This is a genomic window from Roseococcus sp. (assembly GCF_965227005.1).
GTDB lineage: Bacteria > Pseudomonadota > Alphaproteobacteria > Acetobacterales > Acetobacteraceae > Roseococcus.
This window is the reverse complement of the sequence record NZ_CBDDFJ010000042.1, coordinates 1-54534: the sequence shown is the minus strand read 5'-3', so window position 1 is coordinate 54534 and position 54534 is coordinate 1. Positions and strand designations below refer to the sequence as shown.

At 69.8% G+C, this 54534-nt stretch carries 55 protein-coding genes, 1 tRNA gene, 4 pseudogenes, 1 CRISPR repeat array and 1 riboswitch (1 of these 62 only partly in view); of the genes and pseudogenes, 29 read left to right on the top strand and 31 right to left on the bottom strand.

Annotation, left to right across the window (positions count from 1 at the left end):
* The 4 genes in view from cas5e to cas2e are tightly spaced (each overlapping or abutting the next) and all read left to right on the top strand, a layout consistent with a single transcriptional unit that may run on beyond the window.
* A protein-coding gene (cas5e, locus tag ACO057_RS23255; RefSeq protein WP_421996006.1) for a type I-E CRISPR-associated protein Cas5/CasD crosses the window boundary here: on the top strand, positions 1-292 show its final stretch. 449 nt of this gene lie to the left of the window's left edge; only the last 292 of its 741 coding nucleotides appear in the window; the start codon falls outside the window, past its left edge; the stop codon is at positions 290-292.
* Entirely contained in the window at positions 289-972 is a 684-nt protein-coding gene (cas6e, locus tag ACO057_RS23250; protein WP_421996004.1) for a type I-E CRISPR-associated protein Cas6/Cse3/CasE, read from the top strand. The genes cas5e and cas6e overlap by 4 nt, the downstream gene beginning before the upstream one ends.
* The gene (gene cas1e, locus ACO057_RS23245) at positions 969-1931 is read left to right on the top strand and encodes a type I-E CRISPR-associated endonuclease Cas1e (protein WP_421996002.1); all 963 of its coding nucleotides are present in this window, start codon (positions 969-971) and stop codon (positions 1929-1931) included. Before cas6e ends, cas1e begins: the two co-directional genes overlap by 4 nt.
* Complete coding sequence (cas2e, locus tag ACO057_RS23240; protein ID WP_421996000.1) at positions 1912-2256, top strand: type I-E CRISPR-associated endoribonuclease Cas2e; 345 nt, start codon at positions 1912-1914, stop codon at positions 2254-2256. The genes cas1e and cas2e overlap by 20 nt, the downstream gene beginning before the upstream one ends.
* 69 nt (positions 2257-2325) lie before the next feature.
* Positions 2326-2965: direct repeats of the CRISPR family, unit length 29 nt; unit sequence GTGTTCCCCGCAGGCGCGGGGATGAACCG.
* Between the two features lie 60 nt (positions 2966-3025).
* On the opposite strand, the gene ACO057_RS23235 is transcribed toward cas2e, so the two are convergent.
* The 6 genes from ACO057_RS23235 to infA form a co-directional block, all read right to left on the bottom strand.
* Positions 3026-4246, bottom strand: a complete 1221-nt coding sequence (locus ACO057_RS23235) for a tyrosine-type recombinase/integrase (protein ID WP_421995998.1) — start codon at positions 4244-4246, stop codon at positions 3026-3028.
* A 177-nt stretch (positions 4247-4423) separates the two neighbouring features.
* A tRNA-Phe gene (locus tag ACO057_RS23230) sits at positions 4424-4499 on the bottom strand.
* 95 nt (positions 4500-4594) lie between these two features.
* Positions 4595-4771 (bottom strand): DNA gyrase inhibitor YacG, encoded by a 177-nt coding sequence (locus ACO057_RS23225; protein ID WP_421995996.1) that lies wholly within the window; start codon positions 4769-4771, stop codon positions 4595-4597.
* The gene (locus tag ACO057_RS23220; RefSeq protein ID WP_421995994.1) at positions 4764-5813 is read right to left on the bottom strand and encodes a ribonuclease E/G; all 1050 of its coding nucleotides are present in this window, start codon (positions 5811-5813) and stop codon (positions 4764-4766) included. The genes ACO057_RS23225 and ACO057_RS23220 overlap by 8 nt, the downstream gene beginning before the upstream one ends.
* Positions 5810-6394, bottom strand: coding sequence for a Maf family protein (locus tag ACO057_RS23215; protein ID WP_421995992.1), 585 nt, complete (start codon positions 6392-6394; stop codon positions 5810-5812). Before ACO057_RS23215 ends, ACO057_RS23220 begins: the two co-directional genes overlap by 4 nt.
* Before the next feature lie 20 nt (positions 6395-6414).
* Positions 6415-6633 carry a translation initiation factor IF-1 gene (infA, locus tag ACO057_RS23210; RefSeq protein ID WP_007003972.1) on the bottom strand — a complete coding sequence of 73 codons (219 nt, stop codon included), beginning with the start codon at positions 6631-6633 and terminating at the stop codon, positions 6415-6417.
* 195 nt (positions 6634-6828) lie between these two features.
* Here infA and ACO057_RS23205 point away from each other — a divergent pair, with 195 nt between their 5' ends.
* The 3 genes from ACO057_RS23205 (at position 6829) to ACO057_RS23195 (ending at position 10058) form a co-directional block, all read left to right on the top strand.
* The gene (locus tag ACO057_RS23205) at positions 6829-7296 is read left to right on the top strand and encodes a (2Fe-2S)-binding protein (protein ID WP_421995989.1); all 468 of its coding nucleotides are present in this window, start codon (positions 6829-6831) and stop codon (positions 7294-7296) included.
* A gap of 14 nt (positions 7297-7310) precedes the next feature.
* Positions 7311-9512: a molybdopterin cofactor-binding domain-containing protein gene (locus ACO057_RS23200; RefSeq protein WP_421995987.1), complete on the top strand. Its 2202-nt coding sequence runs from the start codon at positions 7311-7313 to the stop codon at positions 9510-9512.
* A 66-nt stretch (positions 9513-9578) separates the two neighbouring features.
* Entirely contained in the window at positions 9579-10058 is a 480-nt protein-coding gene (locus tag ACO057_RS23195; RefSeq protein ID WP_421995985.1) for a hypothetical protein, read from the top strand.
* A 50-nt stretch (positions 10059-10108) separates the two neighbouring features.
* Here the strand turns inward: ACO057_RS23195 and ACO057_RS23190 are convergent, their stop codons facing one another.
* The gene (locus tag ACO057_RS23190) at positions 10109-10477 is read right to left on the bottom strand and encodes an SWIB/MDM2 domain-containing protein (protein ID WP_421995983.1); all 369 of its coding nucleotides are present in this window, start codon (positions 10475-10477) and stop codon (positions 10109-10111) included.
* A 201-nt stretch (positions 10478-10678) separates the two neighbouring features.
* Between ACO057_RS23190 and cls the strand changes: the two genes are divergently transcribed.
* Positions 10679-12088 (top strand): cardiolipin synthase, encoded by a 1410-nt coding sequence (gene cls, locus ACO057_RS23185; protein ID WP_421995981.1) that lies wholly within the window; start codon positions 10679-10681, stop codon positions 12086-12088.
* A gap of 8 nt (positions 12089-12096) precedes the next feature.
* Here the strand turns inward: cls and ACO057_RS23180 are convergent, their stop codons facing one another.
* Both ACO057_RS23180 and ACO057_RS23175 read right to left on the bottom strand, forming a co-directional pair.
* Positions 12097-12258: a hypothetical protein gene (locus ACO057_RS23180; protein WP_421995979.1), complete on the bottom strand. Its 162-nt coding sequence runs from the start codon at positions 12256-12258 to the stop codon at positions 12097-12099.
* Between the two features lie 189 nt (positions 12259-12447).
* Positions 12448-12663 (bottom strand): annotated as a pseudogene (locus ACO057_RS23175) (transposase); the annotation flags it as partial.
* 150 nt (positions 12664-12813) lie between these two features.
* Between ACO057_RS23175 and ACO057_RS23170 the strand changes: the two are divergent.
* The gene (locus ACO057_RS23170) at positions 12814-13653 is read left to right on the top strand and encodes a serine hydrolase (RefSeq protein ID WP_421995977.1); all 840 of its coding nucleotides are present in this window, start codon (positions 12814-12816) and stop codon (positions 13651-13653) included.
* Between the two features lie 34 nt (positions 13654-13687).
* On the opposite strand, the gene ACO057_RS23165 is transcribed toward ACO057_RS23170, so the two are convergent.
* Positions 13688-14131 carry a GFA family protein gene (locus ACO057_RS23165; protein ID WP_421995975.1) on the bottom strand — a complete coding sequence of 148 codons (444 nt, stop codon included), beginning with the start codon at positions 14129-14131 and terminating at the stop codon, positions 13688-13690.
* Between the two features lie 71 nt (positions 14132-14202).
* Positions 14203-15384, bottom strand: a complete 1182-nt coding sequence (locus ACO057_RS23160) for an MFS transporter (protein ID WP_421995973.1) — start codon at positions 15382-15384, stop codon at positions 14203-14205.
* Between the two features lie 246 nt (positions 15385-15630).
* Here ACO057_RS23160 and ACO057_RS23155 point away from each other — a divergent pair, with 246 nt between their 5' ends.
* Positions 15631-16737 carry an enolase C-terminal domain-like protein gene (locus ACO057_RS23155; protein WP_421995971.1) on the top strand — a complete coding sequence of 369 codons (1107 nt, stop codon included), beginning with the start codon at positions 15631-15633 and terminating at the stop codon, positions 16735-16737.
* 63 nt (positions 16738-16800) lie between these two features.
* On the opposite strand, the gene ACO057_RS23150 is transcribed toward ACO057_RS23155, so the two are convergent.
* From ACO057_RS23150 to ACO057_RS23125, 6 genes are all read right to left on the bottom strand, one after another.
* Entirely contained in the window at positions 16801-18003 is a 1203-nt protein-coding gene (locus ACO057_RS23150) for a sensor histidine kinase (RefSeq protein WP_421995969.1), read from the bottom strand.
* Positions 18004-18171: 168 nt separating this feature from the next.
* Positions 18172-19479, bottom strand: a complete 1308-nt coding sequence (hisD, locus tag ACO057_RS23145; RefSeq protein WP_421995967.1) for a histidinol dehydrogenase — start codon at positions 19477-19479, stop codon at positions 18172-18174.
* 2 nt (positions 19480-19481) lie between these two features.
* Complete coding sequence (gene hisG / locus ACO057_RS23140) at positions 19482-20168, bottom strand: ATP phosphoribosyltransferase (protein ID WP_421995965.1); 687 nt, start codon at positions 20166-20168, stop codon at positions 19482-19484.
* On the bottom strand, positions 20168-21430 hold the full coding sequence (gene murA / locus ACO057_RS23135) for a UDP-N-acetylglucosamine 1-carboxyvinyltransferase (protein WP_421995963.1): 1263 nt from the start codon (positions 21428-21430) through the stop codon (positions 20168-20170). The genes hisG and murA overlap by 1 nt, the downstream gene beginning before the upstream one ends.
* Entirely contained in the window at positions 21430-21984 is a 555-nt protein-coding gene (dcd, locus tag ACO057_RS23130) for a dCTP deaminase (protein ID WP_421995961.1), read from the bottom strand. The genes murA and dcd overlap by 1 nt, the downstream gene beginning before the upstream one ends.
* Entirely contained in the window at positions 21984-22172 is a 189-nt protein-coding gene (locus ACO057_RS23125) for a hypothetical protein (protein ID WP_421995959.1), read from the bottom strand. The genes dcd and ACO057_RS23125 overlap by 1 nt, the downstream gene beginning before the upstream one ends.
* 280 nt (positions 22173-22452) lie before the next feature.
* Here ACO057_RS23125 and ACO057_RS23120 point away from each other — a divergent pair.
* The 4 genes and pseudogenes from ACO057_RS23120 to ACO057_RS23105 all read left to right on the top strand — a co-directional run.
* Positions 22453-22968: pseudogene (locus ACO057_RS23120) on the top strand (TonB-dependent receptor plug domain-containing protein); the annotation flags it as partial.
* 521 nt (positions 22969-23489) lie between these two features.
* Positions 23490-24179: a TonB-dependent receptor domain-containing protein gene (locus tag ACO057_RS23115; protein WP_421995957.1), complete on the top strand. Its 690-nt coding sequence runs from the start codon at positions 23490-23492 to the stop codon at positions 24177-24179.
* Positions 24064-24330: pseudogene (locus ACO057_RS23110) on the top strand (TonB-dependent receptor domain-containing protein); the annotation flags it as partial. The gene ACO057_RS23115 and the pseudogene ACO057_RS23110, both read left to right, overlap by 116 nt.
* Before the next feature lie 70 nt (positions 24331-24400).
* Positions 24401-24667, top strand: a complete 267-nt coding sequence (locus tag ACO057_RS23105) for a hypothetical protein (protein WP_421996104.1) — start codon at positions 24401-24403, stop codon at positions 24665-24667.
* A 21-nt stretch (positions 24668-24688) separates the two neighbouring features.
* Here the strand turns inward: ACO057_RS23105 and ACO057_RS23100 are convergent, their stop codons facing one another.
* The 6 genes from ACO057_RS23100 to pxpB all read right to left on the bottom strand — a co-directional run bounded on the left by ACO057_RS23100 (position 24689) and on the right by pxpB (position 30144).
* Positions 24689-25570 (bottom strand): MurR/RpiR family transcriptional regulator, encoded by an 882-nt coding sequence (locus tag ACO057_RS23100; RefSeq protein ID WP_421995955.1) that lies wholly within the window; start codon positions 25568-25570, stop codon positions 24689-24691.
* Positions 25571-25639: 69 nt separating this feature from the next.
* Positions 25640-26557 (bottom strand): phosphatase PAP2 family protein, encoded by a 918-nt coding sequence (locus ACO057_RS23095; RefSeq protein WP_421995953.1) that lies wholly within the window; start codon positions 26555-26557, stop codon positions 25640-25642.
* Complete coding sequence (locus ACO057_RS23090) at positions 26554-27291, bottom strand: COG4280 domain-containing protein (protein ID WP_421995951.1); 738 nt, start codon at positions 27289-27291, stop codon at positions 26554-26556. The genes ACO057_RS23095 and ACO057_RS23090 overlap by 4 nt, the downstream gene beginning before the upstream one ends.
* An 80-nt stretch (positions 27292-27371) precedes the next feature.
* On the bottom strand, positions 27372-28415 hold the full coding sequence (locus ACO057_RS23085) for an LLM class flavin-dependent oxidoreductase (protein ID WP_421995949.1): 1044 nt from the start codon (positions 28413-28415) through the stop codon (positions 27372-27374).
* An 89-nt stretch (positions 28416-28504) separates the two neighbouring features.
* Positions 28505-29431, bottom strand: a complete 927-nt coding sequence (locus ACO057_RS23080) for a biotin-dependent carboxyltransferase family protein (protein WP_421995947.1) — start codon at positions 29429-29431, stop codon at positions 28505-28507.
* Positions 29428-30144 carry a 5-oxoprolinase subunit PxpB gene (gene pxpB / locus ACO057_RS23075; protein ID WP_421995945.1) on the bottom strand — a complete coding sequence of 239 codons (717 nt, stop codon included), beginning with the start codon at positions 30142-30144 and terminating at the stop codon, positions 29428-29430. Before pxpB ends, ACO057_RS23080 begins: the two co-directional genes overlap by 4 nt.
* A 59-nt stretch (positions 30145-30203) precedes the next feature.
* Here pxpB and ACO057_RS23070 point away from each other — a divergent pair, with 59 nt between their 5' ends.
* From ACO057_RS23070 to ACO057_RS23040, 7 genes are all read left to right on the top strand, one after another.
* Entirely contained in the window at positions 30204-30980 is a 777-nt protein-coding gene (locus ACO057_RS23070) for a LamB/YcsF family protein (protein WP_421995943.1), read from the top strand.
* A 92-nt stretch (positions 30981-31072) separates the two neighbouring features.
* On the top strand, positions 31073-31501 hold the full coding sequence (locus ACO057_RS23065; protein ID WP_421995941.1) for a hypothetical protein: 429 nt from the start codon (positions 31073-31075) through the stop codon (positions 31499-31501).
* 78 nt (positions 31502-31579) lie between these two features.
* A complete protein-coding gene (locus ACO057_RS23060; RefSeq protein WP_421995939.1) occupies positions 31580-31918 on the top strand; it encodes a hypothetical protein in 339 nt (112 codons plus the stop codon).
* A gap of 54 nt (positions 31919-31972) precedes the next feature.
* The gene (locus ACO057_RS23055) at positions 31973-33616 is read left to right on the top strand and encodes an efflux RND transporter periplasmic adaptor subunit (protein ID WP_421995937.1); all 1644 of its coding nucleotides are present in this window, start codon (positions 31973-31975) and stop codon (positions 33614-33616) included.
* Positions 33616-36747: an efflux RND transporter permease subunit gene (locus ACO057_RS23050; RefSeq protein ID WP_421995935.1), complete on the top strand. Its 3132-nt coding sequence runs from the start codon at positions 33616-33618 to the stop codon at positions 36745-36747. Before ACO057_RS23055 ends, ACO057_RS23050 begins: the two co-directional genes overlap by 1 nt.
* Before the next feature lie 11 nt (positions 36748-36758).
* Entirely contained in the window at positions 36759-37127 is a 369-nt protein-coding gene (locus ACO057_RS23045) for a hypothetical protein (protein WP_421995933.1), read from the top strand.
* A gap of 124 nt (positions 37128-37251) precedes the next feature.
* A complete protein-coding gene (locus tag ACO057_RS23040; RefSeq protein WP_421995931.1) occupies positions 37252-38442 on the top strand; it encodes a diguanylate cyclase in 1191 nt (396 codons plus the stop codon).
* A gap of 3 nt (positions 38443-38445) precedes the next feature.
* Here the strand turns inward: ACO057_RS23040 and pcaB are convergent, their stop codons facing one another.
* From pcaB to pcaH, 3 genes are read right to left on the bottom strand one after another with little or no spacing between them, the layout of a single operon-like run.
* Positions 38446-39792: a 3-carboxy-cis,cis-muconate cycloisomerase gene (gene pcaB, locus ACO057_RS23035; RefSeq protein WP_421995929.1), complete on the bottom strand. Its 1347-nt coding sequence runs from the start codon at positions 39790-39792 to the stop codon at positions 38446-38448.
* A 4-nt stretch (positions 39793-39796) separates the two neighbouring features.
* Positions 39797-40330, bottom strand: a complete 534-nt coding sequence (pcaG, locus tag ACO057_RS23030) for a protocatechuate 3,4-dioxygenase subunit alpha (RefSeq protein WP_421995927.1) — start codon at positions 40328-40330, stop codon at positions 39797-39799.
* Positions 40327-41028, bottom strand: coding sequence for a protocatechuate 3,4-dioxygenase subunit beta (gene pcaH, locus ACO057_RS23025; protein WP_421995925.1), 702 nt, complete (start codon positions 41026-41028; stop codon positions 40327-40329). The genes pcaG and pcaH overlap by 4 nt, the downstream gene beginning before the upstream one ends.
* 105 nt (positions 41029-41133) lie before the next feature.
* Positions 41134-41288, top strand: a riboswitch (FMN riboswitch).
* 133 nt (positions 41289-41421) lie between these two features.
* On the opposite strand from pcaH, the gene ACO057_RS23020 reads away from it, so the two are divergent.
* The 4 genes from ACO057_RS23020 (at position 41422) to ACO057_RS23005 (ending at position 44920) form a co-directional block, all read left to right on the top strand.
* A complete protein-coding gene (locus ACO057_RS23020) occupies positions 41422-41895 on the top strand; it encodes a 6,7-dimethyl-8-ribityllumazine synthase (RefSeq protein WP_421995923.1) in 474 nt (157 codons plus the stop codon).
* A gap of 120 nt (positions 41896-42015) precedes the next feature.
* Positions 42016-42900, top strand: coding sequence for a DMT family transporter (locus tag ACO057_RS23015; RefSeq protein ID WP_421995921.1), 885 nt, complete (start codon positions 42016-42018; stop codon positions 42898-42900).
* A gap of 55 nt (positions 42901-42955) precedes the next feature.
* Positions 42956-44152 (top strand): LLM class flavin-dependent oxidoreductase, encoded by a 1197-nt coding sequence (locus tag ACO057_RS23010; protein WP_421995919.1) that lies wholly within the window; start codon positions 42956-42958, stop codon positions 44150-44152.
* 324 nt (positions 44153-44476) lie between these two features.
* A complete protein-coding gene (locus tag ACO057_RS23005; protein WP_421995917.1) occupies positions 44477-44920 on the top strand; it encodes a hypothetical protein in 444 nt (147 codons plus the stop codon).
* Positions 44921-44930: 10 nt separating this feature from the next.
* Here the strand turns inward: ACO057_RS23005 and ACO057_RS23000 are convergent, their stop codons facing one another.
* The 3 genes and pseudogenes from ACO057_RS23000 to glpK all read right to left on the bottom strand — a co-directional run bounded on the left by ACO057_RS23000 (position 44931) and on the right by glpK (position 48181).
* Positions 44931-45257 (bottom strand): AtuA-related protein, encoded by a 327-nt coding sequence (locus ACO057_RS23000; protein WP_421995915.1) that lies wholly within the window; start codon positions 45255-45257, stop codon positions 44931-44933.
* Positions 45254-46639: an acyclic terpene utilization AtuA family protein gene (locus ACO057_RS22995; RefSeq protein WP_421995913.1), complete on the bottom strand. Its 1386-nt coding sequence runs from the start codon at positions 46637-46639 to the stop codon at positions 45254-45256. Before ACO057_RS22995 ends, ACO057_RS23000 begins: the two co-directional genes overlap by 4 nt.
* Before the next feature lie 43 nt (positions 46640-46682).
* Positions 46683-48181 (bottom strand): annotated as a pseudogene (glpK, locus tag ACO057_RS22990) (glycerol kinase GlpK).
* A 100-nt stretch (positions 48182-48281) separates the two neighbouring features.
* Between glpK and ACO057_RS22985 the strand changes: the two are divergent.
* Together ACO057_RS22985 and ACO057_RS22980 are read left to right on the top strand one after the other, a co-directional pair.
* Positions 48282-48749, top strand: coding sequence for a hypothetical protein (locus tag ACO057_RS22985; protein ID WP_421995911.1), 468 nt, complete (start codon positions 48282-48284; stop codon positions 48747-48749).
* Positions 48750-48843: 94 nt separating this feature from the next.
* The gene (locus tag ACO057_RS22980) at positions 48844-50016 is read left to right on the top strand and encodes a M20 aminoacylase family protein (protein ID WP_421995909.1); all 1173 of its coding nucleotides are present in this window, start codon (positions 48844-48846) and stop codon (positions 50014-50016) included.
* A gap of 36 nt (positions 50017-50052) precedes the next feature.
* Here the strand turns inward: ACO057_RS22980 and ACO057_RS22975 are convergent, their stop codons facing one another.
* A complete protein-coding gene (locus ACO057_RS22975; RefSeq protein ID WP_421995907.1) occupies positions 50053-50829 on the bottom strand; it encodes an aspartate/glutamate racemase family protein in 777 nt (258 codons plus the stop codon).
* Between the two features lie 68 nt (positions 50830-50897).
* Between ACO057_RS22975 and ACO057_RS22970 the strand changes: the two genes are divergently transcribed.
* On the top strand, positions 50898-52529 hold the full coding sequence (locus ACO057_RS22970; RefSeq protein ID WP_421995905.1) for a methyl-accepting chemotaxis protein: 1632 nt from the start codon (positions 50898-50900) through the stop codon (positions 52527-52529).
* Entirely contained in the window at positions 52526-53674 is a 1149-nt protein-coding gene (locus ACO057_RS22965) for a PP2C family protein-serine/threonine phosphatase (protein ID WP_421995903.1), read from the top strand. Before ACO057_RS22970 ends, ACO057_RS22965 begins: the two co-directional genes overlap by 4 nt.
* Positions 53675-53677: 3 nt before the next feature.
* Here the strand turns inward: ACO057_RS22965 and ACO057_RS22960 are convergent.
* A partial coding sequence (locus tag ACO057_RS22960) for a chemotaxis protein CheA (RefSeq protein ID WP_421995901.1) occupies positions 53678-54534 on the bottom strand: 857 nt, incomplete at its 5' end.

Below are 54534 nucleotides of genomic sequence, written 5' to 3'. Positions count from 1 at the left end.
CCGCAAATCCTGCCCGCTCGGCCTGCCTCTGGCGCCCGAGATCGCGGAGGCGGTGGACCCCGTGGCGGTCCTGCTCGCCCGGCACGCGGCCGGGCCGGAGCAGCGGTTCGGCCTGCGTCCGCTCCTGGCCGATGCGCCCGAACATTTGCTGGTGACGCTCGACGAGGCGTGTGCCCGAAGGGTCACCACGCCCCACACGCGGCTGCGGACGGAGTTCCGGCGCGACCAGCCGCGCTCGCGCCGGCGCTGGCAATTCGATCTGCGGGAGGAGGCGGTTCTCGCCGTGGCATGAGCGCGCTCTTCCTCTCCCGCATCCGGCTGAAGCGCGAGGCCGCGGTCGCCTCGCTCGCCCAGCTCCTGGTCCCCGCCGACCCCGGCGAGCAGCGGCTGGCGGCGCATCGCCTGGTCTGGGCGCTCTTCTCCGACGGCCCGGACCGCCAGCGCGACTTCCTCTGGCGGCAGGACCGGCCGGGCGAGTTCCTCGCCCTCTCCGATCGCCCGCCCAACCCGCTGCACGACATCTTCCAGATCGACAGCAAGCCCTTCGAGCCGGCTCTTTCCGTGGGCGATCGCCTGGGCTTCCGCCTCCACGCCAATCCGGTCATTTCCGAGCCCCGGCCCGGGGAGAAGCGTGGCAAGCGGCAGGACGTGGTCATGCATGCCCTCTATGCCACGCCGCGGGGCGAGCGGGCGGAAGCGCGGTTGGAGACGGCCATCGCCGCGGGGCGCGCCTGGCTGGCGCGGCAGGGCGTGGCGAACGGCTTCGCGCCGATGGGCGAAGTCGGCGTGGATGGCTACGAGACGTGCGTGATCCCGCGCCGCGACCTCGCCCCCATCCGCCACGGCGTGATGGATCTGGAGGGCGTGCTGACCGTCACAGATCCGGAGCGGTTCCTTTCGGCGCTGGCGCGGGGCTTCGGCAGCGCCAAGGCCTTTGGCTGCGGACTGATGCTCATCCGCCGCGCCGGATGAGTGATCGCCCCATGCCGGGGCTGCCGCCGCCCCGGCCCATACCCCTGCGCGACCGGGTTTCCATCCTGTTCGTCGAGAAGGGGCGGCTCGATGTTCTGGATGGCGCCTTCGTCCTGGTGGATGAGACCGGCATTCGCACGCATATCCCGATTGGTGGCCTGGCCTGCCTGATGCTGGAGCCCGGCACTCGGACGAGCCATGCGGCGGTTGCCCTCGCAGCCCGTGCGGGCACCTTGCTGATCTGGGTCGGCGAGGCGGGCGTGCGGCTCTATGCGGCCGGCCAGCCCGGCGGGGCGCGGGCGGACCGGCTGCTGCTCCAGGCCCGCCTTGCCCTGGAGGATGACAGCCGGCTGCGAGTGGTCCGCAAGATGTACGAGATGCGATTCCAGGAGGAGGCGCCGGCCCGCCGCTCGGTGGACCAGCTGCGTGGGATCGAGGGCGCACGGGTGCGGGAAACCTACCGGCTGCTGGCGCAGCGCCACGGCGCAGAATGGAGTGGCCGCGTCTACGATCCGGGCGAGTGGTCGACGGCCGATGTCGTGAACCGCTGCCTCTCGGCCGCGACTTCGGCGCTCTATGGGATCACCGAGGCGGCGGTGCTGGCGGCGGGCTATGCGCCCGCGATCGGTTTCCTGCACAGCGGCAAGCCGCAGAGCTTCGTCTACGACATCGCCGATATCGTGAAGTTCGATACGGTGGTGCCCGAGGCCTTCCGCGTCGCGGCAGCTGTCCAGAAGGGAAGGTCGCTGGACGGCAAGCCGCTCGGCGATCCCGTGGCCGAGGTGCGGCGGCGGTGCCGCGACGTGTTCCGGCGCGACAACATCCTGATGCGGCTGATTCCTATGATCGAGGAGGTCCTGGCGGCAGGTGGCCTCCCGCTGCCACCCGCTTCGGCCGAGGCCATGCCGGTCGCCTTCGACGATCGAGAAGGGATGGGCGATGCTGGTCATCGTGGTTGAGAACGCCCCGCCGCGGCTGCGCGGGCGGCTCGCGGTGTGGCTGCTGGAAGTGCGGGCCGGCGTCTATATCGGCGATTATGGTCGTCGGGTGCGGGAGATGATCTGGGGCGAGGTATGCGCCTATATCTCTGAGGGAAATGCCGTCCTCGCCTGGTCCGCGCCGAACGAGGCTGGATTTCACTTCGATACCTGCGGGAAGAACCGGCGCATACCGGTCGATTTCGATGGGCTTCGGCTCGTGCGTTTCATGCCGGAGGCGGCGTTGCCGTCGGAACTGGGGCCCGCTTCAGAGCCGGATCGACGGCGGGGTACGGGGCGGCGTTAAATCCGCCTTTGGGTTGGTGGAATTTTTGACATCAGAATCAGTCCATCTTTTCAGTATGCTCTGGGAAGAGTGTTCCCCGCAGGCGCGGGGATGAACCGACGACGCTCGGGACGCGGAGCTTATCTAGCTCGTGTTCCCCGCAGGCGCGGGGATGAACCGTTTGAATTTTGCGTCGTCAGCGGCGCGCCTGGGTGTTCCCCGCAGGCGCGGGGATGAACCGGGGAATGAGGAACGCGCGGCGAAGCAGCTTCCGTGTTCTCCGCAGGCGCGGGGATGAACCGTCAACGCCCGCACGTCGGCCGTTGATCGTCGCGTGTTCCCCGCAGGCGCGGGGATGAACCGCGGGCAGGGCGGTCGAAGGAGAATGGCGCCCTGTGTTCCCCGCAGGCGCGGGGATGAACCTGTCGAGGAGTACGCCCGCGAGATCCGCGAGCTCGTGTTCCCCGCAGGCGCGGGGATGAACCGTCGAGGATCCACCCCAATACCGATCAGGCGGAGTGTTCCCCGCAGGCGCGGGGATGAACCGGCCAGCAGGTGCGGGTCCAGCATGGCGCCGCCGTGTTCCCCGCAGGCGCGGGGATGAACCGGCGCTCGAGATGGGCTACGGCACCGATGCCGCGTGTTCCCCGCAGGCGCGGGGATGAACCGGCGATCCATTCGCCCGCGCGCCCCTACAACAAGTGTTCCCCGCAGGCGCAGGGATGAACCGGTGCCCGGACCAACCTAGTCACCAATTCCGTGGTGTTCCCCGACCTTCCAAATACTGAACCTAACATCTAGCCGACTTCTTCAAAGACGGCGCAATACGGAGACGATCAAGGTAGTCTGCCCACCATTGCATCATCCTAACTCGCTCGTCCCAGTGCTCAGCGCGCTGGTAAGCGCGACGGACATCGTTGCTCTCCACATGGGCAAGCTGACGTTCGATAGCATCTACTGACCAGAGACCGCTTTCGTTGAGCAACGAACTGGCTGTGGCGCGGAAGCCATGTGCAGTTGCTTCGTCCTTGGCATATCCAAGTCGACGCAAGGCCGCATTGAGCGTGTTGTCGCTCATCGGTCGCAGAACCGTCCGGACTCCCGGCAGGACCAACCTGCCGACCCCGATCGCGGCAATGGGCTGGAGGGCTCGGAGAAGCGCGATGGCCTGTTGTGGGAGAGGCACTTGGTGCGGGCGGCGCGTCTTCGTCCGCTCGGCGGGGATTTCCCATACGGCCCTGTCCAGATCGAACTCAGACCAACGCGCCATCCGCAACTCACCTGGGCGAGGGAATAGTAGGGCCATGAGCTGCAGGGCTGCCCTTGTCACCGGCTGCCCATCAAACGTGTCTATGGCACGGAGAAGCGGCCCTAGCCCGTCGGCCTTCGTAATGGCGGCTCGATGCTGGACACGGGGCGCCGTCAATGCTCCTCGAAGCGCGAAGGTCGGGTCGTTGTCTGCTCGAGCGGTCGCTACGGCGAAGCGGAACACCGTGCCGATGGTGCTGCGCAACCGCCGAGCGCTCTCGTAGCGCCCGCGCTTTTCAACGCGTTGCAGGACCTCCAGGACTTCAGGTGCTGTGATTTGAGAAATCGGACGCGCGCCGATGAACGGCCTGGCAAAATCAAGTAGCCAGCGTGTCTTGGCCAACGTCGCTCTGGCGCGGCCGTCACGTTCCATCTTGGCCAAGAGTTCATCGGCGACCATTGAGAAGGTATTGGTCGCTTCGCGTAGCGCAGTCCGTTGCGCCATCTTCTTGGCCTCTCCTGGGTCTTTACCTAGAGCCAAGAGGCGTTTCGCGTCGTCCCGGGCTGCCCGTGCTTCCGCGAGCCCGATCTCCGGATACGCTCCCAGTGCAAGTTCCTTTTGCTTGCCCAGGTGACGGTAGGCCAAGCGCCAAAGCTTCCCGCCCGCTGGTGTGACACGGAGGTGGAGGCCGCCGCCGTCCGAAAGCTTCATTGGCCTGCTCGACGGCTTCACGGTCCGAATTTTGACGTCCGACAGGGGCATGTGGAAGCTTCGTTGTTGGGATCGGAAGTGACCATGTTGCCGATGTACCAACGGCCATACCAACAATTTTTCTGGATGCCCGAACGCGTCGGTGGACACTCATGGCAGCTGAAGCGGCTTAATAGGCTGAATTTTTAGGGGAAATCCGACGCCGCTGGACGCTGTCGGATAATAAAATGGTGCCCAGGGGCGGAATCGAACCACCGACACTGCGATTTTCAGTCGCATGCTCTACCAACTGAGCTACCTGGGCGCCGTTGGGTGGGCGGGTGATAACGCGGTGTCGAAGGGGTGTCCAGCCACCCCCGCGACCTTTGTCGCAAGACGGCAAATCTAGGCGTCCAGCGGCTAGTGTTCTTCTCCCTGATCCTCGGGATCGACGGCAGGAACGGCATAGCTTTCCGTGAGCCATCGCCCGAGATCCACCTGCCGGCAGCGGTCCGAGCAGAAGGGATGGGCGCTGGCCTTGCCGGGCTCGCGCAGGGCCGCGGGCTTGCGGCAGATCGGGCATTTCGCCTCACGCATCGGTCACATCCTCCGAATCGGCAGAGCGCAGATCGATCGCCCGGCCCGCGCCGGCGGCGAACTCCGCCAGGGCTTCGGGCATGGCTTCCAGGGCCGCGAGCACGGCCGGCGGAGCGCACAGAGCAAGCCGTCGCGACGGCGCCACCGCCGCCTCGCGGAAAGCCTTGCGCAACAGCACCAGACCACGGCTGAGCGCGCGGTCCTCCAGCAGCTCGTGCAGGGGCGGATGGATTCGCGCGCGCCGCATCTCGAAGAGGCCGAGCGGGCCGATCCCCAGAAGCTGCGTCAGCTTGTCCGCCGCGAGCGCGGCCTTGAGCTCGGGCTCCAGCGCCGTCCGCTGCTTCACGGAGAGCCCCGCCAGATCCACCAGGATCGGCCCCGCCAGATCGCGCAGCCGCAGCTGGCGCGCGAATTCGGCGATGGCGATCCGATTCACTTCGCGCGGGTCGGCGCCGCCCGAATCGACGTCGATCGCGGTCAGAGCGGGCAAGGGCGAGAAGATCAGCCGCCCGCCGCCCGGCAATTCCCAATCGGGGCGGTGCAGGCGCTCGACCTCGTCCTCGACGGCCTCGTCGAAGGCCTGGCCCTGCCGGACCCGCGAGGAGCCCGCCAGCGCCCGCCGCAGCCGCGCGACCTCGGCTGCATCGTCGGCGATGACCTCGGCCTGGGGATGCGCCAGCGCCCAGCGCAGGGCGGCGTCGGGCCCCGGCTCGATCGCGCTGTCCTGCGGGATGCGCGCCGTCACGCGCTTGCCCTTGCCGCCCTGGGCGGCGCGGGTGACGCGCAGGGTCAGATAGGTGCCCTCAGGCGGGAGGCGGCGGCCTTCGGTGTCGCCCTCGGGCAGGAAGCCGGTCTCGCCCTGGGGCAGGGCCACGAAGGCGCCGGCCAAGGCGGGCATCGCCGAGACGATGCGCCCGCTCACGATGTCGCCGACGCCGTCGGGACGGAAGGGCCGCTCCAGCCGGTAGCCATCGAGCTCGCCGTCGCGCAGCAGTGCCACGCGGCGCTCCCCGGGCGAGCGGGCCAACCTGATCTCGATCATGGCTTCAGCCAGCCGCAGCCCCGCAGCAACTGCGCCGTCTCGAAGAGCGGCAGGCCGACCACGTTGGAGTGGCTGCCGGACAGGAAGCGCACGAACATCTCGGCCGAGCCCTGCAGCGCATAGCCGCCGGCCTTGCCGCGCCATTCGCCGCTGGCGACATAGGCCGCGATCTGCTGGTCCGTCAGGCGCTGGAAGGCGAGCACCGTCGTCACGAGGCGCTTGCTCACATGCCCATCCGGCCGCCGCAGCACGACGCCCGTGTGCACCTGGTGCCGCCGGCCCGAGAGGAAGTTGAGGAAGCGCGCCGCCTCGGCCTCATCCGCGGGCTTGCCCAGGATGCGGCGCCCGACGCCGACGACGGTATCCGCCGCCAGGACCAGGGCATCGGGCTGGACGGCAGCCACGGCCTTGGCGGCCGACAGGCGCTCGGCCAGCTGGCGCGGCAGCTCGTCGCGGCGGGGCGTCTCGTCGATGTCGGTGGGGGCCACGCGGTCGGGGATGACGCCGATGCGGGCCAGCAATTCGATCCGGCGCGGACTCGCCGAGGCCAGGACCAGGGGCAGGCGCTCCCCGGTGCTCACAGTCACTTAAAGCGACCCAATTACTTGAAGCGGAACGTGATGCGGCCCTTGGTCAGGTCGTAGGGCGTCATCTCGACGTTCACGCGGTCGCCGGCGAGCACGCGAATGCGGTTCTTGCGCATCTTACCCGAGGTGTGGGCCAGAACCATGTGCTCGTTGTCGAGCTTCACGCGGAACATGGCGTTGGGCAGAAGTTCAACGACCTGGCCGCTGAACTCGATCATATCCTCTTTCGACATTCGTATCCTTGGGGGTGCTCAGACGGAGGGCGTGCGGGATTGTGCCGCGGCCGGGCCCCGGCACGGGCGCGGTTGAAATGCGCCCTCAACCCGTCAAGGTCAAGTTTGACGGCCGTTTTTGTTGCTTACCATGACAGGCCGGCGCTTGAATGCGCCGAGTTATGAGCGCCGGCAATGGGCGCCTTGGAGGAAACGATGAGCCAGAACCTGGCCATGACCGTGAACGGTCGCAACGTCACCGTCACCGTCGACGACCCTGAGATGCCGCTGCTCTACGCGCTGCGCAACGAGCTCGGCCTGACCGGCCCGCATTTCGGCTGCGGGCTGGGCCAGTGCGGCGCCTGCACGGTCCATCTCGACGGCGAGGCCACGCGCAGCTGCGTGATGCCGGTCGCCTCCGCCGCCGGAAAGACGATCGTCACCCTGGAGGGACTGGGCACGCCCGAGCGCCCGCACAAGCTCCAGCAGGCCTTCATCGCCGAGCAGGCCGTCCAGTGCGGTTACTGCGCCAATGGGATGATCATGCAGTCGGCCGCCTTCCTGGCGAAGACGCCGCGCCCGACCGAGGCGCAGGTGAAGGAGGAGCTCGCCAACAACATCTGTCGCTGCGGGACCCATCCGCGCGTCGTGGCCGCCGTGATGCGCGCCGCGGCGCAGGGCTGAGGGGGGGCACGCAGATGAACGCCATCAACATGGACCGCCGCTCCTGGCTCAAGGCCAGCGGCGCGCTCGTCATCGGCTTCGCAGCCGGTGGCCTCCCCAACCCCGCCGCCGCCTGGACGGAAAAGCCCGTGGCGGGCGACCAGGTCGCCGCCTTCCTGGCCATCGACCAGGAGGGCAACGTCACCGTCTATATCGGCAAGGTCGATCTCGGGACGGGCGTTCGCACCGGCTTCATGCAGATCGCCGCCGAGGAGCTGGACGTACCGCTCTCGCGCATCCGCGTGGTCGAGGGCGACACGGCCCTGACGCCGGACCAGGGCGCGACCTACGGCTCGCTCTCCATCCAGGTGGGCGGCGTGGCCCTGCGCGCGGCCGCCGCGACGGCGCGGCGCGAGCTGCTGAAGCGCGCGGCCGATCGCCTCGGCGTGCCCGTCGCGGGCGTGGGCGTGGAGGACGGCGTGGTCGTCGCCCCCACCGGGCGCGTCTCCTATGCGGAGCTGGTTCGCGCGGGCGGGCTGGAGCTGAAGGTGGACACGGCCGCGCCCATCAAGCCGCCCAATGCGCGGCGCATCGTCGGGCAGGCGATCCCCCGCGTGGACATCCCCCAGAAGGTTTTCGGCCATCCGGACTACGTCCATGACTTCAAGATCGAGGGGATGCTGCATGGCCGCCCCGTCCGCCCGCCGCGGATGGGCGCCGTCGCCGAGGCGGTGGACGAAGCCAGCGTCGCCCATATCCCCGGCATCGTGCGCCTGGTGCACCAGGGCGCCTTCGTGGGCGTGGTGGCGGAGAACGAGTGGTCCGCCATCAAGGCCGCGCGCGAGCTCAAGGTGCGATGGTCCGCCTGGGCCGGCCTGCCCGACCAGGCCAAGATCTGGGAGCACGTCCGCGCCACCCCCGTCGCCCAGGCCCAGGTGACGCAGGAGCGCGGCGACCCCGCCGCGGCCATCACCGGCGCGGCGAGGCGCCTGTCGGCGAGCTACGACTTCGCCATCCACACCCATGGCTCCATGGGCCCGTCCTGCGCGGTGGCCGAGTTCAAGGACGGCAAGCTCACGAGCTGGTCGGCCAGCCAGGCCACGCACAACCTGCGCAAGCAGCTCGCCATGATGCTGGCCATGCCGGTCGAGCAGGTGCGCTGCATCTATCTGGAGGGCGCGGGCTGCTACGGGCGCAACGGCCATGAGGATGCCGCCGCCGATGCGGCGCTGCTCGCCAAGGCGGTGGGCCGGCCCGTCCGCGTGCAATGGATGCGCGCCGACGAGCATGGCTGGGACCCCAAGGGACCGCCGCATCTGGTGGACCTGCGCGCCGGGCTGGACGCCGCCGGCAACATCACCGGCTGGGAAAGCGAGGCCTTCATCCCCAAGGGCGCCGGCGGCAATGTGGACCTCACCGCCGCCGAGCTTTCCGGCCTGCCGCGTGAATCGCTCCAGAGCCCGGGCAACATCGTCCACAACCTGGCGCTGCCCTATGCCGTGCCGGCAGTGAAGACGACCTGCCATCGCCTGGAGACCACGCCCTTCCGCCCGAGCTGGATCCGCACGCCCGGGCGTATGCAGAACACCTTCGCCAATGAATCCTTCCTCGACGAATGCGCGGCCGAGGCGAAGGTCGATCCCATCGAATACCGCCTGCGGATGCTGCCGCCGGAGGAGACGCGCGGCCGCGAGGTGCTGGAGCGTGTGGCGCGCCTCGCCAATTGGCAGCCGCGCCCCAGCCCGCAGCGCGACCTCTCGGGCGAATGGGTCACCGGGCGGGGCGTGACCTATTGCAAGTACGAGCTGGTGCGCACCTTCATCGCCGGCGTGGCCGAGGTCTCGGTGAATCGCGGCACCGGCGAGATCCGCGTCACGCGCTTCTTCTGCACGCATGACTGCGGCCAGATGATCAATCCCGGTGGCGTGCGGACGCAGGTGGAAGGGAACATCATCCACACCCTCAGCCGCACGCTGTACGAGGAGATCACCTATGACCGCGGGGCCGTCACCAGCCTGGACTGGGGCAGCTATCGCGTCATCGCCTTCCCCGAGGTGCCGCAGATCACGGTGGAGCTCATCGACCGTCCTGCCGAGGCGCCCTGGGGCGCGGGCGAGCCCTCGGCCGCGATCGTGCCCTCGGCCGTCTCCAACGCGGTCTTCGACGCGACGGGGGTGCGGATGCGCTCGGTGCCCTTCCTGCCCGCGAAGTTCAAGGCGGCCGCCCAAAGCACCTGACCGGGGCAACCGCCGGCAAGGCTGGGACATTCTTCATCCGATACATAACCCGGATGGAGAATTCCCATGGCACGAAAGATGCTTCTGGCGCTGGGCGCGGCCTGCGCCCTCTCAGGCGCCGCGCTGGCGCAGCAGCCGACGACGTTTCAATGGAGCACCGGCTACGGCCAGGGCGTGCTCCAGGCGATGATCCGCGCGCCCGATCAGTCCTATGTCGCCTTCAACTGCTCGAACGCCGAGTTCCAGCAGGGGCCGAGCATCTCGGTCGAGGCGCATGGCCGCTCGCTCGACGGGCCCAAGACGCTGCAGCTGGTCGTGGACGGGCGCAATTACAGCATGAGCCTGCTGAACGGCGTGGTGACCCGGGAGGTGCGCGGCCCCAGCGTGGTCGAGGCGGCGCAGGCCATCGTGGCCAGCAATGCGCCCACCTTCACGGCCGAGATCCCGGAAATCAGCTGGCGGCAGGAATTCCCGCTCGCCAATGCGCGAACCGTCCTTCTCGAGCCGCAGGGCGGCACGATCGTGGAGCGCTGCGCGTCCCGCTAGGCGGTCCGTCAGGGTCAAGGAGGCCTCGGCCCCCTTGACCCTCGCGCGGGCTACTTCAGGTGGGCGGAGAGGTACTTGTTCATTTCGAACATGGTCACCTTGTCCTTGCCGAAGACCTTCTTGAGCTTGTCGTCGGCGAGGATCTCGCGCTTGTTCTCGGGGTTCTGCAGGTTGTGCGCCTTGATGTAGACCCACATCTTGGAGACGACCTCGCCACGGGCGATCTTGCCCGTGCCGACGACGGCGCCGAGCTCGGCGGAGGGCGTCAGCGGCTGCTGCAGGGCATTGGGCTTGCCGGACGGGGCGGCGGCGGCCTTCGCGGGCGCCTTGGCCGCAGCCTTCGCGGCGGGGGCGGCCTTAGCGGCGGGGGCAGCCTTGGCCTTGGGGGCGGGCTTCTTCTCTGGCGTCTTAGTGGGCATCGACTCGCTCCGGTTGGTTGAGATGGCGCCGGGCCGGATAGGCACCGGGTTCCGAGACCGTCAACGCCCCCGAAACGCCACCGTTGAATAATTCGCCGCGAAACAGGAAATCCTCGATTCGCGGCCTAAATCCTGGCCCTCCTTTGGCTCGCCCGGCAAACGAATTCGCCGCGAGGCGCATTTCCATCCAGGATCGGGCGCATGATTCTCGCCCTCGTCGTCATCGCCAGCCAGATCGCGACCATCATCCGGGTGCTCCTGCGCCCGCATCGCGACCCCGCTTCGCGCATTTCCTGGATCGCGGTGGTGCTCGCCGTGCCCATCGTCGGCGTGCTCGGCTATGTCCTGCTGGGCGAGACCAGCATCGGGCGCCGGCGGATCGCCCGCGCCCGCCAGGCGCAAAAGGCGCTGCCGCCGCCCAACGGCCACCCCGAGCCCGAGATCCCCCCGCGCCACCGGCCGCTCTTCCAGGTGGGCCGGTCGATCAGCGGATACCCCCCGATCGGCGGCAACACGGCCCGGATGCCGGCCGATTCCAACGCCGCCATCGCCGCGATCGTCGCCGATATCGACGCGGCCACGGCCCATGTGCATGTGCTGTTCTACATCTGGCTGCCCGACCACAACGGCCAGCGCGTGGTCGAGGCGCTGTGCCGCGCCGCCGCGCGGGGCGTCACCTGCCGGGCGATGGTGGACGACATCGGCTCGCGCACCCTGGTCCGCAGCGTGCATTGGGCGGCGATGGGCGCGGCCGGCGTGAAGCTCTCCCGCGCGCTGCGGGTGGGATTTCCGCTGCTGCGGCCGCTGAACGGGCGCATCGACCTGCGCGACCACCGCAAGATCGTCGTCATCGACAACCGCGTCACCTGGTGCGGCAGCCAGAACTGCGCCGATCCGGAATTCCGGGTGAAGGCGCGCTTCGCGCCCTGGGTGGACACGATGATGCGCCTGGAGGGGCCGGTCGCGCTGCAGAACCAGCACCTCTTCGCCGTCGACTGGATGACCTGGCACCGGGAGGATATCGGCGCGGTCCTGCTGGAGGCGCCGGAGTTCCCCGCGGGCGGCTTCGCGGCCCAGGTGATCGCGAGCGGACCGACCATCCGCAACTCGGCCATGCCCGAGGTCTTCCAGACGCTGATCTACGGCGCGCGGCGGGAGCTGGTGATCACCACGCCCTATTACGTGCCCAATGGCGCGCTGCAAGCCGCCCTCTGCGCGGCGGGGCATCGCGGCGTGGCGGTGACGCTGGTCCTGCCCGCGCGCAACGACAACTGGGCCGTGGCGGCGGCGAGCCGCAGCTACTACGCCGAGTTGCTGGCCGCCGGCGTGCGCCTGCTGGAATACCCCGACGGGCTGCTGCACGCGAAGACGCTGACCCTGGACGGGGAGGTGACGCTGATCGGCTCGGCCAATATGGACCGGCGCAGCTTCGACCTGAATTATGAGAATAACATCCTTCTGGAGGACGAGGCGACCACCGCGCAGGTGCGCGCCCGCCAGGAGGAGTACATCGCCGCGAGCCGGGAGGTGACGCGCGCGGAAGTGGCCGCCTGGCCGTGGTGGCGGCGGCTGTGGAACAACCTGGTCGCGGTGCTGAGCCCGGTGCTGTAGCGCGAAGGTCATGGCCAGCAGTACCGGAGGGCGCGGGGGATGTAGCGCCGGCCGGCGGCGACGGTGAGCAGCTTCCGGATGGTGCGCAGATAGTCGATGGCGGCCCTTCGCAGCGCCCGCGTCGGCGGCATGCGCTGCGGAAGTGGCAGGGCGAAGACGATTTCGGACAAATCCGGATCGGGGCACATCCAGGGCGGGGCGGGTAGCGCGCGCTTCAGGTTCAGGCGGCGGGCGAGGAGGATGATGCGCAGGCCGCGCAGCCGGATGGCGCGGCGGGCGGCGCGGCAGATGGGGCCGAGGAGATTCTTGATCGCATGCCCCTCGGGCGCGGCGGCCAGGGCCAGGAGCAGGTGTTCCCAGAGCCCCTGATGGGTCAGGCGGCGGAAGTAGCGCGAGATGGTGTCGGGTTTTCCGTAATTCTCGGGGAGGTCGCGCCAGGGGCCGTCGGTGGCGGCGACGCGGAAGATGGCGTCGAAGCGGGCGCGGTGGTCGCAGGGGCGGCCGGAGCGAGTGGCGCGGCGGACGTGGGGGAGGAGCGCGTCCCATTCGGCATCGGAGAGGAGGGTGTGGGGGATGCGGAGGGGGGAGGGTATGGCCGATAATAGGAAAAAATACCGTAAAAATCAATAAAATTGCGCCCACCACCTCCCCGGTCTCTGGACCGCCCTGCGAATGCGGGCATGCTGACGCCTCAGCCCGTGACCAAATAGGCAGGAAACCAAGCCATGGACCGTTTCGAGAGCATCGCTCACGCGCAGCCTTTCACCCTGACCTATCGGATCGAGGCGCTGGACGGCAGCGGCCGCGCCTGGGGCAAGGGCGCGGAGGTGGTGCAGCCCTCCGCCAGCACCCGCAAGGTAGGGATCATGATGAACGCGCTGGGCGCGGCGCGTGCGGGACGCATCGACCTCTCGAAGAAGCTGACCATCACCGCCGGGCTTCAGGAGGGGATCAACAGCGGCACCTATCAGCACATGTCGCCGGGCACGGAGTATTCGCTGCGCGACGCCATCGTGAACATGATCATCACCAGCGACAACGTCAGCACGCAGCTCGTGCTGACGGAGCTGGGCGTGGACCATGTCACCGCCTGGGCGAAGGGCCTCGGCATGACCGGCACGCAGCTGCGCGGGCTGGTGCCCAATCCCACGCTGCCCTGGGATCACGCCGCCGAAGAGGTGGCCACCACCTGCCCCGCCGACCAGGCGTTGCTGCTGCGCCGCATCGTGGCGGGGCTGACGGATGCGGCCGAGGCGAAGGCGCTGGGCGTGACGCCGGAGGATTGCGCGACGGGCCTCGAGATCATGAGCTGGCAGCGTCTGCGGGGAATGATTCCCTTCCTGCTGCCCCACGGCACGCGGATCGACAACAAGACCGGCCGCAGCCAGCGCGGCCGGAGCGACGTGGGCGTGGTGTGGAAGGACGGAAAGCCGCTCTTCGTGATCGCCGCCTATGCGGATTGGGTGCCGGACACGCTGCCCGATGGGCTGCCGGGGCAGTCGGGGGCCTATCTGTCCATCGCGAAGCTGGCGCGGGCGGCGTGGGAGGAGCTTGGGGGGGCGTGACCAGTCCCGTCCGGCATCGGGACATTGCTGGCGGTCAGGGCGGCTTCGCGCCCAGTTCCGCCGGGATGAAGCGAAGCGTGCCGGCCTGGCGCGTCGGCCTGCCCGTGTCGTTCGTGTGATTGACGCCATCCATGACAGGCACCTCGGAGAAATCGAAGGGGCTTACCCCGTCCAGGCAAGCCACGTTGACCGCATAGAGGTTCTGGTCGGATCGCCGTTGATGATGGGTGTATATTCCGCAGCGGGAACAGAAGAAGTGCTGCGCTGATCCGGTATGGAAGCGGTAGCGCGTGAGCGCATCCTCGCCCTGCAGGACCTTGATGCCGCCCATTTCCGCCATGACGACGACGGCGCCCCGCATCCGGCAGTAGGAGCACGTGCAGCGACGGATCGAATGGAAGCCGTCGCTGAGCGACACCTCGAAGCGTACCGCGCCGCAATGGCACCGGCCGGCCCGAACATCTTTTTCGCCTGCCATATTGGTCTCTGTCTCCTGTTCAGATCACTTCCACGCCCGATCCCGGGCGTGGCGGAAGAAGATTCGCGCGCTCAGGCATTCGTGGGCGCGATGTTCAGGCGAGGCGCGAGGGCGACCGCGAGCGGACATGTGACGAGCGCGACCAGCGCAGCACTGACCGCGCCCCAGCTCGGGCCTGCGAGATCTCCCACGAAGCCGTACAGCACGGGGGAAAGCGCGCCCGACGCGATCGTGCCCGTATAGAACAGCGCGAAGGCGCGGGCCTCCTCGCCCGGCGCCGCCAGTTCAGGCACCGTTCCATAGAGGACGGACGAGGTGCCGTTCATCATGACGCCCAGCAGGGGCAACAGGATCAGCGCCATATCGAGAGGCGCGGCGACCACGGCGAGGATGGCGAGGGCGGTGCCGATCTCCGTGATGAGAACCGTCGACAGGACGCCGAGATGCCCGCCGAGCCAGCCGCAGGCGAACTTCCCCGCGGCGCCGCCCAGGAATGCGAGCGTGAAGGCGAAGCCGATGAGCGGCAGGTCGGCGCCTTTCGCCTGCAGGATGAACGGGAGGAAGGTGAGGAAGCCCATCCGGACGCTGCTGTCGAAGATCCCGATCGACAGCAGCAATCCGAAGCCGCCGCGGCCGCCGCCGCGCACGGCTTTCGGGGCCTTCTCCTTCGGCCCGCCAAAGCGCGGGATCAGCGCCCAGACGACCAGGGCGGTGATCGCGCCGATGGCCGCCACGACCCAGACGGCCGAGCGCCAGGACATCGAGGCGAGCATGAGGGCGACGAGGGCGGGCAGGGCGGCTTTCCCGAGGTCCCCGGTGAAGTTGTAGGTGCCGAGGGCGCCGCGGGCGCGGGATCCATAGGCATCCGATACCGCCGTCGAGGCCAGGGGATGCTGTGTCGCCGAACCGGCGCCGCCGACGACGAGCGCCAGGCCAAGGCCGACCAGGCCGCCGGACAATCCCGCGAGCGCGTATCCGAGCGCGGCCAGGAGGGTTCCGCCGACCAGCACGGCACGGCCGCCGAGGCGCTCCGACAGTCGCCCGGCCGGGATCTGCAGGGCCGCCATGGTGCCGCTGTACAGCCCTCGCAGAGCCGCCAGGGCGCTGAAACTCAACCCGAACTCTGCCTGCCAGAGCGGAAGCAGGACGTAGATGGCGTCCGTGTAGCCGTCGTGCAGCGCATGCGCGAAACCGGCGCCGAACAGGACACGCCTCTGGCGCGAAGCAGATGGGGGATCGACCGCCGCTTTCATCGGAATCTCCAGGCGCAGCGGCAAGGCTGCAGCTGGATCCTGTCTAGACCTCCGGATTGTTGGACGTAATTTGGATCATGCGGCGGATTGTCTAGACATCTTGGGCTGCGCCGCCTCGACGAGACCGGCGTGGCCTCCGCGGCCGGGCGCATCTTGCCGATTCCGCGCCCGGCCGTGAGTATCCCGGCAGAAAAACGTCCGCACGGCCCCTTCACGCCGCGGCAGGGCGACGAAGGGGCGGAAACCATGAAGATCACCGACATCACGCTGACCCTCTTTGCGTGGAAGGGACTGCCCAGCATCTCCTACGGCGCGCACGCCTCGGGCGGCGGCGAGAGCAAGCTCGGCCTGCTCGCCATCGAGACCGACGAGGGCATCACCGGCCATGCCTTCCTCGGCAGCGCGACCAACGGCGCCGACACCGAGGCGGCCGCGCTGATCCGCTCGCTGAAGCCCCTCATGCTCGGCCAGGATCCCTTCGCGCGCGAGCTTCTGAACCAGAAGCTCTGGAGCCGCATCCGCCAGGTCACGACGCGGGCCATCGGCGCGATCGACATCGCGCTCTGGGACATCGCCGGCAAGGCGCTGGGCGTGCCGATCTACAAGCTGATCGGCAAGGTGCGGGACGAGATCCCGGCCTATGCGAGCTCGGCCGTCCTGTCCTCGGCCGAGGCCTATGCGGAGGAGGCGGTGCGCTATCGCGAGGAAGGCTGGGCCGCCTACAAGATCCATCCGCCGCAGCGGCTCAAGGACGACATCGCGGCCTGCACGGCGGTGCGCCGCGCCGTGGGCGACGATTACCGGATCATGCTGGATTCCACCTGGGCCTATGACTTCCCGACCGCGCTGCGCGTGGGCCGCGCGATCGAGGAGATGGGCTTCTACTGGTACGAGGATCCCCTGCACGACCAGGACGTCTACAACTACGTGAAGCTACGTCAGACGCTGCGCATTCCCATCATGGCGACCGAGTATCCGATGACGGGGCTCGAGAGCTATCCGGTCTGGCTGATGAACCACGCGACCGACTATCTCCGCGGCGACGTCACGGTGAAGGGCGGGCTGACGACCTGCCTCAAGACGGCCCATCTCGCCCAGGCCTTCCGCATGAACTACGAGATTCACCATGGCGGGAATTCGCTGAACAACCTCGCCAACCTGCATCTGGCGATGTGTATCCCCAACACCGAGTTCTTCGAGTTCCTGCTGCCCGCGGCGGCGCAGAATTACGGGCTGCTCGAAGACATCGAGATCGATTCCAAGGGGATGGTCCGGGCGCCGGACAAGCCCGGTCTCGGCGCCGAGATCGATTTCGAGCTGATCCGGAAGAATCAGATCGCCGTGCTGCGGTAGAGGATCGGAAAGGCTCCAGGCCGGTCGAGCCTTTGCGGTGAGCTCCTACGAACGGGGAAAGTTCTAGTCCGCGAACCTTTCGAGCGGGATCTCGAAGCTGGTCACCAGCCCCTCAGGCTGCCAGTCCCTCGTCAGGGTCCCATCGAACTGGCCCGTGATGGTGTTCTCGACGAGGGTCGTGCCGAAGCCGGTGGCCCCGGGAGCGCCGTCGATCGCCGGACCGCCGCGCTCCTCCCATCTCACCCGGATCTTGCCGTTCTCGATGTCCCCCGCGATGCCGACGCGGCCCCCGGGCTGCGATAGCCCCCCGTACTTCACCGCATTGGTGGCCAGCTCGTGGACGATCAGCGCGACGCCGCCGACGGATCGCTCGGCACAGGACACGGGTGGCCCCGAGATGGTGAAACGCGAAGACAGCCCGAACCGATGCTCGTCGAGCGGTGCGATGATGGTCCGGATGACACCTGCCAGGTCATTCCCGCCGGCCGACGGGGCGGCGGAAGAATGGCGCCTGATTAGCGAATTCGACAGGGAGAGGGCCTGAAGCCGCCCCGAAAGCGTCTTCGCCATCTCCGAGGGCGTTGCCGAGCCGGCGGCGGTGATCCGGATCATGCTGTCCGTCACGGCGACCAGGTTCTGCAGACGGTGGGCCATCTCCCGAGCGAGGGTCTCCTGCTCGACCAGGGCGCGCTGCAGCAGGGTCTCGCTGTCCGAGACCCGAAGGGCGATGGAGATGAAGGAGGCCAGTTCCATCATGGTCTGGGCGTGGCCCCTGTCGAACTGCCCCAGCTCTTCCGAGACGATCCACAGGGTGCCCAGAAGGACGCCCTCCCCACGGCGGAGCGGGACTAGCAGCACCTCCGGAACCTCGATGCCGGCATCGGAGATCCAGCCATAATGGCGCTCAGCGTGCCGCGCGAGGACGGGCCTGTTGGCGTCGAGCGTCACGCCGCACGGGCTGAAGTCGCGAGGCGTCGTGATCCCCTCGAAACGCGACAGCGAGCCGCGCAGGTACTTCCATCGGAACACGCCGGGCGCCGGATACGGATCCAAGAGGCTCAGGCCCGCGGCCACCCCGCCCGTGATCTCCATCGCGATGTCGACGAAACGCGGGAGGAGCTCGCTCGGATCATCGGCCATCTTGGCGGCGAGGTCGTAGACCGCCAGCTTTTCCCGGAGATGATCGGTGCGGGCCGGCGGACGCCGATCCAGCTCATCGGAGATGATGATACCGTCCAAGGACATGGTGGGCGACATGTCGATCATTATGATGAGCCTAGCTCCGCGACCAGGACAGCGCCAACGAAACCCGTGCAGTCGGTCGATTGACGGCGTAGCACGTCAGCCGCGCTGGACCACCTATCACACGATAGGAACGATGACGGCATGCGCGCATAATTCGCCCCCACTGAAACAAGGGCGCCCTCGACGGGATCAGCTGCGGACCTGCATCTCATCCAGCCGCAGCGCGACACTCGCCGCATGCGCGCCCAGCCCCTCGGCCTCGGCCAGCTTCACCGCCGCCGGCCCGATCGCGCGCAGCCCATGCGGTTCCGCCTGCACCCAGGTCGTCCGCTTGAGGAAGTCGTAGACGGAAAGCCCCGACGAGAACCGGCTGCTCCGCCCGGTCGGCAGCACATGGTTCGGCCCGGCCACATAGTCGCCGATCGCCTCGGGCGTGTGCCGCCCCAGGAAGGCCGCGCCCGCATGCCGGATCTTGCCGAAGATCGCGCGCGGGTCGTCCAGCATGATCTGCAGATGCTCGGGCGCGAGGCGGTTCGCCAGCGCGCAGGCCTCGTCCCAGTTCCGCACCAGGATCACCGCGCCGTGCCGCGCCCAACTCTCGCCGGCGATGGCCCGGCGGGGCAGGGTGGTCAGCGCCTTCTCGACCTCGCGGATCACCGCCTCCGCGAAGGCGGTGTCGTCGGTGATGAGGATCGCCTGCGCGGCCTCGTCATGCTCGGCCTGGGCCATCAGGTCCATCGCCACATGGGCGGGGTCGTTGGTGGCGTCGGCCAGGACCAGCACCTCGGAGGGGCCGGCGATGCTGTCGATGCCCACGCGGCCGAAGACCTGGCGCTTGGCCTCGGCCACATAGGCATTGCCGGGGCCGACGATGCGGTCCACCGGCGCGATGCTCTGCGTGCCCCAGGCGAGGGCGGCCACCGCCTGCGCGCCGCCGACGCGCCAGACCTCGGTGACACCCGAACGGCGGGCCGCGGCCAGCACCAGCGGGTTCAGCACGCCGCCCGGCGTGGGGACGACCATGGCCACGCGCTCCACCCCCGCCACGCGGGCGGGTAGGGCGTTCATGAGCACGGAGGAGGGATAGGCCGCCTTGCCGCCCGGCACGTAGAGGCCCACGGCGTCCAGCGCGTTCCAGCGCATCCCCAGCGCCACGCCGTCCGTGCCCGGAAGCTCGATATCGGCGGGCAGCTGCGCGCGATGAAAGGCCTCGATGCGCGTCGCGGCGGTGTCGAGCGCGTCCATCAGCGCGGGCTCGATGCCGGCGGTCGCGGCGTCGATCTCCTCGGCCGTCACGCGCAGCGCGGCGGTGGTGGCGGGCGTCCAGTGGTCGAAGCGCGCGGTGAGGCGCAGCAGCGCCGCGTCGCCCTCGGCCTTCACCTCGCCGATGATGGCCGAGACGGCGCCGTCCACGCGCGCGGTGGTCTCGCGCGCATCGTCCAGCAGAGCGAGGAAGCGGGTCTCGAAATCGGCCTGGGCCGTGGAGAGGCGCTCCATGGTCAGGCGGCCAGAGCGGCGCGGAAGCGCGCGATCCAGCCGGCGATCTCCTCGGGGCGCGTCTTCAGCGCCGTGCGGTTCACGATGAGGCGCGAGGTGACGCCGGCGATGACCTCCGTCTCCACGAGGCCATTGGCCTTCAGCGTGGAGCCGGTCTGCACCAGGTCGACGATGACGCGCGAGATGCCGAGCGAGGGCGCCAGCTCCATCGCCCCGTTCAGATGCACGACCTCGGCCTGGATGCCGCGCGCGGAGAAGTGGCGGCGGGCGATGTTGGGATACTTCGTCGCCACCGCGATGCGCGACCAGCGCGAGGGATCGTCCTGCCCGGCCGTCGCCACCTGCTCGGCGACCGAGATGCGGCAGCGGCCGATCCCCAGGTCGAGCGGGGCGTAGATCTGGTCGGTCTCGTATTCCATCAGCACGTCGGCGCCGCAGACGCCGATATGCGCCGCGCCATGCGCCACGAAGGTCGCGACGTCGAAGGGCCGCACGCGCACGACGTCGAGCGAGGGATGGTTCGTCTCGAAGCGAAGGCGGCGGCTGTCCTCGTCCTCGAAATCCGCGGCGGGCACGATGCCGACGCGGGCGAGGACGGGCTTCAGCTCGGAGAGGATGCGGCCCTTGGGCAGCGCCATGACGAGGCGCGTGTTGCTGTCGGCCTCGGTCAATTGCAGGGGCAGGTCCATCAGTTGGCCAGCCTTTCGATCTTCGCTCCCACCGCCGCGAGCTTCTGCTCGACATGCTCATAGCCGCGGTCGAGGTGGTAGACACGGTTGACGATCGTCTCGCCCTCGGCGGCCAGGCCGGCGAGGATGAGGCTCACGGAAGCGCGCAGATCCGTCGCCATGACGGGCGCGCCGGAGAGCTTGGGCACCCCGCGCACGATGGCGCTGGTGCCGTGGAAGTTGATGCGCGCGCCCATGCGCAGCAGCTCGGGCACATGCATGAAGCGGTTCTCGAAGATGGTCTCGGTGATCATCGACGCACCTTCGGCCACCGCCATCAGCGCCATGAACTGGGCCTGCATGTCGGTCGCGAAGCCGGGGAAGGGCTCGGTCATCACATCGGCGCCGCGCAGCCCGTTGAGGCGGCTGACGGTGAGGCCGGTGGTGGTCTCGGCCACGTCCACGCCGCTTTCGCGCAGCACGCGGGCGACGGAGCCCAGATGCTCCAGCCGCGCGCCCTGCAGGTGAAGCGTGCCGCCGGTGATGGCGGCGGCGCAGGCATAGGTGCCGGCCTCGATGCGGTCGGGCACGATGGGGTGCGTCGCGGCGCGCAGGGTGGCGCCGCCCTCGATGCGCAGCGTGCCGGTGCCGATGCCCTCGATCCGCGCGCCCATGCGCATGAGGCACATGGCGAGATCGGAGATCTCGGGCTCCTGGGCGGCGTTGACCAGCTCGGTCTCGCCTTCGGCCAGGCAGGCGGCCATGAGCAGGTTCTCGGTCGCGCCGACGCTGATCTGCGGGAAGATGATCCGCGCGCCGCGCAGCTTGCCCTGGGGGGCGCGGGCCTCGATGTAGCCGGCCGTGATCTCGAGCTCGGCGCCGAGCTGCTCCAGGCCCTTGAGGTGCAGGTCCACCGGCCGCGTGCCGATGGCGCAGCCGCCGGGCAGCGAGACGCGGGCCTTGCCGAAGCGGGCCAGCAGCGGGCCGAGCACGAGCACCGAGGCGCGCATCTTGCGCACGATGTCATAGGGCGCTTCGAGGTTGTTGGCCGCGCCCGACAGGGTCAGCGTGCGGGCCTGCAGGTCATGGACGACCTCCAGCCCGTGCTGGATGAGCAGCGCGCGCATGGTGGCGATATCGGCGAGGTCGGGCGCGTTGGTCAGCACCAGCGGCCCATCGCAGAGCAGCGCCGCGGCCATCAGCGGCAGCGCCGCGTTCTTGGCGCCGGAGATCGGCACGGTGCCGTTGAGAGGGCGGCCGCCCTGGATACGAATGCGATCCATCAGAGTTTCGGCAGGGCGACGCCCCGCTGCCCCATGTATTTGCCCGCGCGGTCCGCGTAGCTCACTTCGGGCGCGCTCTCGCCCTTCAGAAACAGAAACTGGCAAATTCCCTCATTGGCATAGACCTTGGCCGGCAAAGGCGTGGTGTTGCTGATCTCGATGGTCACCTGGCCCTCCCATTCGGGTTCCAGCGGGGTGACGTTCACGATCAGCCCGCAGCGCGCATAGGTGGACTTACCGAGGCAGATCACCAGCACGTCGCGCGGGATCTTGAAGACCTCGATCGTGTGGGTCAGCACGAAGGAATTGGGCGGGATGATGCAGACCGGGCCCTGGCGGGTGACGAAGCCGGTCTCGGAGAAGGCCTTGGGGTCGACGATGGCGTTGTCGACATTGGTGAAGACCTTGAAGACATCGGCCGCCCGCGCGTCGTAGCCATAGGAAGAAAGGCCGTAGGAGATCACGCCCTCGCGCTTCTGGGCCTCGACGAAGGGCGAGATCATGCCGTGCTCCGTCGCCATGCGGCGGATCCAGTGGTCGGGCATGATGGGCATCAGGGGTCCTTTGCGGGGTCCTTGCGGGAGGCTGGTCTAGCCTCTTCCGGCGCGTCGCGTCCATCGGCCGGCCCGGGAGGCTGATCCGCGCGGGCGTCCTGCCGGCCCCGCGCCTGCACCTTGCGCTTGCGCAGGTTGGCCCGCAGGGCGGCCGCGAGGCGGGCCTGGCGTTCGGCGGGGGAGGTCATGGGGCGGCTCCGCGGCTGGAATGATCGATGGAAATGACTGGCCCGTCCCATGGTGGAGCCGCTGCCGGCGCCGCGCCTTGTTATCTGTGGAACGCGCCGGCTGGAAGGAACCTTCCGATCACCGCCATCCTCGGTCCAGGACAACCTGTTGCGGGAGCGACACGTTCAGTAGCAAACACTACGTGACGTTAAATATGCTACTTGTTCGCAATCGCAACGGGTCCTAGGAGCGTCAGAAGCGAGTGACAGTCAGTCGCAATCCGTTTCGGAGCGAACATCCATGAATCCAAGCCACCCTCCCCGACGCGCGGCGCCGCGGTCCTCCTGGCTTCTGGCCACCACCTCCCTGGCTTGGATCGCTGGCATCGCAACGGGTGCTCACGCGCAGCAGGCTCCCGCTCCCGCCGCCGCGCCTGAGGCCATCTCGCTGCCGACGCTGGCGGTAGATGGGCAGCGTGGCGCCACTGACGGCTATCAGGCCCTGCGCTCCGGCACCGCCATGCGCACCGACACGGCGCTTCGCGACACGCCCCAGAGCGTCGTCGTCGTGCCGCGCGATGTGCTGAACGACCAGGCGGCCGTGAACCTGGAGCAGGCGCTGCGCTATATCCCCGGCGCCGGCTTCGCCCAGGGCGAGGGCAATCGCGACACGCCCGTGCTGCGCGGCCAGTCCTCCACCGCGGACATGTTCACCGACGGCGTGCGCGACGACACGCAATACTACCGTGACCTCTACAACGTGGATCGCCTCGAGGTGCTGAAGGGCGCGAATGCCATGGTCTTCGGACGTGGGGGCGGCGGCGGCGTCATCAACCGCGTCACCTCCGTGCCGGAATTCCTCCACAACGAGAGCCAGCTGCGCGTGACCGCCGGCTCCTACGGCCTCGCGCGCGGCGTGGCGGATGCCAATTACGCGATCGGCGACAGCATGGCCGTGCGCATGACCGGCATGTACCATCAGGCCGACAGCTATCGCGACGGGGTGAACTACCGCCGCTACGGTATCAATCCGCAATTCGCCTATCGCATCGGCGACGCGACCACGATCCGCCTCAGCTACGAGAATTTCCGCGACGAGCGCGTGGCCGACCGCGGCATTCCTTCCTTCAACGGCCGGCCCCCTGAGCACGGGCATCCGCAACTTCTTCGGCGATCCGAACCAGAGCCCCACGCACAGCAACGTCAATGCGGTGAACCTCTTCGCCGAGCACAATTTCGAGAACGGGCTGACGCTGCGCCAACCGCTTCCGCTTCGCGACCTATGACAAGTTCTACCAGAACGTCTTCCCCGGCGCCGTCGCGGCGAACGGGCGCCAGGTGTCGATCGCGGGCTACAACAACCTCACCAATCGCGACAACCTGTTCAACCAGACGGACCTCATCGCGCGCTTCGCGACCGGCCCAGTGCGCCACATCTTGCTCGCCGGCATGGAGCTCGGCCGGCAGGAGACGACGAACCTTCGCCAGACGGCCTATTTCCAGGGTGCGAACGGCGCCTTCACGGAAACCAGCGTCAACACGCCGCTGAGCCAGACGCGCATCGGCCGGCCCATCCAGTGGCGCCAGGCCGCGACGGATGCCAGCAATACCGGCACGAACCACGTCGTCAGCCTCTATCTGCAGGATCAGATCGAACTGCTGCCACAGCTTCAGCTCATCGCCGGCCTGCGCTGGGACCACATCGACGCCGAGATCACCAACCGCCGCACCGGCGAGCGCCTCAGCGCGACGGACAACAACATCTCGCCGCGCGTGGGCCTCGTCTATCGGCCGATCGACCCGGTTTCGCTCTATGCGAGCTATAGCGTGAGCTTCCTGCAGCGTGAGCTTCCTGCCGCGCTCGGGCGAGCAGCTGGCCTCGCTGAGCGTGACGAACCAGGCGCTCAAGCCGGAATCCTTCACCAATTACGAGATCGGCGCACGCTGGGAGATCCATCCGCGCCTGACCGCGACGGCGGCGATCTATCAGTTGGAGCGGACCAATGTCGCGGTCACCAATCCGGCTGATGTGACGAAGCTGATGCTGGTGGACGGCACGCGCACGCGCGGCGTCGAGCTCGGGCTGCAGGGGCGTATCACCGACAACTGGAGCGTCTTCGGCGGCTATGCCAACCAGAACGGCGAGATCACCAGCGACCAGAGCGCGACGATCCGGCGGGGCAACAACGTACCCTTCCTGTCGAACAACACCTTCTCGCTGTGGAACCGCTACGACTTCCGCCCCACTCTTGGGCAGCTACACCCCCCGTGTCGGCGCGGCGGTCGGCGTGATCAACCAGTCGGGCTATTACGCCGCCACCGACAATTCCGTCCGCATCCCGGCCTTCACGCGGATCGATGCGGCCGTGTTCTACGACATCACCGACCGCTACCAGCTGCAGGTGAATGCCGAGAACCTGTTCGGCGCCAAGTACTATCCGGTGGCGAACAGCAACAACAACATCACGCCGGGCGCGCCGTTCTCGCTGCGCTTCACCGTCGCGGCGCGGTTCTGACCTGAAGGGGGCCGGGCGCGCCTAGGCGACGTCCGGCCCCATCACCGAGCGTCGGAGTTGGTTCAGCCGCACGAGCGACCCCAGGGCGGCGGATCCGTCACAGGCCGCGAGGCCGAGCGACAGCGCCTCCAGCGCCGCCAGGGTGGTTGCGTGCATCGCCGCATGGCCCGCGCGGCCGCGCGCCGCGCCGCAATCACCACCTGGGCCATCGCGATGACCTTGGCCTCGGTGGAATCCGTGATCATGACGACGGGCAGGCCCAGGCGACGGGCCTCCTGGATGGTCGCGATGATCTCGCGATAGGTGCGGCCATAGGTCATCGCCAGGACCATGTCCTCCCTCGCGCAGGGCCAGCAGCTGGTCGGCCAGCGAAATGCCGGCCGTGTCGATCGCGAAGGCCTGGCGTCCCGAACGCTGCAGGATCGAGGTCATATAGCGGGCGAGATGTGCGGTCGGCCCGATGCCATAGACGGCGATGCGGCTGGCCCGGTGCATCAGCCCGACGGCTTCCAGCATGGCCAGGCGCAGCGGCGGCTCGTCGAGGCAGGCCATGGCCTCGCGCTGCAGGTCCAAAGCGAGATCGAGCGCGTTGCGCGCACCCTCCCCGGCCTCGGCGAGGGTCTGGCCGAGGTCGCTGGCGGGGCCCTCGGTCTCCGCGCCCATGGTCGCGGCGAGGATCTGCTTGAGATGCGGCAGGCCGGTGAAGCCGAGCGCCTGGACAGAGCGAATGATGGTGGCGTCCGAGACGCCGACCCGGCTGGCGAGCTCGGCCGCGGAACTGGTGAGAATGGTCAGGCGGTTGGCGAGCACGAAGCCGGCGAAGAGCCGCGCCGCCGGCGGCAGTTCATCCACGGCCTCAGAGGAGAGGCCCGCCAGCAATTCCTTCGGTGTCCGGTCCGCCATCGACTTCCATTCCCGCGCGATGCGGCGCGTATGGCCCCTGGCGCGGAGGGCTGTCCACCTCGAGGGGCGTCAGGCCGCCCGTGCCGAGATCGCGCGGTGATGCTCCTCGGTCCAGAGCAGGACCGACCAGCAGAGGGTCGCCCAGGCCGCGCCGATGCTCCAGCCGGCAAGCACGTCGCTGGCATAGTGCAGGCCGAGATAGACACGGCTGGCGCCGATGAGCAGCGTCAGCATCACCGCCACGGCCACGAAGAAGACGCGGTGATGCCGCTCGCCGGCGACCCGGGCGAGGATGATCCCGATGGTGAGATAGGTGACCGCCGAGAGCAGCGCATGGCCGCTCGGGAAGCTCGCCGTGAAGACCTGCGCCATTTGAGGATAATCCGGGCGCGGTCGGTCAAAGCCCTGTTTGAGCAGGGTGCTGACAAGAGTGCCGCCCAGTACCGATGCCGCCATGAAGAGGGCGATGCGGCGCTGCCCCACCATGAGCAGATAGGCCAGGGAGACGGCGAGCACGAGGCCGAGCACGGCGAAGCTTCCGAGCGCGGTGACGTCGCGCACCATCTCCGGCAACCAGGCCGGACCGATCGGCTGGGCGAGATCGCTGCCGTGCCGGAAGAACATCACGACGGCATGGTCGAAGCCGGCCATGTCGCCTTCGATCACCTCGTCGGCCAGCGACACGAAGGCGAGGAGCATCACGGCCAGAGCGAGAAGCGCCACCACTAGCACGACCTCTCCATGCAGCAGGCGCCGGGCGACCCTGAGGCGTAGAAGCGGTGCGCCCCGCCCGGTCAGGACGACATTGGCGAAGAGAATGACCGCGCAGCCGGCGAAGAGCGCGATTCCAGCGACCTCGGAGAAGGCCGGTATCAGCAGGTTGGTGGCGCCGACGGCCGCGCACCAGAGGAGCAGGGCCAAGGCCAGGGATCCGTCATCGACGAAGAGGTGCACGATTTCGGCGGCGATGGCGCGCAACGTTCTCATCGCGGAGCCTCCTGCGTCACGCGCACGCCGAGCATCGCGGTCGCGGCCAGCCCGGCCATGAGGGCCGGCAAGGCCAGGTCCTGGCCGGGCCAATGGGCGCCCATGCCCTCGCCGGTCCAATAGATCCCGAAGGCCGAGATCACGATGCCGACGGCGAATTTCAGCGTGTTCTCCGGCACGCGCGCGAGCGGGCGGTGCACCGCGACCGCGACCAGCGTGACGGCCAGCGCCGCCAGCAGCGCGCCGCCGGCCGCCGCGAACAGGAGATCCGGCCCGCCGGCGGAGACGGCGAGCACGATGAAGGCCACCTCGACCCCCTCCAGCAGCACGGCCTTGAAGGCCGTCGCCGTCGCGATCGGATCGACGCCATGGCGGGCCGAGGCCTGCGCCAGAGCGAGGTTCGCGCTCTCGCTGCGGAAGACGGCGTCCTCGTCATGCAGCGGGATGTGCCCGGCCGAGCGGAGGACCGCCTTGCGCAGCCAGCGCATGCCGAAGAGCAGCAGGAGCAGACCGACCATCAGCTGCAGGAGCTGCTCGGGAAGCTGGGCCAAGGCCGGGCCGAGGGCCAGCACGAGGGCGACCAGGGCCAGCAGCCCCAGGGCGGTTCCGACGAAGGCGGATTTCCATCCGCGGACCGTGCCGACGGCGAGCACGATCGTCGCCGCCTCCACGCATTCGACGAGGGAAGCGAGAAAGGCCGCTCCCGCCGTCGGGACAAGATGCATCAGGGACATGCAGGAGCCTCCTCGCTCACTGCCTGTAGTAAATACTACGTCATATCCCAGATGAAGAAGTAAATACTACGCAATCTGCCTCAGGCGGCCAGCGCCTCCGCCGCCGCGCCCTGGCGCAGCGCGGGCAGCACGTCGCGGCCCAGGCGCTCGATCGCGGCCAGGACAGCGGGCGTCGGCAGGCCGGAGAAGCCGCAATACATGCTCATATGCGAGGGGCGCAGCACCTTGATGTCGTTCGCCAGGATGCGCGTGACCTTCTCGACGCCGCCGATCGGCGTGTGCTCCAGCAGCCAATCGATGGTCGGCTCGCCCTCGAAGGGGATGGACTGCATCCGCGCCCCGTCGCGCGGCGGCACGGGGACGCGCAGCGAGAGGGTGGTGCGGGCCAGCTTCAGCACGCCCTCGGCGGCCCGGCGCTGCTCGGCGGGGTCGTCGGTGACGAAGATGTAGCGCTGCAGGCCGAGCGGCATGTCGCGGCCGGTGAAGCCGCCGGCGCGGTAGCCCGCCTCGGACTTGGCCTTGAGCGGCAGCGTCATCTCGGCGGTCCGCACGCCCTGGCTGAGCAGGATCGTCGCGCCCACGCGCCCGGCGCGCTCCAGCAGGTCCCCGCCGGCGCCGGCGAGGTAGATCGGCGGCAGGCCCGGCGCGATGCAGATGGGCGAGTCCGGATAGCTGAAGTGCTTGCCCTGGTGGTTCACGCGGCCGGTGGTGAGGCCCTCGACCAGGATGTCCCACTCCTCGTGCATCATCTCCGAGCGGGCGGCGAGGTCGATGCCGTAGCTGCTGAACTCATGCGCCTGGTGGCCCGTGGCGATGCCGAGGTTGAGGCGGCCGCCCGCCAGCAGCTGGGCGAAGCCGATCTCCTGCACGGCGCGCAGCGGGTTGTGCAACGGCAGGACGACCACCCCCGTGCCGAGGCGGATGCGCTTGGTCAGCGCGGCGCAATGCGCGACCATCAGGAGCGGGTTGGGGCAGACCGAGGCGCTGGTGAAGTGATGCTCGGCGAACCAGGTGGCGTCGAAGCCGACCTTTTCCGCGAGCTGCACGGCGGCGGCGGTCATCTCGATGACCTGGGCCGGCGTCTCCTGCGCGTGGTTGAGCGACATCAGGTTGAAAAGCGCCATTTCCATTGCAGGCAAAGCTCCAGGCCGGTTTCTCGGCGCAGCATAGCAGGGCGCGGCCGTGGCGTGCCCCCGGGCGCCGGGCCTAGCGGTTATGCTTCCCGCAGCAGGTCGGCCATGCCGGCCATGGCGGTTTCGAGCTTCCGCAGGGCCATGCGCGCCTGCTCCGGGGCGACCGCCTCGAAGCGCAGCACGGTGCCGGGGATGGCCTGGCCCAGGCGATGCAGATCGGCCGTGACGACCGTGCAGATCTTGGGATAGCCGCCGGTCGTGTGGCGGTCCGGCAGGAGGGCGATGGGCTGGCCGCTGCCGGGAACCTGGAGGCAGCCCGTGGCATTGCCGTCGGAGGCGATCTCGGGGCGGCCGGAATGGGTCAGCAGGGGGCCGGCGAGGCGCAGGCCCATGCGATCAGCCTCGGGGGTGACCGTGAAATCGGACGAGAGCAAGGCGTCGATCGCGGCTTCCGCGAAATGGTCGGCCTGGGGGCCGAGGAGGACGCGCAGCGGCCGCTCGCGCTCGGCCGGGACGGGATGGGGCAGGCGGCGCTCGCGCCGGGATTCGGCGAGCGGACGGACAAGCGGCAGCCGGTCCCCGGCCTGGAGCCGCCCGCCATGCAGCCCGCCGAAGCCGGCGCGCGTATAGGTGGAGCGGCTGCCCAGGACCGGTGCGATGTCGAAGCCGCCCTCGACGGCGAGGTAGCAGGCCCCGCCCGCGATGCGACCGATCCGCAGCGTCTCGCCGCGGTGGAGGACGAAGCTCTCCAGCATGGGGTGCGCGACCGTGGCCCCGGCCAGCGCGACGCGCACGGAGGCCGCCTCGACCTCGATCGTGCAGCCGACGCGGCACATCTCCAGCGCCGCGGTGCCCGGCGGATTGCCCAGGATGAGATTGGCTGTGCGCAGCGAGATCGGGTCCAGCGCGCCGGAGACCGGCACACCCAGGCGCTGATAGCCCGGCCGGCCGAGATCCTGGACGGTGGTGAAGAGGCCGCCCTCCACGATGCGGATCGCGGCGCTCATGCGCGGCAGAGCGCCACGGGATCGGCGCCCCCGGCGAAGCGCGCGGCCAGCGCGTCGAATTCCTCGCGCGGGATGGGGCGGAAGGCGACGGCATCGCCGGCCGCGATCAAGGCCGGGCGCTCCAGCCGTTCGGGATCGAAGAGCGGCACGGGCGTGCGGCCGAGGATGTGCCAGCCGCCGGGCACGGTCTGCGGATAGATGGCGGTGAACGCGTTGGCGATGGCGAGCGAGCCGGCCGGCACGGCCAGGCGCGGCGTGGTCCGGCGCGGGACGGCCAGGCGCGCATCCAGCCCGGCGATATAGGGATAGCCGGGATACCCCCCCACCATCGCCGTGCGGTAGCGCCCGCCTGCATGGATCGCGACCACCGCCTCCGGCGTCAGGCCGAGGCGCGTGGCGAGCTCCGCCAGGTCCGGCGCGAACTCGCTTTCGTAGCAGATGGGCAGGGACCAGCTGGCGCCCGCGCTCTCCTCGTCCGGCGCGGGCGGAAGGTCGCGCAGCAGGGCCGTCAGCCGGCGCAGGCTGAGGAGAGCGGGATCGTAGTGGATGGTCAGCGAGCGCAGGGTCGGCACGCATTCCACGATGCCGTCCATGCCCGCCAGTTGCCGGTCGAGGCCGCGCGCGCGGGCCGCCGCTTCGGGCGTGTAGGCATCGGCGAACTGGACGGTGAGGGCGGTGTCGCCCAGGGGGAGAAGGCAAGGTAGCAGCTGCATCGCCCCAGCTTGCACCGGCCGGATGGACGCGCAAGGACCCGCGCGCCATCATCCCGATCATGGTCGCCATCTCCCTCAACGCCGATCTCGGCGAAAGCTTCGGGCCCTGGAAGATGGGCGACGACGCGGCGCTGCTGCCGCTCATCAATTCGGCGAGCCTGGCCTGCGGCTATCACGCCGGCGATCCCGAGATCATGGCCGAGACGGTGCGGCTCGCCTTGGCCGCGGGATGCAGCATCGGCGCCCATCCGGGCTTTCCGGACCTCCAGGGCTTCGGCCGACGCGCGCTGAAGATGTCGGCGCGCGAGGTGGAGGCCATCACCGCCTATCAGATCGGCGCGCTCGGCGGGGCGGCGGCGCTGCATGGCGGCAAGGTCACGCATGTGAAGCCGCACGGCATGCTGAACACCCTCGCCAGCGCCGATGCCGATCTCGCTTGCGCCATCGCGCGCGCCACGCGGGCCGTGGACCGCGAGATGATCCTGGTGGTCCTGCCCGGCACCGAGCTGGAGCGCGCCGGCCGCGCCGAGGGGCTGCGCTGCGCGCTCGAAGGCTATGCCGACCGGCTCTACGAGCCCGATGGCCGGCTGTCCTCGCGCGCCCTGCCGGACGCCGTGCATCACGACATCGCCGTGATCCGCGAGCAGGCGCTGCGCATGGTGCTGGAGGGCGAGGTCATCGCCCGCGGCGGCGTGCGGCTGAAGCTGGACGTGCAGACCCTCTGCCTGCACGGCGACGAGCCCAGCGCCGTCGAGGCCGCGCGGCAGGTGCGGGCCGGCCTGCTGGCGGGCGGGGCGGAGCTGAAGACCCTGCCGCAGATGGAATTTCCCGGGTAGCGCCTCGCCGTTCGGCTCGTTGCGGGAATGATGGTGCCGGGCCAGCCCGATATGCCATCATCCCCCGCACCGGAAGAGGGAGACGGCGCGCCATGACGAGCAACGGATTTGCACTCCTCGCCACCATCATCCTCGTGTTCCCCATGCTGTACTTCCTCGTGGCCTCGCCGACCTTCCTGCTGAGGCCGCTGAGCGACCCGATCGTCACCTGGATGCTGCGTGGCCTCTTCAACGTCTATTTCTCGGTCGTGAGCGTGACCTGCGGGATCGCGGTGATGGCCTTCCTCCTGGCCGACCGGCCGCTGGTCGCCCTCGGGATCGGCGTCGTCGCGGCCCTCGCGATCGGCGCGCGGCGCTGGTTCCTGTCGAGGATGGACGCGGAGCTGGGTGTCCGAGACGCGGGCGACGTCACCGCGGTCCGCCGCCTGCGCCGCCTTCACTGGGGCGGCATGGCGTACAATGCGGTCCAGTTCGTCGTGATCGTCGCCAGCATTTCCAGGATTTTCCCGACCGGGGCCTGATCCCCGCCTCGCCACCTTCACATGAACTTCCCGTGAGCTATTGACCGGCCCTACCGCACCGCGATACCCGTGAAGGGCATGATCCTGATGCGCTTCCATGGAATCACACGGCGGCTCCTGCCCGTCCTGATGGCGCTGCTGCTGTGGAGCGGGGCCCCGCACGCGCATGCCTTCGAGGGGCATGGCGCCGAGGTGTCCGCGCAGTCCTCGCAGGACGGCCATGACCACGGCGGCAAGGCCTCGCCCTGCGGCGTGCATTGCACCATGTGCCACCCGGCCTCGCTGCCACCACTGGGCTTCCACGCGACGACGCCCGTCGCCGTGCTCCGCATCGATCTCGCCGGCCCCGACACCATTCGCCTCGGTCGTGCCGGCGACACGCCGCAAAGACCCCCCAGGCTGCCCGCGATCGCCTGAGCGCACGGCCGTCCGGCCGCGCGCTGCGTCTCGCATCGCCGGAAGGCCTGTTCCATGTTCCATCGCGCCCTGCGCCGTGCCGTCCTGGCCTGCGCCCTGATCCTGTCCACGCCCGCTCTCGCCCATGAAGGCCATGACGACGCAGTGGCGGCCTCCGCGCCCGCGCGGCCGCGCATCGCCGTGCACTCGGAGCTCTATGAGCTCGTCGCCGTCCGGGAATCGGCCGACCAGGTCCGGATCTGGCTGGACCGCTTCGACAGCAACGCCCCCGTCGCCGATGTGCGCATCGAGGCCACGCTGGGCGATGCCAGCCTGGCGGCCGAGCCGCAGCCGGATGGCACCTACGTCCTGCATTCCGAGCTGCTGGCCGCCACCGGCACGCCCTTCGAGCTGATCTTCGCGATCACGGGCGCCCTCGGCGACGACCTGCTGCTGGGCACGCTGCCTGCCTTGGCGCCGCCCGACCCGCACGCCGGCCCGCATGACAACCCCTGGCAGGCCGCGCTGGAATGGGCCGCGCACCGCCCCTGGTTTCCCATCGGCGGCGGCGTGATGGGTGGCTTCGTCCTGGCCATGCTGCTGCGCCCGCGCCGCCGGGCCGTGGCCGTCGCCCTGCTGCTCGCCGTCGCCGCGATGCCCGCCCAGGCGCATGAGGGCCATGACGACCCCGCGCCCACGGCCGGCGGCATGATCGACACGCCTCAGCGCCTCCCCGACGGCACCGTCTTCCTGCCCAAGATCAGCCAGCGCCTGCTGGAGCTGCGGACCGTCACCCTGCGCGAGGAGGAGGCACGCCGCGCCGTCACCCTCGTCGGCCGCGTCGTCGCCGATCCCAATCGCGGCGGCCTCGCCCAGAGCATCGCGGGCGGCCGCGTCACCGCGCCCGAGGGCGGCCTGCCGCGCCTGGGCCAGCAGGTCCGGCGCGGCGAGGTGCTCGCGCTGGTGGAGGTCCCGCTGCCCATCGCCGACCGCACCACCATCGCCGAGCGCTCGGGCGAGATCGACCAGCTCATCGCCGGCGCCGAGGCGCGGCTGAACCGCGCGCGCTCCCTGGTCGCGAGCGGCGCGGGCACGCGCGTGCAGGTCATCGACACCGAGATCGAGCTCGACGGCCTGCGCCGCCGCCGCGCGCTCATCGGCGCGAACCGCATCGAGCCCGAGGCCATCCGCGCGCCGGCCGACGGCATCATCGCCGTCGCCCGCGTCGTGGCGGGGCAGGTGGTGCAGGCGCAGGACATCCTGTTCCAGATCCTCGATCCCGGCGGGCTCTGGGTGGAGGCGCTGGTCTATGGCCCCGACGCCGCGCGGCTGGAGGTGCAGGACGCGACGGCCTCGGTCGGCGACGGGCCGCCCATGCGGCTCACCCTGCAGGGCTTCGGCCAGGCGCTGCAGCAGCAGGCGACGCTGGTGCAGTTCCGCATCGAGGGGCCGCCCTCGGGCCTGCCGCTCGGCCAGCCGGTGCGCGTGGTCGCGCGGCTGGCGGAGAACCTGCGCGGGCTGATCCTGCCGCGCGCCGCCGTGGTGCGCGCGGCCAATGGCGAGAGCGTCGTTTGGCGCCACATCGCCCCCGAGACCTTCGCCGGAACCGCCGTGCGCATCGAGCCGATCGACGCGGCGCGCGTGCTGGTCTCGGCCGGGCTTTCGCCCGGGGAGCGCGTGGTGGTGCAGGGCGCCGGCCTCGTGAATCAGATCCGCTGATGTTCGCCGCCCTCGTCTCCGCGAGCCTGCGCAACCGCCTGCTCGTCCTCGCCGCCTCGCTCCTCCTGATGGCCTATGGCGCCTTCGTGCTGCCCAAGGTGCCGGTGGACGTCTTCCCCGACCTCAATCGCCCGACCGTCACGCTGCTGACCGAAGCCGAGGGCCTCGCCCCCGAGGAGGTGGAGCGCCTCGTCTCCTTCCCCATCGAGACGGCGATGAACGGCATGCCGGGCGTGACGCGCGTGCGCTCCGTCTCCTCGGTCGCGCTCTCCATCGTCTTCGTGGAATTCGACTGGTCGGCCGAGCTCTATCGCAGCCGCCAGCTCGTCGCCGAGCGCCTCGGACTGGTGCGCGCCAGCCTGCCGGTGGGGCTGAACCCGGTGATGGGGCCGGTCAGCTCCATCATGGGCGAGATCATGCTCGTCGCCATCACCGCGCGCGACACCTCGCCGATGGACGTGCGCGAGGCGGCCGACTTCGACATCCGCCCGCGCCTGCTGGCGATCCCCGGCGTGGCCCAGGTCATCCCCATCGGCGGCGAGGTGCGGCAATACCGCGTGACGCCCGATCCGGCGGCGATGCAGGTGCTGGACGTGAGCGCGTCGCAGATCGAGGCGGCGGTGTCGCGCTTCGGCGCCAATACGGGCGGCGGCTTCGTGGATCAGCAGGGGCGGGAATACCTTATCCGCAACCTCGGCCTCACGCGGCGGCTGGAGGATCTGCGCGACACGCCGGTCGCGCTGCGCGTGGGGCAGGCCGCGCCCATCCTGCTGCATCAGGTCGCCTCGGTGGAATTCGCCGCGCGTCCGCGCCGCGGCGATGCGGGCTATATGGGCGGGCCGGCCGTGATCGTGGCCGTCCAGAAGCAGCCCGGCGCCGACACCATCACGGTCACCCAGGCCGTGGAAGGCGCGCTCGCCGAGATCCAGCGCGGCCTGCCGGCGGGGATGGAGGCCACGCGCGTGCAGTTCCGCCAGGCGGACTTCATCGCGACCTCCATCCGCAACGTCGAGCAGGTGCTGCTGGAGGCGGCGGTGGTCGTCTCGATCGTGCTGATCCTCTTCCTGCTCGATGTACGGGCGACGGCGATCTCGCTGGTGGCGATCCCGGTCTCGGTGCTGGCGACGGTGGTGGTCTTCCATCTCGCGGGGCTGACCATCAACACCATGACGCTGGGCGGCATCGCCATCGCCATCGGTGAGCTGGTGGACGACGCCGTGGTGGATGTGGAGAACATCCTGCGCCGCCTGCGCGAGAACGCCGCGCGGGCCGAGCCGCATCCCATCCTTCAGGTGGTGGCGGCGGCGAGCCAGGAGGTGCGCTCGGGCATCGTCTACGCGACGATGATCGTGGTGCTGGTCTTCGTGCCGCTCTTCGCGCTGCCGGGCATCGAGGGGCGGCTCTTCGCCCCGCTGGGCGTGGCCTATATCGTCGCGATCCTGGCGAGCCTGCTGGTCTCCGTCACGCTGACGCCGGTGCTGGCCTATTGGTGGCTCGGGCATCGGCGCTCGTCGCATCGGGCGGACAGCTTCGTGCTGCGCGCGATGAAGCGGCTGAACCGTGCCGTGGTGCTGCGCGGCCTGGCGGCGCCGCGCGTCGTTTATGCCGGCGTGCTGCTGATGTTCGGCGTGGCCGCCTGGGGCGCGTGGAGCCTGCCGCGCGCCTTCCTGCCCGCCTTCAACGAGGGCACGGTGCTGGTCACCCTTTCCTTCCGCCCCGGCATCTCGCTGCCGGAATCGAGCCGGCTGGGGGCCATCGCCGAGGGGCTGGTCGCGCAGGTGCCCGAGGTAATCTCCGTCGGCCGGCGCACCGGCCGCGCCGAGCTGGATGAGCACGCGGAGGGCGTGCATATCAGCGAGCTCGACGTCGCGCTGCGGCGCTCCGCGCGTGGGCGCGAGGCGGTGCTGGCGGATCTGCGCACGCGGCTCGCCCCGCTGCCCGTCGCGCTGAACCTCGGCCAGCCGATCCAGCACCGGCTGGACCACATGCTCTCCGGCGTGCGGGCGGAGATCGCGCTCAAGCTCTTCGGCCCGGATTTCGACACGCTCGGCACGCTGGCCGAGGGGCTGCGCGCCCGCTTCGCGGCCATCCCCGGCCTCGTGGACCTCCAGGTGGAGCGCCAGGTGCGCATCCCGCAGCTGCGCGTGCTGCCGGACTACGCCCAGGCCTCGCTCTACGGCATCACGCCGGCGGCGCTGAATACGGCGCTGGAGGGCCTGTCCAACGGCCGCGTCGTCTCGCAGATCGTGGACGGCGTGCGCCGCTTCGACGTGGTGGTGCGCCTCGCCGATCGCGACCGCACGACCGAGGGTCTGGGCGATCTGCTGGTGGCCACGCCGGGCGGCCATATTCCGCTGCGTCTGATCGCCTCGGTCGAGGAGGTGGACGGCCCCAACCAGGTGCTGCGCGAGGGCGGGCAGCGACGCATCGTCGTCTCGGGCAATACCGACGGCGTGCGCGACGGCGCTTCCATCGTGGCCGATATGCGCGCGGCCCTGGCCCAGGCGGCCCTGCCACAGGGCTATTCCGTGGTCATCGAGGGCAATGCCCAGGCCCAGCAGGAGGCCACGCGCACCATCGGCCTGCTTTCGCTGGTCTCGCTGGCGCTGGTCTTCGTGGTGCTCTTCTCGCGCTACCGCTCGGTGGCGCTGGCGCTGATCGTGATGGGCAATATCCCGCTCGCGCTGATGGGCAGCGTGGCGGCGCTGTGGCTCGCGGGGCTGCCGCTCTCGGTGGCCTCGATGGTCGGCTTCATCACCCTGGCCGGCATCTCCGCGCGCAACGGCATCCTGAAGGTGAGCCACACCCTCAACCTCGCGCTCTTCGAGGGCGAGCGCTGGGGCCGCCGCCTCGTGCTGCGCGGTAGCGAGGAGCGGGTGGCCCCGGTGCTGATGACCGCGCTTTCCGCCGGGCTCGCCCTCACGCCGCTGCTCTTCGGCGCCGGGGAGCCGGGGCGCGAGATCCTGCACCCGGTGGCGGTGACGATCTTCGGCGGGCTGATCAGCGCGACGATCCTGGATGCGGTGCTCACGCCGCTGCTCATCTGGCGCTTCGGGCGCCGGGCTTTGGCACGTCTGGCCGCGGACCACGCGGACCGGCCGCTGCGCGACGCGGCCTCGGCCGCCTATTGATGGAGAAGACCATGAAACTCTCACGCCGTATCCTGTTCGGCGCCTGCCTATTTTCCCTCCCCGCGCTCGCCCAGGCGCCGCGCGGCCCCAATGGCGGGCCGCTCTCCACCGAGCACGGCCACAGCTACGAGCTGGTCGTCTCGGGCGCGACGCTCACCGTCTTTCTGAGGGACGGCAGTCGGCCGATGCCCAGCCGGGGCGCGACCGGGCGGCTGGTGGTGCAGTCCGGCGGGCAGACGGTGAATCTCGCGCTCGCGCCGGCCGAACCCAATCGCCTGACGGGCAGCCTCGCCACGCCGCCGGCTTCGGGCGCGCGCCTCGTCTTCACGGGGCAGCTGGCGGATGGCCACCGCCTGCAGGGGCGTTTCGTGGTGGAGTGAGGCCCCGCTGTCGTCGTCGGGCGCGAATGCCGCTAATGTTCGGCGCCCCCGGCGATGAAATGGACGACCGATTTTGACTGGCTCGCTGCTCCTTCTGACTCAGGCGATCCTGTATTTCTGTGTCATGACCGCGCTGCTGCGGATCCGGCGATGGGTCGGCATCGGGGTTTTCGTTTGCGCGGTCGGCGTCATGCACTTCCTCGAGACCTATCTCGCGGCGGTGTTCTTCATCGAACTGCCCTTCGGCCTGATCTCGCCGGGATCGACCGTCATGTTCAGCGGCAAGCTGGCGATGATCCTGCTGCTCTACATCATCGAGGACAGCGAGACGGTCCGGCAGCCCATCTATGGGCTGCTCGTCGGCAATGCCCTCATGGTCGGGCTGGTGCTTCTGCTGCGCTTCTATGAGCCCGCCTCCGGCCTGTCGAACCTCGGTCCGGATCTGATGCTGATCGACCATGTCGGGGTGCTGATGGTCTGGGGCACGACGCTGCTCTTCATCGACAGCATCGCGATGATCCTGCTCTACGAGGCGGTGGCGCAGCGATGGCCGGGGCGTATCTTCCCCTCGATGCTGCTGAGCCTGACGGTGGTGCTGACCTTCGATCAGCTCGCCTTCTACCTCGGCCTCAAGATCGTCGCGGGGACGCCCATCGCCGCGCTCTTCGGCGGCTGGGTGGCCAAGATGGGCGCCGCGCTCACCTTCACCCTCATGGCGGCCGCCTATCTGCGCTGGGTGGAGCGCCCGCCCTCGGTGCATGAGCAGGAGGGGACGGCCGGGCTCTTCGGCAAGCTCACCTACCGGCACCGCTACGAGGCGCTGCTGACGGCCAGCCGCCTCGATCCCCTGACGGGCGCGCTCGACCGGCGGCAGTTCGACAACCTGGGCCCGGCGCGCCTGACGCGGGCGGCGGCGGAGCGCGGCACGCTCGGCCTCGCCCTCGTGGACATCGACCACTTCAAGCGGGTGAACGACACCCATGGCCATCAGGCCGGCGACCTGGCGCTGCGCCAGGCCGCCGCCGCCCTCCAATCGGCGATCCGTCCGCGGGGCGAGATCTTCCGCTATGGCGGCGATGAATTCGTGGTCCTCTGCGACGGGCTCACGCCGCAGGATCTGCCCGAATTCGCGGAGCGGCTGCGCCTGGCGGTGGCGCGCAGCGGCGGGTCGGCGCTGCCGGCGCCGCTGACGGCCTCCATCGGCATCGCCGGCTTTCCCGGCGATGCGGCGACCTTCGAAGACCTGCTGCGCCAGGCCGACCTTCGCCTCTACGAGGCCAAGCGCCTCGGGCGCGACCGCGCCGTCAGCGGCTGAGGGTCAGCCCATCCGGTCCAGCACCTGATCGACGAAGACCATGGCGCTGCCCAGGTAGTTCTCCGGGTTGCACATCGCCGCGATGAGCGCCGGCTCCACGCGCGAGGCGATCTCGGGCTGTTCCTTCAGCGCTTCGGCCAGCGGGATGCCGCGCGCGATCGCGACGTCGCAGGCGTTGTTCACGATGTGATGCGCCTCGCCGCGCCCCAGGATGGGCGCGAGCTCCATCATCACCTGCTCGGAGGCGATGAGCCCGCCGGTGGAGGCGAGGTTCTTCAGCATGCGCGCGGGGTCCACCACCAGGCCCTCGGCCAGGAAGCGGGCCTGGGCGAGGGCGCCATGGGTGAGGTTGAAGGCCTGGCCGATGGCCAGCGACTCGGCCTGCCAGGGGCCGGTGCCGCGCTCCAGGTCCTGCGCCATGGCGGCCAGCATCTGCGGCACCAGCGCGTGCACGCCGCGCGACTGGGCGATGATGTATTCGCAGGAGATCGGGTTGCGCTTCTGCGGCATGGTGGAGCTGCCGCCGCGGCCGAAGACATGCGGCTCGTTCACCTCGGCGATCTCGGTCTGCATCAGCAGGATCACGTCGGTCGCGATCTTGGAGAGCGCGCCGCAGACGAGGCCGAGGAAGCCGATCGCCTCGGCGAAGCCGTCGCGCGCGACATGCCAGGGAATGTCGGGGCAGGCGAGGCCGAGCTCGCGCGCCAGCTCGCGCTGGACGGAGATGCCGCGCTTGTCGAGCGAGGCCAGGGTGCCGGCCGCGCCGCCGAATTGCAGGCGCTCCACGCGCGGGCGCAGCTGGTCCAGGCGCTCCACCATGGTGAGCAAGGGCGAGAGCCAGACCGCGACCTTGTAGCCGAAGGTCACCGGCAAGGCGTGCTGGAGGTGCGTCCGCCCGGCCATGATGGTGCCGCGATGGCGGCGGGCCAGCGCCGCCAGCGCGCCGTTCAGCTCCAGCAGCTCGCCGCGGATGAGCGCCAGGCCCTGGCGCATCTGCATCACCACGGCGGTGTCCATGACGTCCTGGGTGGTCGCGCCCCAATGCGTCCAGCGGCCGGCTTCCGCGCCGGCGGCGGCGGTGAGCTGCTTCACGAGGCCCACGACCGGGTAGCCGGTGTTGCGCGTCGCATCCGCCAGGGCCGCGAAGTCGAGCCTGTCGACCTTCGCGGCCTCGGTGATGGCGGCGGCGGCCGTCTGCGGCACGATGCCCAGGCGCGCCTGGGCGCGGGCCAGCGCGGCCTCGAAGTCCAGCATGCGCTGGAGGAAGGCGCGCTCGCCCATGGCGGCGCGCATGGCATCGGTGCCGTAGAGCGCGCCCATGACGGGCGAGTCGGCGGGATTCACGGGCATGGGTTCAAATATCCAGGAAGACGGTTTCCGCCCCGCCCTGCAGCCGGATGTCCAGCTGCCAGGTTCCGGGGATGACCGGGGTTGCGGTCATGGTGCTGCGCCGCTCGCTGGGGACGAGGGACAGGAGCGGGTCGCTGTCGTTCAGCGGCTCCCCGGCGAAATACAGGCGCGTGGTGAGGTGCTGCAGCAGGCCGCGCGCGAAGATCGCGATCTGCACATGCGGGGCCTGCAGCGTGTTGCCGCGGCCGGGGACGGGGCCGGGCCTGATCGTGGTGAAGCGGAACTGCCCCCCGCAATCGGTGGCGCAGCGCCCGAAGCCCTGGAAGCTGCCGTCGTAGCGGCCCTGCGGATCGGCGTGCCAGATCTCGATCATGGCATCGGTGACGAGCGCGCCGTCGCCGTCGGTGAGCGTGCCCTGGAGGGTGATGCGCTCACCCGCCGCGCCGGCATTCGGGCCGTCCTCGCGCAGCAGGTCGGCCCAGCCGGGGAAGTCGATGAGGTGCCAGAAGGGGCCCGCGGTCTGGTGGGCGGTGCTCATGCGTGCTCCTCCTCGAAGGGCGTCGCGGAGGGGCCGCGCAAGGTGATGTCGAAGCGAAAGCCGAGCGCGAATTCGGGCTGCGTGACGTCGAGGTCGAAGATCGCGACCAGCCGGTTCCGCGCCGCCTCGTCGGCGGTGGCGAGGAAGATCGGGTCCAGCGGCAGCAGCGGGTCGCCCGGAAAATACATCTGCGTGACGAGGCGCTGCGCGAAGCCCTGGCCGAAGAGGCTGAAGTGCAGATGCGCCGGCCGCCAGGCATTGTGGTGGTTGCGCCAGGGATAGGCGCCGGGGCGGATGGTGGTGAAGCGGTACCAGCCCTCTTCATCAGTGAAGACGCGCGCCTGGCCGGAGAAATGCGGATCGAGCGGGGCGTCGTGCTGGTCGCGCGGGTGGTGATAGCGCCCGGCGGAATTGGCCTGCCAGACCTCGACCATCGTCCCGCGCAGCGGCATGCCGCGCTCATCCCGCACGCGGCCGGTGACGATGATGCGCTCGCCCATCGCCGCCTGGCCGTCGACGATGGACATGTCGGCCTGGCTCGGCAGGTCGAAGCGCGGCGAGCTCGCCTCGGTGAGGGTGAAGGGCGCCCTGATGGGCTCCTGCTTCGGCGCGCGCTTGTGGGTGCTGCCGTAGGAGGGGCTGTCGAGCGGCGGCTGGCTGCCGGGAACCGCGCGGGCATAGGGGGTCGGGTCGGACATGGGGCCACTCTAGAGGGATCGGGCGCGCGCCATCAAACCGCGTGGCGCGGTTGCCAAGGCGGGCCTTCGGGACGATGTTGGAACTGCTCCGGGATGTCCCGGGGCAAGCGTTCTCAGGGCGGGGCGAAAATCCCCACCGGCGGTGATGGCGAGCGATCGCCTCAGCCCGCGAGCGCCCGTTTTCCCTCGGGGAGGCGGGGTCAGCAGATCCGGTGCGATCCCGGAGCCGACGGTCATAGTCCGGATGGAAGAGAGCGCGATGTCGTTGCCGGCCCGTCGGGACGGAGCGCGATCCGTGGAGGCCGAAGGGCCGAAGCGGTGAATCGCTCTCCCCACGATGGGCGGGCGAGGGCTCGTGCGCCCTGATTCAGGTCTCAACCCGAAGAGGGAAGCATGAATCAGACTGACAACACCCGTTTCGCCTTCATCCAGTCCGGCTGGCACCGGGACATCGTCGGCCAGGGGCGCGAAGCCTTCCTGGCGGAGATGGCCCGGCGCGGCGTTCCTGCCGGCCGCATCGACGTCCATACGGTGCCGGGCGCCTTCGAGATTCCGCTGCACGCCAAGCTCCTGGCGCGATCCGGGCGCTATGCCGCGATCGTGGCCTGCGGGCTGGTGGTGGATGGCGGGATCTACCGGCACGACTTCGTGGCCGGCGCCGTCATCGACGCGCTGATGCGCGTGCAGCTGGAGACGGAGGTGCCCGTGATCTCGGCGGTGCTGACGCCGCAGCATTTCCACGACCATGAGGAGCACCAACGCTTCTTCAGCGACCACTTCCTCGTGAAGGGCAAGGAGGCGGCGATCGCCTGCCTCGACACGGTGGCGGCACTCGCCGCGCTGACGGAGCTGCGCAAGGCGGCCTGACGGCGGGCGCGCCGGCGCGCGAGGGGACTTCGCCGCCGGCGCGCTTGCGGATGCCAGGGTTTCGGGCGGAAGCTGGCCGCGCGACTTCGACGTCCGCGGCCAGATGGGGATCTTCCGGCTTTGAGCACCACCACCCGGCCAGCCTGGCTGACGGCCGCGCCGATCCTCTTCGTCTCGCTGTGGTCGGGCGGCTTCACGGCCATCAAGCTCTGCCTGCCCTATGTCGAGCCGCTGACCCTGCAGGTGCTGCGCTACGCCGTGGTGGTCGCGCTGCTGGGGCCGCTCTGGCTGATCCTGCGTCCGGCGCGGCCGAGCCGCGCGACGCTCCTGCACCTGGTCCGCATGGGGCTGCTGGTGCAATTCGCCTATTTCGCCTCGATGAACCTCGCCATGTCCCATGGCATGGGCGCGGGGACGATCGCGCTGCTGATCGGGCTCCAGCCCGTGATCGTGGCGCTCCTCGCGCCCAGCGTCATCGGCGACCCGCCCGTGGGCAGGCGCGGTTGGATCGGGCTGCTGCTGGGCATGGCTGGCGCGGGCCTCGTCATCGTCTCCGGTTCGGGCCTGGCCGCGAGCGGATGGGTGGGGCTGTTTTTCGCAACGACCGCCCTGGCGGTCATGACGGCCGGCGCGCTGCTGGAGCGCAAGGCCGCGAAGGGAACGAAGACCGACCTCGTCACCGCCAATCTCGTGATGTGCGCGGTGGCGCTGGTCGCGACCCTGCCGCTGGCCGCCGGGCTTGAGACCATGCGCGTGGAACTGGCGCCGCAATTCTTCGTGGGGCTCGCTTACCTCGTCTTCGTGAACTCGCTGATCTCGCTGTCGCTGCTCTTCGCGATGCTGCGGCATGGCGAGGCCGCGCGGGCCTCCTCGGTGTTCTTCCTGGTGCCGCCGCTGGCCGGGCTCATCGCCTGGGCGGTGCTGGGCGACGTGATGTCGCCGCTGGCCATCGCGGGCACGGCGGTCGCTGCTTTCGGCGTCGCATTGGTCGTCTGGAAGCGTTGACCTTCGCCGAACGAGCGGCCAGCCTGACGCGAATCACCAGCGGGAAAACGTCACCATGGCCCATGCGGGTTTGAAGTTCGGCATCTTCCTCGCGCCCTTCCACAGGCTGGGCGACAATCCGACGCTCGCAATCCATCGCGACATCGACCTGCTCGTGGCGCTGGACTCGCTGGGCTATGACGAGGCCTGGATCGGCGAGCACCATTCGGCGGGTTGGGAAACCATCGCGAGCCCGGAGCTCATCATCGCCGCGGCGGCCGAGCGCACCAAGCACATCAAGCTCGGCTCGGGCGTGACGAGCCTGCCCTATCATCATCCCTTCCTGGTCGCGCAGCGCTTCGTGCAGCTCGACCACATGACGCGCGGCCGCGCCATGCTCGGCTGCGGCCCCGGCGCGCTGATTTCCGACGCCTATATGATGGGCCTGGAGGCGAAGACGCAGCGCCCGCGCATGGAGGAAGCGCTCTCGGCCATCATGAAGCTTCTCGCCTGCGAGGAGCCGGTCACGATGAAGACCGACTGGTTCGAACTGCGCCAGGCGCGGCTGCATCTTGCGCCCTACTCCTACCCGCATATGGACATCAAGGTTGCTTCCTCCACGACCCCCTCCGGCGTGCTCGCCGCGGCGAAGCACGGGCTGGGCCTGATCTCGCTGGGCGCCGGCCTGCCCGGTGGCCCGCAGAAGCTCGCCGAACAGTGGCGGCTGGGCGAGGCCGAGGCCGCCGGGCACGGCAAGACCATGAACCGCGCCGACTGGCGCCTCGTGGTGAACCTGCATGTCGCCGAGGACGACGAACTCGCGATCCGGCAGGTGAAGGCGGGGGAGCGGATGGAGACCGAGGATTACTTCGGCGAGGTGCTGGGACGCCCCCCCACTCGCTCGGAAGAGCCCTTGCGCGACGGGCTCAAGGCCGGCACCACCCTCGTCGGCAGCCCCGAGACGGTGGCCAAGGGCATCGAGCGGCTGCTCGCCTTCACCGATGGCGGCGCCGGCGGCATCCTTTTCCGCGCGCATGAATGGGCCGATCGCGAGCAGACGCTGCGGAGTTTCGAGCTTTTCGCCCGCTGGGTCATGCCGCGTTTCCAGGGCAGCCTGCGCATGCAGACCGAGAGCCGCGAATGGTGCGTCGCCAATCGCGAAGGCATCTTCGCGCCCAATCTCCAGGCGTTGAAGCAGGCCTTCGTCGATGCCGGTCAGGAAGTTCCGGAGATGGAGCGCCTGAAGCTGCGCGAGCGCCGGCCAGCCGAATGACCCAGGGCTGAGATGACCCGGGCGTCCGATGTGGTATTTCCGCAACAAGTGCTGAAGTAACGGATATTATTCAACCTTTGCGTGCAAAAAAACTTGCAGTGCACGCAAGTTAGACCGCAGATTCACCTCACCCTACCTGACGGGATTTTCTGTGGCGGGCCGTCATCCTCCCCGGGGTGCGGCGACGCCGGACATTAGAAGACAGGACTGAGGGGCAAAGTGGATATTGGATTCAACGCGCCAAGATGGCTCACGCTGGATGCCGCAGCCGCTTATCTCGGGATGACGCGGGCGGCGTTTTCCAAGCTGATCGACGCGAGGAACATGCCTCCGGGTATTCCGTCGCTCGGCCGTCTGGTCTGGGACCGTTTCGCCCTCGACGTCATCGCGGCGATGGGTGGGGGGACGGTAAGGGCGGCCGGCGTTGCACCAGGCGCGAAGACGCCCGCGATGGCCCTGGCCCCGGTCCTCGAATTTCCCTCGACCGACGCCCTGCTGCCCCGCCGGCTTATCGAGTCCGCGACGGCGGGCCATAGCGATCTGCACCACCGGACGGTGCAGATCTACCGCGCCAGCGCGAGCGTGCGCGGCCCCTGCGAGCCGCCGGTCACGATCCGGATCGAAGGCTCGCTGACCAAGGCCCGGCAGGGCGCCGCGCGGCGCTTCGGCAGCGGCAGCGTCGGGCAGGAAATCCGCCTGCACGATGCCGCCGGCGTCCTGGTCGCTATCCGCCCGGCAGGGCGGCGGCATTGGGACATCCTGATCTAGCGGCCCGAAGCTAGCGGTCGGGCAACTCCACCGTCAGCGCGAGCAGGCGGAAGGAGTTGGACTTGCCGTGGCCGTCGAGGTTGAGGCTGCCGTTCACGCCACCCTCCAGCACCTCGTCGACCACGAAGTTGAAGGCCTGCAGATTCGGCAGGTCGTAGCGCACGCAGCCCGTGGCGCCGCGATGGGTGAACAGCGCCAGCACGCGGTCGGCCGTGATCTGTTCGGCGAGGATCGCGTAGTGCTCGGGCTTATAGGGCATCAGCGACATGTTGAGGCGGTTGCCCTTGTCGCCCGCGCGGCTGTGCGCGATCTCGTGCAGCAGGACGGTGGTGGTCATCCGGCGATCTCCCTGGCGGTGCGGACGATGACGCGGGTGGGCACCCGCTCGCGCAGCACGAGATGGCTGCGGGTCAGGATGCGCGGCGTGACGCGCCACCGCGCCCCGCCCGTTCCCGCCGTGCCGCAGCAGAGCATGGCGAGCACCTCGCGCGAGGCTTGGTCCGCATCGTCGCGCGTATGCGCCTCGACCGCGAGGCGGATGCGGATGTCCTCGGGCTCCGGCCCGGCATAGCTGCGCCAGAGCGCGCCGTCGTCGCTGTCATGCACGCTGGCGACGCCGATCAGGTCCACGCGCGCGCGGACGTCGAGGCCGCGCACCTTCATGCGCTGCAGCAGAACCTCGGCCGTGGCGCGGGCGCGGGCGAGCGCATTGGGGCCGGCGACGGAAACCTCGCCCTCGCCGAGCCAGCTTCCCTCGAAGCTCGCGGTGACCTTGAGCGTGTCGGGCCGCGCATGGCCGCGCAGGTTGTACAGTGCCACGCGGTCCTGGCCGACCTGTTCGACGCGGCACTGGCTGATGTCGAGCACGACGTCGGGCGTGATGTAGTGCGAGGGGTCGTGCAGCTCGTAGAGCAGCTGCTCCTTGATGGTGCGCAGGTCCACCAGGCCGCCGGTATCGGCCGCCTTGGTGATGACGAGGCCGCCCTCGGCCGTCACTTCCGCGATCGGGAAGCCGATATTCGCGGGGTCGGGGATGTCCTTGAAGCCGGGGTCCCAGAAGACGCCGCCGGTGACCTGGCTGCCGCATTCCAGCAGGTGGCCCGTGGCCGCGCCGAGCGCCAGCGCGTCCCAGTCGTCCATCCGCCAGCCGAAGTGATGCGCGAGCGGCGCGATGGCGAGCGCGGGGTCGCTGGTGCGTCCGGCGACCACGACGTCGGCATCCTGGGCCAGCGCCTCGATGAGCGGTTCCGCGCCGATATAGGCATTGGCGGCGATGAGCTTCCACGCGCCCATGTCGAGCCCCGCATCGGCCTCATGCACGGGCAGCTGTCCGCCGGCGACGAGGCCGGTGACGTCGTCGCCCTCGACCAGCGCGATGCGCAGATCGGGCAGGCCCTGCGCCATCGCGAGCTTCGCGACGGCGATGGCGGCGGAGGAAGGGTTGGCCGCGCCCCAATTGCCCAGCAGCGGGATATTGTTCTGCTTGGCGAGGGCGAGGATGGGGGCGAGCAGCCGTTCCAGCATCGGCTCGTAGCCGGCATTGGGGTCGCGCCGCTTTTCCAGATGCGCCAGGGCCACGGTGCGCTCGCCCAGCGTCTCGAAGAACATCGCGGAGGGCAGGCCGCTGGCGATGAGGGTCTTCAGGACGGGCAGGGGCGCATCCACGCGGTCGCCCGAGAAGCCTGCGCCGTTGCCGACCAGGAACCTGTTGTCTGTCATGAACTCCTCCGGCGCGCAGTCATGGTCGCGGAGGGCGATGCGGTCAATCCGCTTTGGTGAGCACGCGTGCCACGGCCTCGCGCCAATCGGCCTTGCGGCGATCGGCCTCGGGACGCGCCATTCGCGGCTGGAAGCGCCGCTCGCGCCGCCAATGGGTGGAGGCGTCGCCGGGCGGCGGCAGCAGTCCGGCCTGGAGCCCCGCGAGATAGGCCGCGCCCAGCGCCGTCGTCTCCGGCACCACCGGCCGGTCCACCGGGGCGCCGAGGATGTCGGCGAGGAACTGCATGGTCCAGTCGCTCGCCACCATGCCGCCGTCGACGCGCAGAACGGTGTGGCCCGTGCCCGATTTTCCCATCTGGGGCCAGTCGCGGCGCATGGCGTCGAGCAGGTCGGCCGTCTGCAGCGCCACGCTCTCCAGCGCGGCGCGGCAGATCTCCGCACGCCCCGAGGCGCGGGTGAGGCCGAGGATGGCGCCGCGGGCCTGCGCGTCCCACCACGGCGCGCCGAGCCCGGTGAAGGCCGGCACCAGGTGCACGCGCTGCGCCGGATCGGCCTTGGCCGCGAGCTCGCCCGCCTCGCTGGCCTTGGCGATGATGCCCAGGCCGTCGCGCAGCCATTGCACCGTCGCGCCCGCCATGAAGATGGAGCCCTCCAGCGCATAGCTGCGCCGGCCCCCGAGCTGCCAGGCGATGGTGGTGAGGAGCCGGTTGGTCGAGGTCACCGCCTCCTCGCCCGTCACCAGCAAGGCAAAGCAGCCGGTGCCATAGGTGGACTTGATCATCCCCGGCTCGAAGCAGGCCTGGCCGAGCGTGGCCGCCTGCTGGTCACCGGCCATGCCGAGGATGGGGATGGAGCCGCCCAGCAGCCGCGTCTCGCCAAATCGCGCGGCGCAGTCGCGCACCTCGGGCAGGATCGCGCGCGGGATATTGAAGAGAGCCAGCATCTCCTCGTCCCACACGCCACGGCGGATGTCGAAGAGCAAAGTGCGCGCGGCATTGGTCGCGTCGGTGGCGTGGACGCGGCCCTCGGTGAGGCGGAACAGCAGGAAGCTGTCGACCGTGCCGAAGCAGAGCTCGCCGCGCTCGGCGGCGGCGCGGGCGCCGGGGGTGTTGTCGAGCAGCCAGGCGAGCTTGGTGGCGGAGAAATAGGGGTCGAGCAGCAGCCCCGTCCGCGCGGTGACCAGCGCCTCATGCCCCGCCGCGCGCAGCGATTCGCACAGCGCCGCCGTGCGGCGGTCCTGCCAGACCGGCGCGCGGCCGACCGCCCGGCCCGTCGCGCGCTCCCACAGCACGGTGGTTTCGCGCTGATTGGTGATGCCGATGCCCGCCACATCCGCGGCGTGGCGCCCGCCTTGTCCAGCGCCTCGCGCAGGACGCGCAGCGAATGGGACGCGATGTCCTCGGGCTCGTGCTCCACCCAGCCGGGGGCGGGGAAGTGCTGCGGCAGCTCGATCTGCGCCGTGGCGCGCGGCACCAGCGCGGCATCGAAGGCGATGGCGCGGGTGGAGGTCGTGCCCTGATCGAGGGCGAGCAGGACGGTCAAGTGTTATTCCGACGCATGAATTTTCCTCCAGATCCGTTGACGCAGCATCCATGCGACACCTAGGATTTGGCCCCTACGAGCAGAAGACGGAAACTCCCTCATGGTCAACAAGCTTGCCGCCCTCGCCCTGGCGGGCAGCCTCTTCGCGCTTCCGGCTTTCGCGCAGGACTTCAATCAGCGCCCGACCTTCGGCACGCTGGACCTGCAGACGAACTTCCAGCCGGATCCGCGCAGCATCGACGTGACGGCCGGCGGCAACATCAATTCCGAGCGTCTGGGCAATGGCTGCACGGGCTCGATCGCCAATGCGCCGGACGTGCGGCTGAACTACCAGGCCGGTAGCTTCCCGCTCTACATCTCGGTGCAGGCGCAGGCGGACACGACGCTGGTCGTGAACCTCCCCGACGGGAGCTGGGTCTGCAACGACGACCTGAACGATCTGAACCCCGGCATCGTCCTGAATCGCCCCGCCTCGGGCCAGTACGATATCTGGATCGGCGTCTTCGGCGGCGGCTCGGGCGCTCCCGCCCGGCTATCGGTCTCCGAGATCCCGCCGCAGCGCCGCTGATCGCGATTTGACGCGCGGCCATCGCGGGTCTGAAATCCATGGGGCCTGCGGAACCTTCCGCAGGCCCTTCTTTTGAGTCCAGGATTCCCCCTCCATGCCCGTGAACAACAGCATCGCCGCCTTCGCCGAAGAGATGACCGAATGGCGGCGTGACATCCACGCCCATCCGGAGCTGCTCTTCGAGGAGCACCGCACCGCCGAGACGGTGGCGACGAAGCTGGCGGAATGGGGCATCGAGGTGCATCGCGGCATCGCGGGCACGGGCGTCGTGGGCGTGCTGCGCAGCGGCAATTCCGGCCGCACCATCGGCCTGCGCGCCGATATGGACGCGCTGCCCATGCCGGAGGAGACGGGCCTGCCGCACGCCTCCACCGTGCCGGGCAAGATGCACGCCTGCGGGCATGACGGCCACACGACCATGCTGCTCGGCGCGGCGAAATATCTGGCCGAGACGAAGAACTTCGACGGCACGGTCCACTTCCTCTTCCAGCCCGCCGAGGAGGGCGGCGCCGGCGCCAAGGTGATGATCGAGGAAGGCCTCTTCGAGCGCTTCCCCTGCGACAGCGTCTATGGCGTGCACAACGATCCCGGCCTGAAGCTGGGCGAGATCTCGGCGGTGTCCGGCCCCATCCTGGCGGCGTCGGACCGCGTGACCCTCACCGTGAAGGGCCGCGGCGGTCATGCGGCGCGCCCGCATATGTCGCTCGACCCGATCCTGATCGGCGCGCAGATCGTCGTCGCCATCCAGGGCATCGTGGCGCGGCGCGTGGATCCGCTGGATTCCGCGGTGATCAGCCTCTGCCAGTTCCATTCGGGCACGGCGAGCAATGTGATCCCCGACACGGCCACCATCAACGGCACGATCCGCACGCTGCGGGCTGAGACGCGCGACGAGATGGAGCGCCTCATCACCCAGATCAGCCAGAACATGGGTGCGATGTACGACGCGGAAGTCGTGGTCGAGTACAAGCGCGGCTACCCGCCGACCGTGAACCACGAGGCCCAGACCGAGCGCGCGGCCATCGCGGCGGCGAAGGTCTCGGGGGCCGACAAGGTGATCCGCAAGCGCCCGCCCGCCATGGGCGCGGAGGACTTTTCCTACATGCTGATCGAGCGTCCGGGCTGCTTCCTCAAGCTCGGCCAGGCCGGTGCGAACAAGGGCGGCGTGCCGGTGCACAACACCAAATACGACTTCAACGACGACCTGCTGCCGATCGGGGCGAGCTTCTTCGCCACGCTGGTGGAGCAGGAGCTGCCGCGCGGCTGAACCGCCCCGCGATAGCGAGAGGGCCAGCCCCTCTCGCTATTTTCCACCGTAGAGCGCGGTGAGCTCGGCCTGGTATCCCGCCAGCGGCCGCGCCCGCTGGGCCTTCGCGACGGGCGCGAGCCCCGCCAGCGCGGCCGCCAGCCGCACGCCGGCCGCCGTTCCGTCCACCAGCGGCGCAGCCACATCCTGGGCCAGTTGCGGCGCCAGCCCGGCCAGCGGCCCGCCCGCCAGGATCACGACCTCCGCGCCGTCCCGCTCGATGCTTTCGCGGCACAGCTCCAGGATGGCGTCGCGCCGCTCCTCCGCGACCCGCCCGGGATCGCCCGAGAAGGCCGGCCCCATGCGGAAGCCGGCGCAGCGCGCGGCGAGCCCCGCGCGCTCCAGGCAATCCTCGAACATGGGTTTCAGCGCGGCGGTGAAGCTCACGATGCCGAAGCGCCGGCCCAGCAGGCAGGCTGCGTGGAAGGCCGCCTCGCTGATGCCGATCACCGGCACGTCCAGCAACTCCCGCGCCGCTTCCACGCCCGGATCGCCGAAGCAGGCCACGACGGCCGCGTCGAACTGGCCGCGCCGTGCGGCCAATGCCGCCACCGTCGGCGGTCCGGCGACCATCCAGTCCGCGCGGGTGACGATGAGCGGCAGGCCGAAGGGGGCGGTCACCGTCTCGACCACGCAGCCGGCCGGCCGCGCGGCCTCGGCCGCCTGGGCGATGCGCGAGGTCACGGAATCCGTGGTGTTGCTGTTCACGACGAGGATGCGGCAGGCCATCGGCGACTCCACGGGCGGGTTCTCGGCCGCCGGACGGAAATGCACGGCGCCTTTGGTTATCGGGGCGGTAGATGCTGCCCGCGCGGCGGGAAGTGATGTATCCTAAGCTTGTAATGGCTCAGGACACACAGGCTCTGAAGACCCCGACCTCCAGCTATTCCGGCGCCATCCGTGGCGCGGGAGCTCCCAGGCACGGGCGCTTCATCGGGCGCATCGGCACGCGCGCCGCCGTCATCCTGATCCTGATGTTCTCGGTGATGGCCATCCTCGCCGGCAACTCGCTCGTCCTGCTGGCGCGCCAGGGCGCGATCATCGAGGAGATGGGCGTGCGCGACCGCGCCGCCATCGAGGCCGTGGACGACTTTTCCAACGACGTGGCCGATTTCGCCCAGGGCTTCGCCGCCGTGCTGGCGGGCGTCCTGCCGCCCACCGTCACGGCCGTGCGCATGCAGCGCAACGCCGAGGGCATCCAGGACAGCTTCGACCTGCTGATCTCCCTGGTGGGCGACCGGGTCGACAGCATCGTGGCCGCCGGCGCGCGCGACATGCGCGCCCGCCTGCCCGACCTCGGCGAGCGCACGCGCGACGCCTTCGCCCGCCGCCAGCGCGACCAATACGCGCCGCTGCAGGAGGAATGGCTCGACATGGTCGTGGCCTTCAATCGCCTGGCGAGCGACGCGCGGGCCATCGCCAAATCGGATGCCGACGCCAATCTGCTCCAGGCGCACCGCCTGCAGGAGGAGGGGCGCCTGATCACCTATGTCGCGGCGGGCGTGGGGCTCATCGCGCTGGCGCTGGTCTGGTTCGTGCTGGTGCTGCTGACGGCCTGGCCGCTCTCGCGCCTCGCGGCCTCCATGCAGAAGCTCGCCCATGGCGAGGCGCAGGTCGAGGTGCCCGGCCTGGACCGCGCCGATCAGGTCGGCGAGATGGCGCGCGCCGTCGATGTGTTCAAGACCAATCTCGGCAACACCAACCGGCTGATGGAGCAGGCGCTGGAGGGCGCGCGGCGCACCGCCATCGTGACCACCCAGGCGAGCCAGGCCATCGGCCAGGTGAGCGACGGCGCGATGACGCAGCTCGCCGAGCTTCGCCAGGTCTCCGACGCGCTCGGCCATACGACCGAGGCCGTGGCCGATGTCGGCCGCAGCACCCAGCGCGCGCGCGACACGGCGGCCGAGGCGCAGTCGCTGCTGGGCGCGAGCCTGGAGAAGGTGCGCCAGCTCATCGAGACGGTGGATGCGGTCGGCGAGGACACCGAGCGCGTGACGCGCATCGCCGGCACCATCGCCAAGATCGCGACGCAGACCAATATCCTCGCCATCAACGCCGCCATCGAGGCGGCGCGCGCGGGCGAGCATGGCCGCGGCCTCGCCGTCGTCGCCGAGGAGGTGCGTGCGCTCGCCGCCAATACCGAGGCGCTCGCGCAGGAGATCGCGGATGTGGTGCTCGCCGCCGGCCGCCGCACGCGTGAGGGCGCGGGCACGGCCGCCGCCGTGGGCGAGGCGATGGATGATTTCGAGCGGCTGACCGGCGAGAGCGCGCGCCTCGCCGCGGCCATCGCCGTCGCCATGGAGGAGCAGCAGACCACCGTCGCCTCGCTGGACGAGCGGGTGGCGGTGCTGACGCGGATCGGCCAGTCCAATGCGACGGCCGCGGAGGAAATCACGGTGACGATGATCGACCTGTCCCGGCTGGCGAGCGAATCGCGCGGCGCGGTGGAGAACATGGCGGCGCGCCCGGAATGAGGGCGGACATCCTCGTCGTCGACGACAGCAGCTTCAACCGGCTGCTGCTGAAGCGGCGGCTTGCCGAGCTCGGCTTCGGCGAGCCGGACATGGCGGTGAACGGCGTGGAAGCCTTGGCCGCGATCGCCGCGAAGCCCTTCGACGTGGTGCTTCTCGACCTGGAGATGCCCGAGCTCGACGGTATCGGCGTGCTGGAGCGGCTGCACGGCATGCCGAACGCGCCGCCGGTCATCGTGATCTCGGCGCAGACGGAGATGTCGGGCGTCATCCGCTGCATCGAGCTGGGCGCCGAGGACTACCTGCCGAAATCCTTCGATCCGCCGCTGCTCAAGGCACGTCTCCAGGCGGTGCTGGAGAAGAAGCGCCTGCGTGACCTCGCGGCCGAGCGCCTTCAGGCGCTGGAGGCCGAGCTCGAAAGCGCGCGCCAGGCGCAGCTCTCGCTGGTGCCGCGCGACTTCGCCGCGCTGTCGCGCGGGCGCGTGACCGTGGCCGCGCATATGGAGCCGGCGCGCGAGGTGGGCGGCGATCTCTACGACATGCGCTGGGTCGGCCCGCATCACCTCGTCTTCGTGGTGGCCGACGTGGCGGGGAAGGGGGCTTCGGCCGGCCTGACCATGGCACGCAGTCTGGGCCTCATCCGCGCGGGCGTGCGGCTCGCGGATGCCAGAGGCGAGGTGCCCGATCCGGGCGATCTGATGACCCTGGCCAATGACGACCTCGCCTTCGACAACCCGGAGATGACCTTCGTGACGGCCGCGCTGGGCGTGCTCGACGCGCAGACCGGCGAGGGGCGCATCTGCGTGGCCGGGCACGAGGCGCCGCTGCGCCTTTGCGCCCCGGGCGTGCAGGTGATGGGCGGCTATTCCATCCAGCCCGCGCTCGGCGTGATCGAGGACTTCCCCTATTCCAGCGCGCCCTTCGCCCTGGCGCCGGGCGAGGCGATGCTCCTGCTCACCGACGGCGTGACCGAGGCGCAGGACCTGGAGGGCGAGCTCTTCGGCAAGGAGGCGGTGCTGGTGGCCCTCGGCTCGCTGGTCGAGCCGGCGCCGGCGATCGAGGCGCTGCTGGCGGCCGTGGCCAGCTTCGTGAAGACCGCGCCGCCGGCCGATGACGTCACCGTCCTCGCGGTACGTTTCCAGGCCTGATTCTCAGAGGCTGTCGGGCTCCAGCAGCAGCACCGGTTCGCCATTTCCGAGCACGCCCACGCCCCCCACGCCGGGCGTGCCGGCCAGGGCCGGATGCAGCGGCTTGAGCAGCAGGTCGGTCCGCCGTCCCACCCGATCGACCGCGAGGGCCAGGGCCCCGGCGGGCCGGCGGATGAGCACGATGGCGCTGCTGCGCGAGGGCGGCAGGCGCAGCACCGATTCCAGCGTGATGATCGCCTGGCCGGCCGCGAGCTGCTCCGGCCGGATGACGGAGTCCACACGCCCGGAGGGCAGGGCGTAGAGGTGGCCCGCGGCCTCGACGAGCAGCACGGGCTGGATGGCGGCGGTCAGCGGCAGGTCGAGGATGAAACGCGTGCCCGCGCCGGGCTCGCTCTCCACGCGCACCGAGCCGCCGGCGCGCCGTGCCGCATCCTGCACCACGTCCAGCCCGACGCCGCGCCCGGAGGTCTCGCTGACGGCGTCGCGGGTGGAGAAGCCGGGCAGGAAGAGCAGCGCGTGGATCTCCGCCCGGCCGAGCCGCGCCCCGGCCTCGGTGGAGATCAGCCCGCGCGAGACGGCGCGCGCGAGGACCGCCGCGTCGTCGATGCCGCGGCCGTCATCGGCGATGCTGACGAAGAGGCGGCCCGGCTGGCGGTCCGCGATGAGGAGCAGCCGCCCGGTCGCGGGCTTGCCGGCGGCGATCCGCTCGGCCGGGGGCTCGATCCCGTGGTCCACCGCGTTGCGGACGAGATGCAGCAGCGGATCGGCCAGCAGGTCGGCAAGGCTGCGGTCGATCTGGACTTCCTCGCCCTGGACCTCGAGCGCGACCTCGCGGCCCTGGGATTCCGCCGTGGCGCGCA

Bases quoted from the DNA above. Each gene is read 5' to 3' on its own strand.
- cas6e (WP_421996004.1), top strand. From the start codon at position 289: ATGAGCGCGCTCTTCCTCTCCCGCATCCGGCTGAAGCGCGAGGCCGCG.
- cas1e (WP_421996002.1), top strand. From the start codon at position 969: ATGAGTGATCGCCCCATGCCGGGGCTGCCGCCGCCCCGGCCCATACCC.
- cas2e (WP_421996000.1), top strand. From the start codon at position 1,912: ATGCTGGTCATCGTGGTTGAGAACGCCCCGCCGCGGCTGCGCGGGCGG.
- ACO057_RS23235 (WP_421995998.1), bottom strand. From the start codon at position 4,246: ATGCCCCTGTCGGACGTCAAAATTCGGACCGTGAAGCCGTCGAGCAGG.
- ACO057_RS23225 (WP_421995996.1), bottom strand. From the start codon at position 4,771: ATGCGTGAGGCGAAATGCCCGATCTGCCGCAAGCCCGCGGCCCTGCGC.
- ACO057_RS23220 (WP_421995994.1), bottom strand. From the start codon at position 5,813: ATGATCGAGATCAGGTTGGCCCGCTCGCCCGGGGAGCGCCGCGTGGCA.
- infA (WP_007003972.1), bottom strand. From the start codon at position 6,633: ATGTCGAAAGAGGATATGATCGAGTTCAGCGGCCAGGTCGTTGAACTT.
- ACO057_RS23205 (WP_421995989.1), top strand. From the start codon at position 6,829: ATGAGCCAGAACCTGGCCATGACCGTGAACGGTCGCAACGTCACCGTC.
- ACO057_RS23200 (WP_421995987.1), top strand. From the start codon at position 7,311: ATGAACGCCATCAACATGGACCGCCGCTCCTGGCTCAAGGCCAGCGGC.
- ACO057_RS23195 (WP_421995985.1), top strand. From the start codon at position 9,579: ATGGCACGAAAGATGCTTCTGGCGCTGGGCGCGGCCTGCGCCCTCTCA.
- ACO057_RS23190 (WP_421995983.1), bottom strand. From the start codon at position 10,477: ATGCCCACTAAGACGCCAGAGAAGAAGCCCGCCCCCAAGGCCAAGGCT.
- cls (WP_421995981.1), top strand. From the start codon at position 10,679: ATGATTCTCGCCCTCGTCGTCATCGCCAGCCAGATCGCGACCATCATC.
- ACO057_RS23170 (WP_421995977.1), top strand. From the start codon at position 12,814: ATGGACCGTTTCGAGAGCATCGCTCACGCGCAGCCTTTCACCCTGACC.
- ACO057_RS23165 (WP_421995975.1), bottom strand. From the start codon at position 14,131: ATGGCAGGCGAAAAAGATGTTCGGGCCGGCCGGTGCCATTGCGGCGCG.
- ACO057_RS23160 (WP_421995973.1), bottom strand. From the start codon at position 15,384: ATGAAAGCGGCGGTCGATCCCCCATCTGCTTCGCGCCAGAGGCGTGTC.
- ACO057_RS23155 (WP_421995971.1), top strand. From the start codon at position 15,631: ATGAAGATCACCGACATCACGCTGACCCTCTTTGCGTGGAAGGGACTG.
- ACO057_RS23150 (WP_421995969.1), bottom strand. From the start codon at position 18,003: ATGATCGACATGTCGCCCACCATGTCCTTGGACGGTATCATCATCTCC.
- hisD (WP_421995967.1), bottom strand. From the start codon at position 19,479: ATGGAGCGCCTCTCCACGGCCCAGGCCGATTTCGAGACCCGCTTCCTC.
- hisG (WP_421995965.1), bottom strand. From the start codon at position 20,168: ATGGACCTGCCCCTGCAATTGACCGAGGCCGACAGCAACACGCGCCTC.
- murA (WP_421995963.1), bottom strand. From the start codon at position 21,430: ATGGATCGCATTCGTATCCAGGGCGGCCGCCCTCTCAACGGCACCGTG.
- dcd (WP_421995961.1), bottom strand. From the start codon at position 21,984: ATGCCCATCATGCCCGACCACTGGATCCGCCGCATGGCGACGGAGCAC.
- ACO057_RS23125 (WP_421995959.1), bottom strand. From the start codon at position 22,172: ATGACCTCCCCCGCCGAACGCCAGGCCCGCCTCGCGGCCGCCCTGCGG.
- ACO057_RS23100 (WP_421995955.1), bottom strand. From the start codon at position 25,570: ATGGCGGACCGGACACCGAAGGAATTGCTGGCGGGCCTCTCCTCTGAG.
- ACO057_RS23095 (WP_421995953.1), bottom strand. From the start codon at position 26,557: ATGAGAACGTTGCGCGCCATCGCCGCCGAAATCGTGCACCTCTTCGTC.
- ACO057_RS23090 (WP_421995951.1), bottom strand. From the start codon at position 27,291: ATGTCCCTGATGCATCTTGTCCCGACGGCGGGAGCGGCCTTTCTCGCT.
- ACO057_RS23085 (WP_421995949.1), bottom strand. From the start codon at position 28,415: ATGGCGCTTTTCAACCTGATGTCGCTCAACCACGCGCAGGAGACGCCG.
- ACO057_RS23080 (WP_421995947.1), bottom strand. From the start codon at position 29,431: ATGAGCGCCGCGATCCGCATCGTGGAGGGCGGCCTCTTCACCACCGTC.
- pxpB (WP_421995945.1), bottom strand. From the start codon at position 30,144: ATGCAGCTGCTACCTTGCCTTCTCCCCCTGGGCGACACCGCCCTCACC.
- ACO057_RS23070 (WP_421995943.1), top strand. From the start codon at position 30,204: ATGGTCGCCATCTCCCTCAACGCCGATCTCGGCGAAAGCTTCGGGCCC.
- ACO057_RS23065 (WP_421995941.1), top strand. From the start codon at position 31,073: ATGACGAGCAACGGATTTGCACTCCTCGCCACCATCATCCTCGTGTTC.
- ACO057_RS23060 (WP_421995939.1), top strand. From the start codon at position 31,580: ATGATCCTGATGCGCTTCCATGGAATCACACGGCGGCTCCTGCCCGTC.
- ACO057_RS23055 (WP_421995937.1), top strand. From the start codon at position 31,973: ATGTTCCATCGCGCCCTGCGCCGTGCCGTCCTGGCCTGCGCCCTGATC.
- ACO057_RS23050 (WP_421995935.1), top strand. From the start codon at position 33,616: ATGTTCGCCGCCCTCGTCTCCGCGAGCCTGCGCAACCGCCTGCTCGTC.
- ACO057_RS23045 (WP_421995933.1), top strand. From the start codon at position 36,759: ATGAAACTCTCACGCCGTATCCTGTTCGGCGCCTGCCTATTTTCCCTC.
- ACO057_RS23040 (WP_421995931.1), top strand. From the start codon at position 37,252: ATGACCGCGCTGCTGCGGATCCGGCGATGGGTCGGCATCGGGGTTTTC.
- pcaB (WP_421995929.1), bottom strand. From the start codon at position 39,792: ATGCCCGTGAATCCCGCCGACTCGCCCGTCATGGGCGCGCTCTACGGC.
- pcaG (WP_421995927.1), bottom strand. From the start codon at position 40,330: ATGAGCACCGCCCACCAGACCGCGGGCCCCTTCTGGCACCTCATCGAC.
- pcaH (WP_421995925.1), bottom strand. From the start codon at position 41,028: ATGTCCGACCCGACCCCCTATGCCCGCGCGGTTCCCGGCAGCCAGCCG.
- ACO057_RS23020 (WP_421995923.1), top strand. From the start codon at position 41,422: ATGAATCAGACTGACAACACCCGTTTCGCCTTCATCCAGTCCGGCTGG.
- ACO057_RS23010 (WP_421995919.1), top strand. From the start codon at position 42,956: ATGGCCCATGCGGGTTTGAAGTTCGGCATCTTCCTCGCGCCCTTCCAC.
- ACO057_RS23005 (WP_421995917.1), top strand. From the start codon at position 44,477: ATGCCTCCGGGTATTCCGTCGCTCGGCCGTCTGGTCTGGGACCGTTTC.
- ACO057_RS23000 (WP_421995915.1), bottom strand. From the start codon at position 45,257: ATGACCACCACCGTCCTGCTGCACGAGATCGCGCACAGCCGCGCGGGC.
- ACO057_RS22995 (WP_421995913.1), bottom strand. From the start codon at position 46,639: ATGACAGACAACAGGTTCCTGGTCGGCAACGGCGCAGGCTTCTCGGGC.
- ACO057_RS22985 (WP_421995911.1), top strand. From the start codon at position 48,282: ATGGTCAACAAGCTTGCCGCCCTCGCCCTGGCGGGCAGCCTCTTCGCG.
- ACO057_RS22980 (WP_421995909.1), top strand. From the start codon at position 48,844: ATGCCCGTGAACAACAGCATCGCCGCCTTCGCCGAAGAGATGACCGAA.
- ACO057_RS22970 (WP_421995905.1), top strand. From the start codon at position 50,898: ATGGCTCAGGACACACAGGCTCTGAAGACCCCGACCTCCAGCTATTCC.
- ACO057_RS22965 (WP_421995903.1), top strand. From the start codon at position 52,526: ATGAGGGCGGACATCCTCGTCGTCGACGACAGCAGCTTCAACCGGCTG.